The organism is Kineosporia babensis (assembly GCF_021129305.1).
Classification (GTDB): Bacteria; Actinomycetota; Actinomycetes; order Actinomycetales; family Kineosporiaceae; genus Kineosporia; species Kineosporia babensis.
This window is the reverse complement of the sequence record NZ_JAJOMB010000027.1, coordinates 1-57,671: the sequence shown is the minus strand read 5'-3', so window position 1 is coordinate 57,671 and position 57,671 is coordinate 1. Positions and strand designations below refer to the sequence as shown.

Below are 57,671 nucleotides of genomic sequence, written 5' to 3'. Positions count from 1 at the left end.
CCCAGACACCACCCGCCGAAAGCGGCACCAGGAAACCCCGTTCCGGCGCTCTTGATCCGCACAGCGGCCGCCTGACCGCAGCCGAGATCTACCGCGCGCTTCCCGAAGCCGAGCGCCGCTACGTCGCCACCGGAGTCGTCGCCCAACTCGGCACCCTGCACATCGGCCCCGACCCCCAGAACACCGCCATCGGAGAACTCGACACCGCACTCCTGCACACCGCTCACACTGCACAACTTCACCGGACCCTGCGTGAACGTGGCCACCTCACCACCCCCACCGACAGCGCAAGCACCACCACTACGGCCGGTGCAGACCAGCGCAGCCGGCGAGCGACCGCACCCCGTCCTGACCGCGCTCGCAAACCTCGCCCGACCCAGACCCCGGCCGGAGAAAGGACACCCGCACAGCAGACCCGCCCCACGACGAACCCCACCACGGCCCCCGTACCCGCCCCATTCGTCAGGCCCGCAGATCCACAGCGGCACCGCACCAACCAGCCCCGTTGGTAATGGCAGCTGAACGGGTTTCGTCATCTGAGCGCATCACCCGCTAGCTAAGCTGACACGAAGTTCTGCTTGCGAACGCGCTACCTGCAACGTCTGACACCTGAGTGTCCCGGGGCTGAGCGAAGACTTCAGCGTCACGGAACGGGACAGGCCGTCAGACCTGAAGGATCGGGGTACGGGGATGGGACAGCGACCGGCGGATCTGGACCCCTCAGTCTCCAGCGCGGCCTACTTCGGTGCTCAACTGCGCCAGCTCCGCACCCAGCAGCGCCTGTCCCTGGCGCAGCTGGGGCGCATGGTGCACACCGGCGGCGACATGCTCGGCAAGATCGAGAAAGCCCAGCGCCGGGCAACCCCGGAACTCGTCGAAGCACTCGATGCTGCCTTGGGCGCCAACGGCTCCCTGAGCCGCGCAGCACCGGCCACCGGGCTGTCCGGGGACTCTCTGTTCCCTGGCGACTTCCCCTTCGCAATGCCGCGGGGACGTGCAGCCGTTGCCCCGGCGATCGAGGGCCTGCGGGACATGCTGCGTGGGCTCCGGCAGGTCGATCACGCTCTGGGATCCGGCCCGGCCCTGGCGATCGTGCGAGCCCAACTGCAGGTCGCCGATGCGATCCTGGACAGCGCCGCAATCCCTTCCGAACGACGTTCAGCGCTGGCCGTCGTCGCCGAGATCCACCAGCTCGCGGGTTGGATGCACTTCGACCGCGGAGAACTGGCCCCTGCAGAAACGTCCTTCACCCGAGCCCGGGCTCTGGCCCAAGAGGCCGACCAGGACGCTCTGACCGCCTACGTTCTCGGACCGAGCCATGCCTTCATGACCGCCAGCCACGGGCACCTACCCCTCGCCCGAGAACAAGGAGCTCAAGCGCTGGCGCACGCCCGCCGGAGCGGCAACCACCGTCTGACCGCGTTCGTGATCACTATCGCCGCCCGGATCGAGGCCAAACTCGGCGAGGAACAGTCCTGCCGAACGATGCTCGATCTCGCAGCCACCGAGCTGCAATTGGCGCTCTCGGGTGCTTCGAGCAGCCCGGATCCGGACTGGCTGTCCGTGTTCGACGAAGCCGCGCTCGCTGGTCACGCCGGGAGCTGTCTCCTGGATCTGCGCTCGCCGGCCGCTGCCATCACCTCCCTGACCCGGCAGGACGAAACCGCCAACGATCTGTTCGTGCGCAACCGCGTCATCTGGCAGCTCGACCGCAGCGACGCGCACCTCGCTCAGACGGAACTGGACGCCGCCTGCGACGACCTGTTCAACGCCTGGCGAGCAGCAACCGGAACCTCATCGATCCGGCTCAAGCACCGACTGGCCAACAGCCTCAACAACCTCACGCCCTGGCGCGACACGCGCCAGGTCAAGCACCTACAAGCGCGCATCGCCGCCCACGCAGCCTGACCCCGCCGCAACGTCGATCTGCCTACATCGGGTCTCTGCTGTACGGGTAGGTCGCCCATTCCAAAGTCTGAACAGCGCCCGCGCTATCACGTCGGACGAGGAGACGTTCGCCCTGGGCCCGGCCCTCCACAGCGCGGTACTCATCCGCAGCTGTCCGGTCGAATCGGGTGACGGATGAGCACTCAGTCTCAGCTAGGTGGGCGTGCAGGGCGTCACTGCGCCAAGTGAAGACCGTCTCCTCGGATTCCGACCACCAGCGTCCGAGGACCCCCACAAGCTCCGCCGGGCAGGAGGACCTGCCCGAGGCGTCAACAGTCTCGACAACGCTAGAGCTCGGGGTCGTGCGAGCGAGCTCTTCGAGAATCTCGACGGTCAACTCGCCCAGCCGCACGCCCCGAGTGACGTTGGCCAACGCGACGACCACCGTTCGAGATTGGCGGTCCAACGTCATCGAGGCCAGGAAACCAGGCATGGCACCCGTATGGCCGGACAGCACCGTGCCCTCGCGGCGATTGAGGATCAGGCCCAGCCCCCAGCCCTGGGTCCACGACCGCTGATCGACCATGACCTGAGGGCGATGCATCGCCTCGACCACGCTCGCCGGGATCACCTCCGGCGCCCCGCCCATCAGGGCGTCGCCCCAGGTCAAGAGGTCGGTGATGGTGCTCCAGAGTTGGCCGCCGACACCGATCACTCCCTGATCCATGACCGGCTCGGGAAGGACCCGGTGCTGGTAGGGGTCCAGGCGGTAGCCGGCGGCGGCCTGGCCGGTCGGCTGCCAGGTGGTGCTGTTCAGTCCTAGCGGCTTGAGGAGTTCGTGATCGATCAGGTCCTCACAGGTCTGGCCCGTTACTGCGGCGATGACCTGTCCCAGCACCGCGTACCCCAGATTCGAGTACGCCCACCTGACCCCGGGCTCGTCCACGAACTCAGCCCGGGCCAGCAACTCCAGGAACTCCGCACGGTCCGGACCCTGCATCGAGGCCCACATCGGGTGCGGGGCCTCCCGCTGCAGGCCGCTGCTGTGCGACAGAAGCTGACGGATCAACGGTCGGCCGACCGCCGTGCCGGGAAGGTATTCCTCCACCGGCTTATCCAGGCTCAAGTGCCCGCGCTCGGCCAGCAGCAGCGTGAGCGCGGCGGTGAACGTCTTGGTGACCGAACCGATCCGAAAAGCGGTCTCGGCTTCCATCAGCTGCCCGGAGTCGATGTCGGCAACCCCACCGCTGACTAGGTGCAGCTCACCTCCAGGCCGGGCGACTCCCAGCGCCAAGGCGGGTGGACGCTGCTGGGTGAGTACCTCGTTCATGCGGCTGCGCAGGTACTCGTCGAATGCAGCACTCATGCCTGATCTCCAGCGGTCATGGGGCCAGCCTGCCAGCCGCGTCCCGGTCCGTCACGGTCCATGGCCAAGAGCCAGGCGAGAGGGATGCGGACAACGAGGCAGGTCCGCATCCAGCCACCACGGACTTCGGCCCGATCTCTAAACCTGCTGCAGAAGGCCTATTTCGTGTCTCGACGATAAGTGTGCCGGTGCCGTTGGTCGCTGGAGGCGATGACCGGGCTGGATGTTGGCGTCACGGGTGCCGGTGGGGATCGTCGGTGGACGGGGCGAAATAGAGCTGGAGCATGTCGCTGGTCCAGGCGGCCTGGTGCTGATCGCCGCGGGGGCCCATTTCCTGGAACCAGGGTTTGATGTCGAGGACCGGGGTGCCGTCGACGGCGTCGAGGTCTTCGACGTGCAGATCGAGCCCGTCGACCTTGAGCAGCCGGCAGCGTGAGACACCGAGCCAGTTGAGTCGACGCATGTTCCGGTGACCGAAGATGCCGACCTCGGGCCAGTCCGGATTGTCTCGTGGACGCCGCGCGCCCAGATGCAGATCCGTGGGATCGGTGAGGTGGAAGCGGAAGACAACCTCGAGGTGGGAGAAGCTGTCCAGGCCGGCGGTGGCTTCCGAGGAGAAGCGGTCCGCATCGATGCGGATGATGGAAGTGGTCCCACCCCAGTAGTCGTCGGTGGGCTCGACCCGTCCGCCGACCACTCGGGCGATCGGGACAACCTCGAAGGTCTCGTCCATGGCTACTTCGGCTCCCTTGCTGTCGCGAGGTGCGGCGGTTCCGGTCGTCAGGCGGGAAGAGGATCGGGCGGATCAGGCAGGGCTCTGGCGCAGGTAGGCGTCGGCCCTGGTGATGATGTCGCTGGTCGCGCGCACGTTGCGCCGTTGCAGAGGGACCAGGAGGCTTCGCATGTTGGTGGCGACTTGGCGGGTTCTCCCTGATCGGACACCGTCCATCGCGGTCAACGATTGCGACCAGGTGGCGCAGGCTTGATCGACGTCGCCTCGTCGTAAATAGACCTCGCCCAGGTAGCCGAGAGTCACTGCGTGGGTGCTAGTGAACGTCACGGCCTTGCGGGTCTTGACGCTGTGGTCGAACGCCTCAATCGCACCCTCATGATCGCCGAGGTCACGCAGCGTGCAAGCCGTCTCATGAGCAAGGCTCGCTTCGCCGAAGAAGAAGACCCGGCTCGGTTCAAGGTCTCCCGGCTCCGCGGAACGAAGATCGTTGGAGGCTTGCAAGAGAGCCTTGGCAGCTTCTGCGGGCTGTCCGTCCGAGGCCAGGGCTCGGGCCTGGACGACGCCCAGCAGCGCGCGCTCGCGTGGTGTGGCCTGGGTGTACCGGTCTCCAGTGATCGACGCGGTGGACAGTTCGACGGCCTGTCGATGGTGCCCCAGGTCCACGGCCTGATGAGCCATGGCTCGAAGGACATGACCGGCCATCGCTGGGTCGTCGGCTTCTGCGGCGAGCTTGACGGCGACGGAGAAGAACCGTTGGGCCTGCCCGTGCTCGGCGCTGTCGAAGGCCATCCAGCCGATCAGATAGGCGAGCTCACTGGCCGCGCTGAACAGATCGCGGCGCATCTGGTCGCTGCGGAAAGTTCCGTGCAGGTACATCTCGACATCGCTGGTCAGGTACCGGTGCGCGGCGCTGCGGGCATGTATTCCGCCTCGCCGCTGATCCATCCTCGAGAACATGGAGATCATCTCGCGGACCGCCTCGACGTCGGCGGGCCCCACACTGAGCGAGCCGTTCGAAGCGCGGGTACGTGCGCCCATGCGCTGCCACCAGGCTTCCTCCGGAAGAGCCAGGGCAGCCACCGAGAACGCCGCAGCACCCAGGACCTGACGGCGTTGCAGATTCACGTCGTCTCTCCTGAGGTCGGCCAGCGCGGTCAGCGTATCAACGCCCCAATCCAGGCTGGAGGCCGCGAGTAGACCCGTCGCCTTCTGCCGGTCGGACGTCAGGCCAAGGTCGTCGACGGTGATCGTACGGCCCAGCTGCCGTGAGAGCGCTTCGGCCAGAACCGTTGGGGCCCGTCCTGATGGTTGAGTTCCGGCGACCCAGTGAGAGACGTGGGAGCGTCCGACGCCTGCCAGCTCTGGAGCGTCCATCTCCAAGGCCACTCGAACCACCGCACGCGCCAAGCCGGCGTGAGAGAGTCGGCTTTCGGCTATGAGTGCAGCGAGCAGTACGTTCGTCGACCTGTCCGCCATCGCCGCCCCCGGTCGCTGGATGATCTTTCACCACGTTCACCATGCTGAATGGGCGCAAAGCATACCCAGATGACCTCACACAGGGTTGGCTGATCTCGCACAGGGCAAGGAGCCGCAATCCAGCACTCCGGCCCCTGAGCGCCGCCGGGGCTGGCCTGCCCCTCAGCCGTTGACAGGGAGCCGACCATGCCTACCTCCCGCGCCAGGACGAAACACGGCGTGGGCGATGGGCAGGACCCCTTGTTCGCGACGACCTTGGCTGCGTCAGAGCTGCAGGTCTGGCGGGGCTCACGTACAGGGGCCATGCGGACAGCCAACCTCGTCCGCATCCGGCACCTTGTTCAAGGTCAACGGTGAGACTCAAATGAACCTGTAGACATTGCTTTCCACACCGATCGGGCGCGTACTGAACGCGTTCCGTCCCAAGTCAGCTCGTTGCTGATCCGGAACGATCCGTACCAGCGCTGCCGCTCATCCGGAGCAGCACCGAGCGCACGACCGCCCCGGGCCACGTGGCAGACCTGCGCTGCTGCGCAGCCCGGGGCCACCAGAACCATGCTCTTGGACCAAGTGACCGAAAGGAATTGCCAGGCAGTGGGCATCGAGCCGCTCACTGGCCCGAAGACCGGATCCACGCCGGGCACATCGTCTTTCTCGCCTGCCGTGGGTCCCCTAGAAGCGCCGGGACGGGTGACAGTCACCCGCCGACACCCTCCACCCGTTCCGGCGCACGGGCCGATCGAGACGCCGCGTTCCAGCAAATGTTTAATCCTCACGCATGAAAGGAAACCTGGTGCTGGGAACTAAGAGTGAATCTGCCGCCCCGACGCCGGGAGCGGAGAGGCTGCGCCAGGGAAGCCTTCTCTTTCGGTGGCCGGCGTTGATGGATGAACTGATGGGCTCTGCCGCAGAACAGGCCGCCCTGGTTGCAGAGTTCGCTCATCCGGTCAGCCGTGACGCCGAACGGGGACGAGTGGACGTCCTGGACCTTGGTTGCGGTACCGGCCGCCTCGTCGGAGCACTAGCCGTCGCCCTGCCGACCGTTCGCTGCACAGGAGTCGACTGGCAGCCCCAGCTCATCGAATATGCCGAACACGAATATCCCGAGGCGGTCTACCACGTCGCCGACCTCCGATCGGTACACCTGCATCGCTCCTACGACATCATCGTCTGCCTCGGCGACGCTCTCGCGCATCTGAGCCCCGAAGGTATCGACATCGACCGCGCATGTTCCGTTTTCGCTGAACACGCACGACCCGGGGCTACGCTCCTGATCGGGACGAGGACGCACGCCGCGCCCGTCCCCGAAGAGCGACGCATTCTCGCGCCCAAGCCCGGCCTTCTGGACGGCCCCGTACAGCTACGCACCTCGGTCGACGTCGACAGCCAGCAACGCCTGACACTCCATCGGGTATGGGCTTTCGCCCATGGCCCAACCGTGCGAGACCAGCTCAATCTCTGGGCCCACGACCCCGATTTTCTGTCGCAACGTCTGGCGGAAGTCGGCTTCCACCGGCGCGACGGCCCGGCCCCGGTCATGGCCTTCACCTTCGACGGGCAATCCGTCTGAGGTCAGGCTCAGATAGCGGTCCTTGCGAAGCAACACTCTCTCAGCATTGCCGAACCGGCTGAGCCCTTTGCAGCTGAGGTTCACGATCGTTGGGAAGGGACCGTCACGGGGGCGGTCCCTTCCCGGCGCCAACGCGCCACGAAGCTGGCCCGCCAGGGCCCGCATCAGCCTTGTACGTCAAGAACAGGGGGTTGAGGTCGGGATGATCGGCTCGGCGCTGGTGAACATCCGTGCAACTGCCCGGCAAGGCGGCCCATCTGGGCGAGCGGCAAGAATCCTATGGCTGCACTGCACCGACCGCTGGTACTTCGGCGACTTCCTGCGCCATTCCGTCTGGTTGCGGTCGCTGATCCAGGAGAATCCCGGGGCGACGATCGATCTCGCCTCCCATCCGGACTACTTGGCCCTGTACGCCGACGGCCGGTTCGGTCAACTCTTAGACGTCCGGGATCCGCCCAACCCCTGCGATCCTTACGATCTGGTCGTTGCTCCAGGACCTTTCGAGATCGATCCGGATTCGATCATGAGCAACGGAGTCCTTGCTCCTTCGGGATCGACGTCTCTGATCACCTGGGACCGCGGCTGGTCGTTGCGTCCTCACGGTGCTAGCGCCATCCGCGGAAACAAAGACGATCTGAACTACTTCCGGGCAGCCCACCCCGGATCGGCCAGCGAAAAGCCCCTGCAACTGTGGAACGATGAAGTATCGCTGCCTGGCTGGCTACCTCCGTTGTTCACGTCGCAGGAGAGGGCCTGCGTCGAGGAGGCGCTGGCCCGGAGATTTTCTGGGGACGCGCCGGTCATCGTGTACAACCCGACGGCTTCCAACGTGTTCACTCGAGACACCGACGTCCCCAAGGAGGTCGGCAATAGCCTGATCGCTCGTGAGCATGTGGTGGTTCTGAGCCGGCTGATCGATCTTTTCCCCGGGCACCAGTTCTTGGTGGCCGCAGCTCTCAAGGACGGCGATGATGTCAACGCCGAGATGATCTCGGCAGTGTGCACCGGCGCTGATTCACCGCGGGTGGCATCCTTGTTCGACCTGGAGCATCGTGATTTTCACGGGCTGCGTGGTTTCGCGGGCCTGCTGGCCTCGCCGCGAATCTGCTCGTCGGTCGGCTCGGGGACGGGAACGAATACGCATCTTGCTGCTGTGCTGGACGTTCCGAGCCTGTCAGTTGAGCGAGGCGCTGATGCAGCGATGCTGAAGAACTGGTCCAGTAACGGTTTCCAGATGGGCTCGTTCCGCTGGCGAAACCCCGCTGTGTGCGCTGCGGTCCACACGCTGGACTGGAGCAACCGCAACGACGCCGCCCTCGAAGAGGTCGCGCTCTCCTTCCTGGCGCATCATTCCCTGCACCACGGGGACACCCGCTCGACCCTGTTTGCCGACCTCAGGTCCGTCACTCCGCCGATAGTGCGTTTTCATGAATCCTGGCCGGAGCAGCCGTTGGCCGCGACAACCGCCGCCCGGGAAGTCTTGGCACTTCTGCGCTCTCCCGCTCGCCGCTACTACGAGGATTTCTCCGACGAGGCGACTTACCTGAGCTTCCGGTACGGGCTGCGCCCACAGGGGCTGGCCACGGTGACCGAAGCCATCAGCAGCGGGGACGACGAGGTACGCCGCACGGGCCTGCAACTCTTCCAGGATTCCAACCTTCACAAGCTCGCCACCCACCTCTACCGCGTGCTCCGCCCGGCAGACGGTGCAGGCGACAAGCGCACAACTGGTCACTTGGTGGCTCACCGATGACGCTCACCGCTTCGTTGGCCCCGGCCAGCCGCGTCCGAACGCTCCAGGTTCCCCCACGAACCCTCGAAGCCGCAGACGCTGGCGAGCTCTCGCGTCCGGACCATCGAGTGGTCCGGACTGTGACCCGAGCCCTACACACGCTGGGCCTGACCCCGGAAGGGCCCATCCGGCGATGCCACACCTTGGCCAGCCGACCGAACCGGCAGGTCGTACACACCACCGTCCATACGACCTCCGACCAGAGAACTGACCCATCCCTCCACCCCGAGCCCCGACCCGCCACGACGGATGTCGTCGGGTCAGGATCATCGTGGGGCGTGGCGGTGAAGGTGCTGCTGGATCCCGACGACGCCGCCAAAGAAGCCTTCGCATGGGAGCACTCAGTTGCTCGGCATCTGCACCAGATCGCCGGCAGCCACCCTGAGGTCCACGCCGGGCGCCGTAATCCTGTCGTGCAGATGCTTCATGCGGAGCCCATCGACCTGGGGGACGCCTGCGTAGCCGTTTCCCTCTTCGTGGACGCTTCCGGTGACCCGCTGACGGTGGCCTCGTGGGCACAGACGCTGGGCATTCTTCATCAGATTGGCTGCATGCCAGAGGCATTAGACCTGTTGGAGGATCATCGAGCCACTAACGTTCTCTTCGGCCTTCGGGCTGATTCCATGCTGGAGGCGCTGAACCGGCCTGGTCACCCGTTCCACGACGATGCCGGCCTGGTGAGGGAGTTCGCGCTCACGCTGCGCGAGCGCACGATGAGAGCGATCCGCGTGGATCCGCAGCCGTTGCTGGTCCACCGCGATTTCCATCCGCTGAACTGCATCAACGCCTCGGGCGGGCCGGTGGCGATCGACTGGCAGGATGCGAGCTGGGGCAACCGATCGGACGACTTCGCCTGGCTGCATCTGGCCGTGCGCCGCTTCGACCGCCCGGTACTGATGCTGCGCATTGCCCAGCACGCCTACACCGCCGCAACTGACGGTATCTGCCCGAGCCAGGAGCAGATCGAAGCCTCAGGCCAGGTTCTGGAGCTGCTGTGTCTGGGGTTCTCGATCATGAACGCTGACCAGGGCCCCGAGTACCTCCAGGAGTGCCTCACCGAACTGCCCATCCTGAGTGAAGCGAACGCCGTCACCGGCCCGTGGCGGATGCTGAACAATCCCGCGATCTTCGCCCCCGGGCTGGTGATCTGACATGACCAGGACCCGTCACGAGCAGGGTCTGCTTGCGGATCGGATCCGCCTCGATGAACAAGCCGTCGCCGAGGCCGCAGAGATCCTGGACCTGCATCTGGCCGGCACCGAGGCAGTCTCGCTCGGCCGGACCGGGATCTACCGGACCCTCGTATCAACTACTCAGATGCCTGCACCGTCGCCCCCCATCAAGGCTCTCCCGGACGGTGCCAGCGTGGCGGCTGCGCACGTGACCCGGGACCAGGACTCGCTGACTCCATCGGCGGAGATGCACACGCTGGTCCGTCGTCTCTGGGAGTTGGGGGCACCGGTCGCGGCTCCGCTGCACGACCGGATCGTCAGCACACGACATGGCGATGTCGGCTTCTGGGCATGGATGGAGCACACCCCGCTGACCGCCGCCCAGTGGGGTGCCCTGACCGGGGCGCTGCACCGGGCCGGAAGACACCTGCACCACCCCCGGACCTACGAACCCAGCCGCGTCTTTCAGAGCCGCCTCCGTCGCGCCCGGGAACTGACCTCCACACCCGGGCACCCGCTGTACGGAGCGGGCAAGCTGGTGCGCTCATTCGAGGCGGCCCTCGATACCGCCGTTGACGAAGCCCGTCGCGCCGCCACCATCGGCCCGTTCACCCTGGTCCACGGGGACAACCAGCCGGCCAACATCATGCGCGGGCACCAGGGGCTCGCCCTGATCGACTTCGAGCGCACGATCACCGCGCCCCCGGCCCTGGACCTGGCCGGCCTGCTCCTGGGCATCCAGCACTACGCCTACCCACCGCACGCCGCGCAGGAGTTCCTGACCGGGTACGGACCGGACGCCCCCACCCTGGACCAGGCTCGCCCCTACGCCCGGATCCGGGAACTGTCCGGTGCCGTCGTCGCCATGATCCAGTCCGGCGACAACCCACAGATGGAACAGCAGATGCACATACGCGCCGTCGCGATCACCAACCCCGGCCAAGGCGCCCCCTGGACCTACCTCAGCCCAACCCCCACGAGCCATCTCACCAGCGAGCCCAGCAGAAACACTGAAGACGACTGCACCCACGTTCGCGCTGCTCCGGCCCCAAGTGCGCCACCGTAAATCGAACCGGCATGGGGCAGGCTCGTCACCGGCAACGCGATCGGCCCGTGCACAAGAACGCCGGATCGTCACCAGACAGGTCAGTTAGTGCGGACAGAACGGGGAACGACGTGCAGACCTTCAAAGGCAAGACCGGATTCGCTTTCCTCGAGGAACGCGAGACCAGACTGAAACAACGGTGGTTTCACTACTCGCCGCCGGAGACCTTCTCCCACATGTTCCGCAGCCCGGACTGGCTGCTCTGGAAAGACGGAGACCTCACCGGCTCCGTGAAAGCCATGTACGAGCACACCCAGGACGGCGAGCGCGAGAACGACCGCAGCAAGGTCTGGGCCCGCAACGGCGTCGCGGTGCACCGTCTGCAGGTCGTCGACGCAGCCTCCCTTGCTGATCCGGGGAGCGCGCTGAACTACCTGCTGACCTACCTGGCGGTCACGCATCCGGACGAGGACCGGATCATCATCGACGGCGACGCCTGCACCGCCAACGGCGTGGATCTGCCGGACGTGGATTTCCTGATCCACGACGAGGACCTGGTGATGACGAAGTACGAGGGCGAGCCCCGGGTCATGTACCGGGACCTGTTCTGGAACGCCCCACCGGCCGAACCGGGCGAGGACGATGACCGCCCCACCTACCGGCGCTACGCCGAACTCGCCGAGCAACTCCTGGCCCAGCCCCAAGCGCTGACGTACACCGGGCCCTGGTCCGGCCTCAGCCTGATCCAGCAGCTCCGGCCCCACTGAGTGGCTCTTCAACGTGCCTGCCCATTGACGGTTCTCATGGAAAGTCGTTTCATGACAGCGAACTTCACCAACGTCACCACAACCGACGGCAGCGGGAGGCCGCGGCGGGTGTTCCTGCTGGGTTGCCCGCGGTCGCGGACCTCGGTCAGCCAGACCGTGGTGAGCCTGTCCTGTCATCTGGCCACGATGAAATCGACCAACTGGTACCTGGGCCACCCGATGACCGTGATCCTGAACGGCCAAATCGGCACGTCCCGGCAGGACGCCCGGCCGCCGTCAATCAAGCGGGTCCGCGATCACGTACGAGACGTCACCGGGGTCGACCTACCGGACGGTTTCCGGCTGGAGGAAGCCCTCGATCTGCTCGCCACCGAGACCGGGGCGGCCGGGTGGCTGGAGAAAACCCCGATCAACGTCCTGACCATCCCCGAGATCGAAGCCGACATCCCCGACGCACACTTCGTTCACCTCGTCCGCGATCCCGTCGGCGTCATCACGTCCTTGATCCGCCGCACGCGCCAGAACCCCGACATGTTCGGGGCCGCCCACCAGAGCGTGCAATCCAACGATGAGGCCTTGTGGCGGGCCTGCATAGAAGCGACCCTGGCCCAGCACGGCAAGCCCCGCCACATCGTCGTGTCCAGCGAATCCTTCGTCGACGCCCCCGAGGTCCAGGCCCAGCGGATCGCGGCCTTCCTCGACGTCCCGTACCTGCCTCCGGACGATCCCCGTCGTGTGGCCGCAGCGGCGGCGATGAAGCCGTCCGAACGCGCCTGGAAGAAGGACGCGGTCGGACCGGTCCGCCGGATCGAGCACGCCGAAGACATCGAGCTCGCGCCGCTGGAGCCGGCCACCGTCCAGCTCTGGGAGCAGGCCCGCCACGAGTTCGGAATCACCACCTGACCTGGCACGTCGCCGGTACTTCCTCTGTCCTTCTGGCCCTGTCTAAGGAGCGCAGATGACCACCCGTTCTGAGCTTCACCTCACCCAACACGCCCAGGCACTGGCCAGCCTTGACGTCAACCGGCTCCAGAGCTGGGGGCAGCATCTGGCGCACCTGCTCACGCACGAGGGACGTCTGCTGATCGCGGGCAACGGTGGCTCGGCCGCCGAAGCCCAGCACCTGAGCGCGGAACTGCTCGGCCGCTACCGCCGCGAGAACCCCGACCGGCCGCCTCTGCCTGCTCTGGCCCTGCATACCGACACCTCCACGCTCACCGCCCTGGCCAACGACTTCGGCTACGAACAGACCTTCGCCCGCCAGATCCAGGCCCACGGCCGCCCCGGCGACGTCCTGCTCGTCCTGACCACCTCCGGCACCAGCCCCAACATCCTCACCGCCCTCCACCAGGCCCGAGCCCTCGGCCTGACAACCTGGGCCCTCACCGGCCCCGGCCCCAACCCCACCACCGAGCACAGCGACCAAGCGATCCCCGTCAACGGCGCCACTGCGCACGTCCAGGAAGCCCAGCTCGTCGCCATCCACCTCCTGTGCGACACCATCGACACCGAACTCACCAGGCACGATCTCCCGCCAAGCCCTGGTACCACGACAACCACCCGCCGACCCGGCACCCTCCCACCCACGACTGCGGACATCCGCCGCGAGCCCATGACCGCTGCTCGGCCCCAGGTAGTGGTCATCGGTGACGTCCTGCTGGACGAGACCCTGGAGGGCCCTGTCCTGCGGATCTCGCCCGAAGCACCCGTCCCCGTCGTCAGCACACCCGGGCAGCACTACACACCCGGCGGCGCAGGCCTGGCCGCCCTGCTCGCCGCGAACCACGCCGGAGACGACCAGGCCGTCACCCTGATCACCGCGCTGAACGACGATCAGGCCGGCACCAACCTCCTGAGCCTTCTCAGCAGCGCAGGCGTCGAGGTCATCAACCTCGGCACCGACGCGCCGACCGCGGTCAAGACCCGGATCCGCTCCAGCGGACAGACCCTGCTCATGCTCGACCGCGCCACGCCGGCCACCACCCCCACAGCCCTGACCAGCGCAGCCCGCACCGCTCTGCGCAACGCCTCAGCCATCCTGGTCAGCGACTACGGCCGCGGCATCACCGCACACCCCGACACCCGAAACCTCCTGAGCGAACTCGCCGCCCACATTCCCGTGATCTGGGACCCCCACCCACGCGGCAGCACCCCCGTCCCCGGCACCACCATGGTCACCCCCAACAGCAGCGAAGCCCACCACTTCGCCACGCCAGGAGTGTCCGGCCAACCACCGATCACAGCACTGGCCGCGGACACCCGGGCCGGCGAGGTACTCCTGAAACTCTGGAAGGCCAAGCACATCGCGGTCACTCGCGGGAGCCACGGCATCGTGCTGGTCTGCACCAGCGGTGCCGCACCAGTCGTCATCCCGGCGCCTGCCGTCAACGCCGTGGACACCTGTGGTGCCGGTGATGCCTTCGCCGCCGACATCGCCACTCAACTCGCGCTCGGAGTCCTGCCGACCACCGCCACAGCCCACGCCGTCCGGGCGGCCGCAGCCTTCGTCGCGAAACAGTCCATCGAGCAACGGGAATGCTCATCGCCAGATACGACGCACGACATCCTGCAACGCGTCGCCCGACGTAGGGCCGAAGGCGCAACGATCGTGGCGACCGGCGGATGTTTCGATCTGCTGCACCGCGGGCACATCACGATGCTGCAGCAGGCCCGCGCCCTGGGCGATCTTCTGGTGGTCTGCCTGAACAGCGACGAGTCCGTCACCCGGCTCAAAGGCCATCCCCGTCCCATCGTCACGGCCGCCGACCGGGCAGCCGTGCTCAGCGCGCTGGGCTGCGTCGATGAAGTCGTCGTCTTCGACGAAGACACCCCCGAACAGATCCTGGACCTGCTTCGACCGGACGTGTTCGTCAAGGGCGGCGACTACGCCGCAGGCGACCTCCCCGAACGCACCACCATCGAATCACACGGCGGACAGATCGTTCTCGTGACCTACCTCGACGGACGCTCCAGCACCCACATCATCAACCGCGCCACCAGCACCACACCACACGCCACCGCCTGAAAACAGCCCGCGAACACCCCGCCGCGAATCGCGGCCATCACCCACGCCAGGAGGTCAATGCGCCATGCCCGAAAACACCAGCACCCCAGACCCGAACAACGGACATGACGAATGCAGTGACCTCCTCGTGATCGGAACCGGCCCGATCGCCGCCGTGGCCGTCCGCGAATACCTCGACACCCGACCCAACTCGACCGTCACCATGATCGACGCCGGACCGCCCCTGACCGAGCACCCCGGCGAACACCTCATCCGCACCAACCCACAGCGCCTCGACACCACCTACCAACAACTCATGGACGCAGCCCAGCACATCGCATCCGCACCGGAAGCTACTCCATCAGAACACTTTCAGACCTTCAAAGCTGGCAGCGAAGGGAAGGGGCTGGTGCCTGGGGCTTGGGCAGGTCACGACATGCGCGAGTTCCCGGGGGCTGTGATGGCGTGGAACGTCGGTGGCATGGGCGTGCACTGGGTCGGCGCGTGCCCCTGGCCCGACGGTCCCGAACTCATCCCCGGCATCACCCCCGACGTCTGGGACGAACACCTCAGCGCCGCCCAACGGCACCTGCGCGTCACCAGCAACGGCTACGACGACAATCCCTTCACCAAAGCGATCCTTGCCGCTCTGGAACAGGTCGCGCCTTGCCCGGACACGCGACGCGCAGCACAACTCATGCCCATGGCCGGCGTCACCGGCTCCTTGACGGGGCCCGGACGTACCAGTCCGCTCGACGTGCTTCCCGAAATGAACCCTGCCCACGACACCCCGGTCAGCGTCCTGCACGGCAGCCTATGCACCCGCATCCTCGCCACCAAGAACCGCGCGACCGGCGCCGTCGTTCGGAACACCAACGGTGGAGCAGAACGCGAGATCCACGCCCGAACAGTGATCGTGGCAGCCGACGCCCTGCGCACACCGCAACTGCTGTACGCCTCCGGCCTGGGCGGTCCGGCCCTCGGCCGTTACCTCAACGAGCACGCCTGCCTGAGCGTCCAGGTGCCGATCGACCCCAACCGGCTCGCCATGACCGGCCAGCCGACCCCGGAACCACGACCCGGTGAACCGTTCGTCGGCGCCTACTGGATCCCCTCACGCGGCACCTCCCAGCCGATCCACATCCAGCTCATGGAAACCGTCAGTCCCGATGGACATCTCATGCGGATCACCGCCTACGCGCCCACCCAGATCCGCGCAGGCAACCGCCTCGAGTTTTCCCCAACTGAGACCGACCACGTCGGCTTACCTCGTATCCACGCCCACTTCGCCCACAGCGCCGTCGACCACGCCATGATCGCGACCGCCCGCAGACTCCTCGCCGCCGTGGCATCTGCCATCTCGAGTGTCGAGCTCCCGCCCGAGGTCCCCGTCGCGCCGGCCGGGTCCTCCCTGCACTACACCGGCACCGCCCGCATCGGCACGACCAACGACGGCACCAGCGTCTGCGACACCACCGGACGCCTCTGGGGCCAGCGCAACCTGTACATCGTCGGCAATGCCACCGTGCCCACAGCGCTGACCTGCAACTCCACCCTCACCAGCGCCGCACTCGCCATCGCCGCCGGACGAGCAGCAGCTACGTGACGACGCGAACCTCACCCACCACGCCCCAACAGAACCATCTGAAGAACCCTGGAGAGATGACACATGCGGAGCGTTCTCGTCACCGGAGCTGCGGGCTTCATCGGCGGATGCGTGGCCCGCGGCTTCGCCCGCGAGCGCGGACCCGAAACGGTCCACTGTCTGGTCCGCACCCAAGAACAAGCAAAGCCGCTCCTCGACCAGGGATATCAGGTCACGGTCGGCGACATCACCGACTCCGAGCTGCCGCAACACCTCGTCAAGGACTGCCAGACCGTCGTCCATGCAGCAGCTTTCATGAAACCCGGGCCCCGGGAAGACATCTTCGCCGTCAACGTTGAGGCCACCGACCGGCTCGCTCAGGCCGCAGCCCAGGCCAAGGTAGACCGGTTCATCTTCATCAGCAGCATCGAAGCCTACGGCGAGTTCGGTCACCGCATCCTCACCGAAGACCAGCCCTACCTGCCAACCGACCACGCCTACGCCGAATCCAAGATCCGCGGCGAACAAGCCATCACCGAACGCTTCCAACAGACCGGAAGCGACGCCTACGTCCACCTGCGACCCGGCATGGTCTACGGACCACACTCGCAGTACTGGACCCACGGATATCTGCAGCGGGCCCGCAGTGGCCGGATCCGGGTCCTGGGCCGCGGCGGCCGGATCTATCCCGTCCACGAAGACGACCTCGTCGCCGCCGTGACCAGCGCCGCCGAACGACCCCTGGCCGCAGGCCAGACGTTCAACCTCGTCAACGATGAACACCTCACCTGGTGGGACTGGGCACTAGCCCACCACGCACTCACGGGAACGAACCGGCCCAGATGCCAGAGCGTTTGGCTGACCCGACTCCTCGACAAGATCAACCGATCCGCTGGAAATCCGATCGACGAGGCCCTTCGATCAGAGCTGCGCACCTCCGCGATCCCTCACGACAAGGCGCGCCATCTTCTGGGATGGGAGCCACGCCCCTTCCAAGACGGCATCAGGACCTGCAAGGCATTCGCCATGGCACCCTGAAAGCCTGGTGCAGGCGTTCGGCTCGTCGATGGGGGAAACGATGAAGAAGCAGGCCCGAGTCCGGCTGGTAGCGAACCTGACGGTCCCGAGTACGCCGGCGCAGGAGGTCGCGAACGAGGCGTTGTCCGCCCTCCTGCAGCAGGAAGGGGCCGAAACGGTGGAGAGGGTGTTCGCATCCGTAGTAGCCGAACCGCGACTCCAGGCATTTCTGGATGCCAACAGCGGGGGCCCGGGCGCGCCCATCAGCATCGACGCTCGTCCGCACAGCCACCCGGATCGTCTCGGGGAGCCGGACGACGAGCCCTGCTCCGCCGAGTGCGATGTCTATCAGCACACGGGTCGCCTGGGCGAGCGCCAGCGGCACTGGCGCATCGGTGACCGGTTCAGCCTGGTAACGACGGACGAACACGACCTGTCCTGGAACAACCTGCAGGAGATCGTGGACTACTGCCAACGCCACGACCTCGAAGCATCCGCCTCCGCCCGCAGCTCCTTCTACTTCCCTGGCCGGACGATCCAGGTCAGCTACACGCGCCCCAACCCTCGCGAGCCCTTGTGGAACAGGCGAGCCCCGGCCTGAGCACACAACGGGTTATTGGCATTTTACGCCCCCTTCTCTCAGCTCCTACCCGCGATACCTGCATTCCCACGAGACCTCATGCAAGGAGCCCATCGACGACGGCGCCCAATACCCACTCAGCAACCCCGATCCACCACGACCTCCACGACCTCCACGACGCCAGGCACGACCTCGGGATTGCTTCGGGCATCGGCCTCTTCGACTGACCGCCCATGAATGTCGATGGAGCATTCCAGAGCGCCTGAAACGAGCGTCTCCACTCTCCGACTCGACCTCGGCCCGTGCCGATCCGGCCAAGGTCTCGACGCTCACGGGATCAGCACCCGGAACTACCGGAGTATCCAAGCAACCGATCAAGATTGTCGGTGGCGGGTTGTAGCGTGCCCACGTGTTCAAGCGAACTGACCTGGTTCAGCAGATCCAAGCCGAGATCATGGATCACCGAAAATCCCTGAGCAACGTCCTGCGCAGAGTCGTGGCCCTGGGCGGAGAAACCGGTTCAGCAGAACTCCGTGACTGGGCCTCCAAGGAACTCAGTGGATACCCCTCCCGCGAAGATCTGCCGGAGTACCGCCGGGTACCCGCTCCTCTGTTGATCGACGCCGCCACTCATTTCGCCATCATCAAAGGGCAACAGATCAGCTCCTTCGACTTTCCCGACGTTGCCCAAGATTCAATCCCGGATGCTGTCCCCATCACCATGGGCATCCGGGCGGTCGAGCGGTTGGTGGCCGATTGCCGACCCGGCGAGTCAGCTCGATTGGCCCCGCCCGGCGGCGCGGAACTGGTGAAGATCATGAATCTCGAAGGACACTTCAACGGCACCATCGAACGCATCTACTGGGGCGTCTCCCCTGTCGCGCTGGAAGAGGTCCTCGATCAGGTCCGGAACAAGTTGATCACCATGCTCGCGGAAATGCGCGCCCTCACAGGCAGCGCGGAGATTCCTTCCGCGGAAGTCGCCGACCGTGCCGTTCAATTCATCGTCTCCGGCAAGCGGAACAGCGTCACCATCTCCAACAACATGGCCGGCGGCAACATCCAGCCCGCGGCTCCAGACGAGGCATCTCATGGCAGGAGCTGGAAGCTCGTCGCTCCTTGGTCCGCAGGCATTGTCGCTCTAGCTGGTGCCATCTTTGGCTTTATGCAGGTGCAGGGCTTGAAGTTCCCGCTCTGGTGAACGAGCAAGGCATACCTCGATGGGCCGACCAAGCCGCTGAAGAGGATTCTGGGGGGAGCGTCAAATACCTGACACTCTCCCCAGGTCCGTACCGCCCCGAGACCCACCCCCGCGATCCGCCCCACTCAAACGACATTCCCCGAGCAGCAGAGCGAGTAGAGCCACCCAAGCGAAAGCGGACTGTGACTACTGTCACAGTCCGCTTTATGACGCCCAGATCCGCCTTCGTTCGGCAGAGTCTGCTCCCAACTTGCTCCCAAGCCGGGGTTTTGGCCTCAGGCCAGAGCCCCTTGCGAGTCTCTGACCTGGTGTTTTATGGTCGGGCTGACAGGATTTGAACCTGCGACCCCCTGACCCCCAGTTTTACGAGACCGTTGACAGCCGCTGGCCCCTCCGGACTCGGCAATTCCTTCGTCCAGCTCGACGAGCCAGTCAAGCTCGGCACACCATCACGAAGCCGTGTACCGAACCTGCCGCCGAATCCGATCCAGCCGAGCAAGCGTCCACGCCGGCAGATCTTCCTCCACTTCCCCACCGTGCGTATCGAGCAGCACCTGAACCCACCGATCTTCATCCGCCCGGTTCCCCTGAGCCCGGGCAGCAGCAATCAGGTCCAGCCGCGTCACGTCCTCGTAGCTGCCGGCCAAGTCAGCCTTCAGCGCCGCAGCCTCCGCCTTGCCCGGCTCTCCCCGGGCGAGCCAGTGAACAGCCATCGTATGAGCGATCTCGGCAATCATCGGGACCAGCTCGGTGAGCAGCGGATTCTCGATCAGCCACTGGTATCCCCGAGCTCTACGCCCCTCCAGCACCGGACCAGTAACCAGATCCAGCGCCGTCTGCAGGTCCTGGAGCCCGTCCACTCCCCTGCTCACGCCCCGGGCCCGTAACCGGCGCGCAAGGTCAGCGTCGCTGATGACCCCGTCAATCCGGCACACCCACCGCTCCAACGAGCGGACGTTAGGTAGGTAGGGTTGCCCGGTCTCAGGGTCCTCCCCCATCCATTTGCGGGCGGCGCTGATGGTCTGACGGGGCAGGGCGCTGGCCGTCCTGCGGGAAGTGCCACGAGGCCAGAGCAAATCGACGAACCGTTCATACGTCAGGCCTGCCGGATGAGCGTGCAGCAGGACGACGATCTCGCACCACCAAGGCTTGCGCTGGCCTCCCGATGGCGCGGGCCCGGACGCGTAGACCTCGATCGGGCCGAGGATCCGTAGCCGGGGACGGGGACAGTCAGGATCGGCCAGGAGTCGTAGCTCCTCGTCGAGTGCTGGGTCCTGCTGATAGCTGAGGCGCTGGGTACTGACCAGCCGGGGAGCCAGATGCGGGATGTCGCCCGTCTCGACGCCCGCAACGGCAGTCAGGTCTTCGACAGTGTGCTCGCCTAGCACCGTGCTTTCCTGGCCGCCAGCGGAAGGCTCCGCGTCCAGGGGCATTCCAAGAACATTGATGGGCGGGCGCTGAACGCTCAGTGGCGGTTGTGGCTGTTCCGGTGGCCGGCGTGTGGGGGGATCCAGCGCGGATCTCACCGCCGGGCGCAGGTGCTGCAGGTCGGCCTCGCTGAATCGGGCAGGCGCGATGGGGTCGGTCGTGAAGCTGGTGTGCAGACGTCCGGAAGCATCCAGCACCAGCCGGACTTCATCGGGCTGCACCGACTCCAAGTCATCGGTCACGACCAGGACCGTCGCCCCTGCCGACAGGTCCCGCCGGGTGGAGGGCCGGAGGGTGTCCTCGATCCGCAAGGTCACCGGTTCACCCGGCAGGCGCCGACGACCCCCGCCAACGAGAACCGCCAGGTCGGCGAGTTCGTCAGCTGCGGAGTCCACAGCCACCGACAAGCCCGCACCGTCTGAGTTGTCCAGAGAAAAGGTCATGGCCCGAACAATGTTCAGGGCATGATCGGTATCGGCAATAAGCCGGATCCGTGGCGAGGTCTGCAAGTTCAGCAGCCAGACGTCCTCGGCCCGCCACCGTCCTGTTCCGTCGGGGCTGTGCCCGATCCAGCACCAGCACCGCTCAAAGGTACTTGGATCCGCGGCATCTCGGTCATCCAAGCCAGGATCGTCCAGTGACCAGAACCCCGTATCCGGATCCCGCCTCCACGGCGCAGGAAGGCCCTGCACCGTCTCCTTGGCCAACACCAGATCGATCCTCTGATGATCCAGCCTCACAGCCAGGATCGCGGCTGGCGCATACCCCCGAGCGGCCAGCGCCACGTCGAGCGTGGCCAGCACGACGTCCAGGCGCAGGCGGATGTCCGAAGCCAGGTGAGCGCCGACCTGCAGCGCCCGCTCAACCTCAGCAGCCTCCGGTGGAGACAAGGCCGCCAAGTGCCCCGGCCGACGCCCCGCCGCAGCCATGCGCCGGCGCCGCCGGATGATGGTGTGGAAGGTGGCGGCGATCAGGCTGAGTCCCATGCCGGCGCCCATCCCCAGCAAAAACACCTCCCGGACGCCCGGCGATGAAGCAGAGGCTTGCACGGGAGCCGCTACCCGTTCCGAGTGCTGGGCCACCGGAGCAGGACGCCAATCATGGACGACGGTGGCGGGCTGTTTCATGGTCGGGGCGCCCGCGGTGGTTCCGGGGAGAGGTTGGACCGGAGGGGTGGGTGCCATCGACCCGCCTACGGTCGCCGCGACCGTTGGCGCGGTAAGGAGTAACGCCGTCACCAGAGGCTGAAACAGACTCTGCTGTCCGGGGAGCGAAGGACGCGGCTGGGTGCTCACTTGAGCCCGCGCCTCGGCAACAATCAGGATGAGCGCGTAAGCCCACAGCAGCCAGGTGAAGCTGGCGGCCACGTGCAGCAGAACGTCGTCGGACAAGTCCCCTACGCGCAGGGCGTCCCACTCGGGCAATGGGTCGCCCACGACGAACGCCAGTGCCAGGGGGATGCCGAAAACGATCCCCGCCAGGAACGCCGCGGCGGCCAGCGCTCGCCCGTACAGGACCAGTGATTTCATGCCTGCTCCCTCGTCCCCGCCCCGGCCGCAGGTCCAGATCCAGAACGATGGACGATGGGCTCACCGACGCTGCCGGCGCTCCCGTACAGGACGGTTGCGCTGGCTGTGGCTAGCTTCGACAGGTCGGTGAATCCGAACGCCGAGAGCAGAGTGGCCTGGCAGGGAACCCGCGCGGTCACAACCACCACCGTGTTGCCTTCCTGAACGCGCACTTCGCCGGTCGCGCCGGCTTCGGTGAGCCAGGCCTGCCCCACCTGGGCAGCTGCTGCCGCATCGATCTGCAGAGCGGACGGGTCCCCGGAGCGCAGAGACTCCTGGGTGATCTGGTCCGCGGCGGCCCGGGCGGCCTCGGCGGCGACTTCCAGCGAGGTGCCGTGCGCGTTCAGGGACCGGCTGACGTCCACGAAGAATGCGGTGAACAGGAAGGCCAGCCCGACCAGCGCGATCAGGAAGATGCTGCCCTGCCCCGACTCCCGAGCAGCTGGACGACGTCGAAACCGCTTCACGAACGGCCCCCGAACGTTCGGCGTTGTTCGAGGGGCGCGCCGGCGCTGGCCGTCAGATCCCGTCGTGGAGCGAAACCGGCGATGGAGAACAGGGTCAGGTCGATTCGGCAGGTGACCTCCACGTCCACGTGTCCTCCGGGGCCGAACTGGCTCAGATTTAGGTCCACCACCGGGACGCACGCTGTGCCTGCGTCTTCGAGGGTTCGCTGGGCCGCCGCCCGAGCGGCCGCACCAGCGTTGCCGGGATTGGATTCGAGGCTGGCGGCCCGAGCTGCGGCTGACGCGGCCGCGCTCACGCGCCCGTCTGCCACGACGAGCGTGCCTGCCCCCATCCCCAGGCACAGCACCACCACGACGACCGCGCCGAGGATGACCATCTCGACGCTCAGCGAACCCACCTCGTCCTGCAACCGCCTCAACCGGCGCGCCAGCAGCATCATGGCCCCGGGGAAAAGCGCTCGATGGGCCCGGAGGAATGCACCGTGAAGTCACGAAGCCGCAGCGCGGGCAGCGGAATCTGGCGTGGACGGGCCGTGATCGTGACGGTCACCTCCGTGGCCGTACGCCGCACCGAGACGGTCGGGTCCTCGACCAGGCTCCCCGCCACCTCATCCAGGTACGCAAGGGCCTGCCGACGTCCATCCGCATCGCTGCCCTGATAGGCCCGTGCGTGATGGGCGCCGTACCGAGCTGCGCTCTGGGAGGTTTCGCGGGCCCAGACGTAGCTGAAGACCTGCAGCACCATGACCGAGATCAGAATGAGTCCGGGAAACCAGACCATCAACTCGACCGTGCTCGCTCCCTCGTCCCCGCGCGGGATTTCGCTCATAGGCTCATCACCGCCATGGCCCCCGGGAACATCATCAGCCCGATCACGCCGGCCGCCACGACCAGAACCGCCAACCGCATGGACTCGTCCCGTTGCCCGGCCTGCCCCAGGGAACCCGCCAGAGCCCGCCGCCGGATACTCGCCGCCCGCTCGATCAGCGTGTCCCGCACCTGCGCACCCTCATGGCTGACCAACTGCGACAGGCGACCGAGTTCGGCCAGATCCGGGATACCGATCCGCGTGCCCAGATCGGTCAGAGCCTGCCAATGTCCTTCCCGCGCCAGCACAGCCCGGTGCAGTGTGTCGCGCAGCGCATGCATCGGCCAGGTCGTCCCGGCCTCGGCTGCCGTCACCAGTGCCTCCTGAGGGGCGGCCGCGCCAGCCATCTCCAGGGCCACGAGATCGCACCAGACCGGCAGTGCCTGAATGAACTCCTCCCGCCGAGCCCGGGCCTGCCGGCGCACGAGCACATCAGGCAGCAGATACGCCGCCGCGCCCACCAGCACGAGCGCGATCAGCACGAAGAGCACCGGAAGCAGGCCCGCACGATTCAGCGGAACGCCGGCCGCCGCCACGACAAGGGCAACCGCAGTGGCACCGATGATCTTGGCCGAGAGAACCGCTTCCGGATCCCGCCCCGTAATCACCAGATCAGCCGACGGCAGCCGCAGGCTCATCCCCCGCCCGACAGCCCATCGCCCCACCGGAGCCGACACCGACCGATACCTGTCCATGGCACCCGCAGCACCCTCGCCCCACCGGACTGACATGCCCTTCCGTGAAACGTTTTTGGCAGGCGGTATCCGCCGAGGTGGCCAAAGCGAGTTCGCCAGGAACACCGCCGCCAGCCCACCGACCAGAGCAACGAGGATCAGCCCCACGACGGCTCCTCCCGCCGACGACCGCCAGATGCCAGATCCAGAACTTGAGGACGAGCCAATCCAGTGACGATTCGTGTCTCACCAGAGCTCAAAGAAGGGGTGAAGAACCGCGGCCCGCTCACCGTCGTATCCAGACGGGCCAGCCAGAAGAACCCGATCGCAATGACACCTATCGCCAGGGCAAGAACGCCCTGGCCGCTCGCGCTGTCGTAAGGAGCCATGTAAGCGGCACCTACCGTCGCCATCCAGGTCAGGATGGCCAGGGTGACTCCGATAATGATCTGGACGCTGCGATGAATCCCGGCCCGGGCAGCCAGAATCTGGCGCCGCTGAGCGACCTCCTGACTGCAGGTGTCCACTATCCCGGACAGCACATCCGGCAGCCGATCACCTCGCCTGCGCGCAGCCAAAGTCAACGCGGCAGTGACGAAATCGGCGCCAGGAACATCCTGCAACGGAGCCAGCGCAGCATCCAGCGGCTCCCGCACCATCAGCCGGCCCCGCACGCGATCCAGCCCTTCCTGCAAAGCGGGAGGCGCCTGATCCACGCTCACCCCGATCGCCTGCTCCAGGCTCGCCCCTCCCGAGACCGTGTCCCGCAGCCCCTGCGTCCACACGACCACGGCCTCCAGAACCTCGATCTCCTGACGCTCGGCCCGCCGGCCCGCGGTGAAAGCAGGCCAGGACAGCACCATCACCGCGCACGCCCCAACCGCCACCGGCCAGCGGGTCACCCAGGCCACCAAACCCGCGACCGCGAACGCCAGAGCGATCCGCGCCCACCAGCCGACCGGAATCCGAGCCAGACGACCAACCGCACCCGACGACGTCCGTCCCTTCTGATCCTCCTGCGGCGAAACCGGTCTCACTTCCCCGCGTAATTCCAGGACCAGCATGTAGAGCGCGGTCACGGCCGCGACCGCCACCAGGAAGCTGAGCAGGAACATCCACCCGAGCGTCACTTCGCGGTCCTCGGCAATCCGATCTTCTTCCACTCCGGCTCAGCGGCCAGCAGGCGGGCTCGTTCCTCATCCGACAGCGGATACCGGGGTGCTCTGCTCACGTTCTCCCCCACGTCCGATACCTCGTCTCGCCCGAAACCATGAGGCGATACCTCGGCCTGACGTTCTGCCGGAAACAGGCCGCCGTCGTCCTCGTCCTTTGATGGAGGACGGTTGCGGCGGGCTCCCATATCGATGATGGGCTCTCGGTGACGAGACGGCCTAACGAACCGAGGCTCCTCGATGGTCGGAAGGTGGGAAGGAGTCAAAGGTTCGGTCGGATGACGGTGAGCCAACGGCGCCTCCACGCCACGGCCGTCCTCTGGCAAGTGAACCTGCTCGTGCCCGACCGGTGGGGGCGTGCTCTCCACAACGTCTTCCAGCTGCAGCGCCGGAATCGCCACCGGATCCGCCGGACCGACCCGCGCCTCAACTTCCGCCCCCGCGTACGGAGACATCGGTGCCGAACCGCTGCGCGAACGAGTCCCTCGGCCACCGGTGGCCTCGCTGGCCCGGCGCCGACCCGACCCACCCGGCTGGCTCCGTGGAACTGGATCAACCACCGCGGCACTCACGGTAGAACGCTTCCGCCCACGAGGAGACTCAGCATTCAGACGCTCCCCCGCCTCGTCCGTATACCCATGGCTTGCCAGCAACTCCGCCCGCCGCAACGGAATACGCCGCTCGCGACGAGCCACGGACGATGAGGCGTTACCATCGGCCGCCGTAGAACCATCCATGGCGAAGATCGTGGCGCAGGAGACCGTCTCCCCCTGGTGACCCGACACCTCGAGAATCTCGCTGACCACGCGACGTCCGTTGGCGGCTTTGCGCACGTAGACGACGAAGTCGACAGCCTGGCCGATCAGCGCTGCAGCGGTGGCCGGCTGTACCGGCTCGCGCAGCGACCCCAGGCCAATGATCAGGCGGGCAATCGCCCCGTAGGCGTCGCGCGAATGGATGGTGGACATCGACCCGTCCCCACCCTGCAGCATTGCCTCAAGCATGGCCCGCGCCTCAGGACCGGCCAACACCTCGCCGTAGATCAGCCGTTCAGGATTCATCCGCTTGCTGCGTCGCACCAGGTCCGCGCCGTCCAGGCCACCGCTGCCCTCGGCCGACGGCAGCACCGTCTCCAACTCGACGACGTCCTCGTGCAGCGACGCATCCCGTCCCAGCCGCAGTTCCAGAGCCTGCTCGATCGTCACCAGCCGCTCCTGCGCCGGGATCTCGTTCGCCATGGCCCGCAGCAGAGTCGTCTTCCCGGCGTTCACCGCACCGGCCACCACGATGTTGGCCCGGGCCCGCACCGCCGCCGCCAGGAACAGCGCACACTGACGATCCATGGTCTGCAGATCCACCAGCGAGATCGCATCCGGATACCGACGTGGCGGCTCATCCAGAAAAGCCTGTGGCCCCAGCCGGTCCCGCCGGATCGAAATCTGCGGACGCGTCGAAGCCGCCAGGAGCCCCGATACCCTCACCCCGCCCGGCAGGCCCAGATCCAGCTCCGGGTGCACGCTCGACCACGGCCTTGCCATGTTCCCGGCATGCGCCGCCAAGGCCCGAAAGACGTCCACGAGTTCCGCGTCCGAATCGACGAACGCCGGCAACCGCACCCGCCCACGACCCGCGTACCTCGCCCACACCTGGTCATAGCCGTTCACGTCAAGGTTCTCGAGGTCAGGATCGTTCAGCAGCGGCTGCAACGGCCCGGTCCCGAACATCGACGCCTCGACCGCCGCGGCCAGCCGCCCGTCCTTCGCTCCGGCCGGCACCGGCTGCTGCTTGGTGGACAGCCCTGCCACCAGCCCATTGACCGTCTCGACAATCAGCGACTGCGCCAGCCGCTGCTCGTCCGTGTACCCCAGAACCGGTCGCCCCTCGCTCGAGCGCTCCCGCATCTGAGCCGTCAGCTTCTCCGCGACCTGCGCCTGAATCCTGCGCACCACCTCGAACCGCACCGGCTCGAGACTCGTCCCCCGTGCTGCCATCGCCCACTCCTCGACCGACCGCTACCCATCAGCTCCGCAAAGCCGCTGCCCTCACATCCGTTACGCCCTCATCCGAGCTGAACCAGCCCCACCTGCCCTCGGCTACTCGCCACCAGCAACGGCCCCGTGGCTTCCGTGCGCACCCGTAGGGTCAGGACCAGCTCGTCCGAACTCGAATCAGAGCCGTTCACGACCGTGATCAGCGCATCATCCGCCAAGACCTGCGCCGCATCGTCACTCACGCCGCTCGCGGTTCCCGACGAGTCCGGCACCTGAAGCACCCGCACCTTGTCGCCGGCCTTCAGACCGTCCGGGGCCAGAGTCATCGGCACCGCGATCCCGACGCTCGCCTGGCTACCGTCGCTGAAGTCAGCCGGGAGCAACGACTCTGCCTGAAGCACCGCACCGGCATTCAGATGATGCGCCGCCCGCTGCCCAACCACCTGATCCACGCTCTCCGCCCCCAACGCCGTGATGTCCCCAGCGATCGACACAGCCGTCAGATCGTCGCGAGTGATCACCGCCGACTCCGGAACCTGGCGTGCCAGAACCAGAACCGCCGTCTTCGCGCCGGCCTGCTGCATCATCCCCATGATCACCACCGCTACGGCGAGGCACAGCAGGATTGACAAGACCAGCCGCAGCGGATGCCATTGCCGCTTCGGCTCGGGCTGACTCCGCTCCACCGGCCTACCGAACGAGCCCGATGTCACGACCGTCCCACCGCCATCGTCTCCAAGACCTCCACCGAATCCCTTTTCGTAGCCGTCGTCACGCCCGGGCCCTTCCGCATCGCCGGCCCAGCCCCAGCGGCCTCATCGACCTGGACACCACCCGCCAGCAGGCCGGCGGCAGTGCTCTGGTCGCACCCACAGGCGAGATCACCATCCGCTCGCTGCCGGCTCTCCCCCGCCGCATTGACACGTCCAGCTTTTGCGCAGTCACTTGACTACTGTCCGCCACCAATGTGTGTCAAGACGTTTTGCCCATAAGGGACGGGTTTTGACTCATTGGTGAACGACGTGGCCGGTCATCGGCTATCAGGGGCGGCGGCCCCCTGAATGAGGCGGAACCCTGCCCGCTCCGCCTGTGCGAGAGATCGCGGAACACCGTAGACGGACTCGGCCCCGATCACCCGGCCCATGACCCAGTGCCCATCCGTCCAGACCATCGTCCGGCAGTGGAGCACCGCGGCCTCGAACCGGTCACGACCCATCGCGGCGAGAACGCAGACGTCGTGCTCGAAGGGCGGACGTGAGCGAGCGAACGCAGCCATCAAGGTGTCCGGCCGACCGGTTGACGCCCGAGCCAGCAGGTCACGTACGGAGCCCAGCGACTGGCCATGAGCATTCCGATCGCCTTTCACGAGCCCCGGAACAGACCAGGTGCGATGAACAACTTCTGCCTGCCGGTGCTCCCCTTGATGAATCGCAACAACGACTGCGGTCAACTGAGCGACCGCACCTTCGGGCGACTGTGGATATCCGGTGGCGACATCGTGCGGGCCCATTGCGGTGGAGGCCGGCAGAACAATCGGTGCCTTGGACGGGAATTCTCCGTCTCCGGCACCGATCGATATCTCGGGACTGCCCACCTCTGCATCCGATGTCTGTCCAGATTCCGATATTGGCATTCCGTGCTCGCGAGCGCCCATCCCAGCGTCGTCGAAGACTGAAATCAGGGAGAGCACCAAGCCCACGATCAAGACTCCGAGAATGCCGCCGACCCCGATCACGAGAGCCACTATCCGCCGTCGTGGCGTACGGCCGGCACGAGCGCGATGGCGGCGAACGGGCGAATTCCGATGCAGCATGAGGTCCCCTGACGTGGTGGACGAACGATCTGTGCACCCAGGGCACCACGGGGACGTTCTATTCGATGTTCTATTGTTCCTCTGACCTGCAGCTCTGCAGACGCCCCGAGTCGGGGCTGGAGACTCAGAATCGGCCCTGGCCGGCGGGCGCCGGTAGCGACGGACGATGCGACGCCGACCGGAGGACGCCTCTATCCGCAACCTCCTACATGGAGAGAACTTCGGTCATGCTCATAAAATCTGAATCGATTCGGACCAACCAGTTCTTCGTTCGCTAACCGCTGAGATAAATGACCCGAATCCTGCCCGCCCCTGGCTGCATGGGTCTCCCTAAACGGCTGCACCACTGGGACAGAAATAGCCACCCACCAGAGGCTTAAAGGTCGGCTAAAAACCTCGCTGTCTTGCGGTTTCATCCTTACACCACTGATCGCGTGCACGGGCCAGTGCGACGTCGACGACGAGTCGAATTTCGCGAGATGATGATTGCGCTCGTTTTCATTGGAATTTCCCGAAGACCGACTTCGGCGCAATGTCGTGAAGCCAATCACGCTGAGCCAGAAATTCGAGATAGTCGCCGCCCAAGCCCGCGAGATCGGCGAAGTCTTCCTCGACGCCGCCCGTCGCCTCTGGGAATGGAGGCCACCGCACCCGACTGGCTGGGGCGATCCGGAGGGCCCGAACGCTGCGCGTCGTGGCGTTGACGTCCCAGCTGGCTGGCTTCGTGTCGCCATCGGCAGGCGTACCACGCTGACGATGTTGTTGCCGCGCCCATAGGTCCGGCGACGACCTCGTTGACCCGTTGCACTATATGATCTTGAAAATTGCGCAACTCGAGGTCGGCACCAAAGTCACGATCGTGAATTTGAACGTGTGATCTATTCGGTATGTCCGTTTCTGGTTCGCGTGCGGTGAGTGATGGCAGGCTCACAGCTGTCACATTCCTGTGTCACTGCTGTGTGGTGACTCGACCCTGAGGGGTTCTTCCTTTGCGCATGTTTGCGTCGCTGCGTCATGCCCTTTTACCTGCGCCTTCGTGGTTTTCCAGACGTGGGAGGAGGTGTTCGATCGGTGCGGGCGTGCTGACAGCTGTGCTGGTGGTCAGTGTGCTGCCGTCTGGTTCAGCGATGGCTGCGCCCGTGGTCCCGGCCGTCGGGGGTGAGGCGGGTGAGCGTGCCCCTGAGGCTCCGCCGACGTCGTATGAGCCGATGAGTGCGGCCGAGGAGGCCAAGCTCAAGGCCAAGGCTCTGGCAGCGGCGAAACCGCCGCTGGAGCGGCAGGAACTGCAGGACGAGCGGACGCGGATGTCGCGGACGTTCACCGATCCGGACACCGGCACCCTGGTGACGGAACTGTCGGCCTCGCCGCTGAATTTCAAGGATGCCGAGGGTGAGTGGCAGCCGATCGACAACACTCTGAAGGCTGATCCGGCCGGCAAGGGTGGTGGCTGGACCAACGGGGCGAACGAGTTCTCGCTCGAGCTGCCGAAGTCACTGACTGAGCCGGTGACCATTGCTGATGCGCGTGATGCGGACTCGTTCGTGTCGCTGGAACTGGCGCCTCAGGAGACCCCGCTCAAGGAGCTCGATGCCGGCGATGCCAGGCGCGGCTCGTCTGCTGAGCCTCCGGAGGTTGCGGACACGCCGGGCACGGTGAAGGACACCGAGGTCACGTACGCGCAGGCCCTGCCGGGTGTGGATGTGGCGTATGCGGCGTTGGGTGATGCGGTCAAGGAGACCGCGACGGTGGCGTCCCTGGCCGATCTGGATGCGCTGCCGGGTGGATCGCTCAGCTTCACCGTGAAGACCGGCCCGGGCATGGATCTGAAGGTCAAGGACTTCGGTGCCGTCGACGTCCTGGATGCCGAGGGCAAGGTCGCGTTCGAGATCCCCCGCCCGATCATGAAGGACAACGCGGGCGAGCCCTCCACCCAGGTCACCACCCTGGTCCAGAAGGCCGAGACGGGTGCGTGGACGCTGACGCTGACCCCGGACCGGGAATGGCTGGCCGCCGAAGAGCGGCGCTGGCCGGTCGTGATCGACCCCAGCATCGGGGTCGGGGCGCCGATGACAACGTGCACCCTGCAGTCCAACCGTGACCAGGCCGAGGGCCCGTTGTGTGTCGGGGACGAGATCCTGACCCAATGGACGGCCGAGAGCAGCAACCAGCGGCGGGCGCTGATCCGCTTCGACCAACTGCTGGACGTGATCCCGGCCGACGCGCAGATCTCCATGGCCCGGCTGAACCTGACCCCGCTGGCCCCCAACGCCGGTGAGGTCAAGCCCCCGGCCAGCAGCGTGGACGTGCGCGCGGTCCCCGAAGAGTTCACCGTGACCGAGAAGAACTCCCCGACCTGGACCAACCGCGCCGGGACCACCACGTGGAAGGGCGTCGGCGCCACCGGCCCGGGCGCCGGGACCGGGACGGTGTACGAGCGCAAGACCCTGACCCCGAACGGGCAGCAGCAGTACCTCGAAGTCACGCGCCTGGTCCAGGACTGGACCGAAGGAACCATCCCCCACCACGGATTCCTCCTGCAGAAGCGTGCCGCCGCTGCGGGCACGCCGGACGTCGGTGGGCTGCTGCGCTTCGGTTCGGCCTACGCCACCGGCACGAAGGTGCCCTCCATGTATGTGGAATGGGAGCACCGCACTGGCGTGCGTAAGGGCAACACGGCCGTCGTCACCGAGGAACTGTCCGACCGCACCAGCGTCTCGGTCAATCCCGCGACCGGTAACGCGGCCGTCACCACCCGCGAACTCTCCATCGCCGGCGCCGGTGTCGACCTGAACGTCGCCCACACGTCACAGTCGCTGAACACCAGCTTCACCAACGTGCTGGGGTACGGGTGGACGAACTCCCTGACCGGAACCCGGATCTTCCCCTACTACGGGGGAACCACCGGTAACGCGCAGACCATGTTCTACCGCGACGGCGCCGGTGGGCAGTGGACGTACCTGCGTAACAAGGAGGTCTCCAACACCTGGAAACGTCCAATGGGCCTGGACAAGGACCTGGCCGTCGTCGACAACAACAGCGCCTACACCCTGACCGACCGCCAGTCCCAGACCGTGGAACGGTTCAGGAACATCGGCACCACCGAGGACCAAGTCTGGGGCCTCGACACGATCGCCGACCGCAACGGCAACAAGATCACCTTCAACTACGACACCAGCGTCCGCTCGAAGATCGACAACACGCTGATGCTCCGCTCGGTCACCGACACCCGCGGCCGTGAACTCACAGTCACGAACTACGACGGGTACTACGACTCGTTCAAGACCGACGACTCCGGACGGCAGGTGCTGTACGACGTCGTCGGCAACGACCTGCGCACCTACACCGACGCCGCCGGCGGCACCGTGACGTACGAGTACGACGCCGACCACCGGGTCACCGCGGTCGTCACGCCGGCGAACCTGCGCACCGAAATGGCCTACGACGCCCGCGGCCGGATCACCGAACTACGCCGCAAGAACACCAGCGGCGGGGACTCGGTCTGGACATTCGAGTACAGCGAGTTCGAGCGCAACGCCACCGGGGCCCCGGCGACCAAGACGAAGGTCACCGATCCCAACGGCAACGCCACCGAATACACCAGCGACGGACGCGGACGCACCTCCAAGGCCACCAACGCCCTGGGCAAATCGACCTCGAAGACCTACTCGCCCAACGACGACGTCGCGACCAGCACCGGTGCCACGTCCGCCTCCGGAGGTGGCGCTCAGACCAGCACCGCGCAGTACGAGGCCACCGAGTCCGGTGACACCTACCGGATGACCTCCACCAAGATCCCGACCGGGGCCGGGGTGAACCTCGAATGGGGCCAGGGAGCGCAGACCTACAACATCGTCAGCGAGAAGGACTCCCGGAACAACGTCACCACCTACAAGTACAACGCCGACGGCAATCAGTCCGAGGCCAAGAAAGCCGACGGCTCCACGACCGTCAGGATCTACCACGGTGACACCGACCCCGCCTACGGCGGCACGGTGCACTGCGGCCCGAACAACAGCGCCGACACGAAAAAGGGCGTGCTGTGCGAGGTCCGCGACCCCGAATACACAAAGGGTGACTCCCGCGCGACCACCGGCGGGCACCGCACCGCCTACCAGTACAACACCAAAGGCGAACTGGCCAAGATGATCCCACCCGCCGGTGGGTCGCTGAAGGAGCAGACCTACACCTACGACGGTCTCTCGCGCCTGCAGACCCTCACCGACGGCAACGGCCACCACACCTACTACGGCTACGACAAACTCGACCGCCTGACCTACACCCAGCACGCCGACCGCTCCGTCGAATCCAACTGGTACGGCGACGAGAACAAGAGCAACGGCTGGCTACGATCCCTGACCGAGTACGGACCCAACGACGGCCCCCGCATCCGCTGGACCAACTACGACCGCGACGACCTCGGACGCCTCAGCGCCACCAACAACTGGGACGACCGCAACTCCAGCATGGGCTACGACAAGGCCTCCAACCTCACCCGCTACAGCGACTCCGGCGGCGACGTCACCTACACCTACAACAAAGCCGACCACCTCACCTCCGTCACCATGCCCGGCGGCACCTGCGCAGGCCGCACCTACGCCAACCCCGGCGACGCGGCAGGCAAATGCATCACCTTCCGCGTCGACGACGACGGACGCCGCACCGGCACCAAATACCCCGGCGGCACCAGCGTCCAGACCACCGAACGCGACGACGCCGGCCGCATCCAGCGCATCATTGCCACAGCCGGCGCCGGAACCGCCACCGAAGAACCCCACCTCGACCTGACCTACACCCACACCCAGGGCTCCAGCGACAGCCACCTCGTCACCAGCGTCACCGACGCCCTCACCAAGGAAAAGACCACCTACACCCACGACAACCAGGACCGCCTCACCATCGCCTCCACCACCCCCACCAGCGGCGGCGCAGCCAGCTACTACGAAGCGTTCTGCTACGACAAGGCTGGCAACCGCACCAAGTACTACCTGACCGACAAGGCCACCTGCTCCACAGCCAACCCCACCGCGACCTACACCTACAACACCGCCAACCAACTCACCAACGCCACCGGTAAAACCCCTACAGGCCAACCGATCACCGGTACGGGGTTCTCTTACGACGGCAACGGCAACGAAACCTCGGCCAAATCCGAGACCGGGCGTTCGACGACCTACAACGATCGAGACCAAGCTTCCAGCTTCACCCCCGCCGCCGGATCGAAGATCGACCAGACCTACACCGGAACCGGCAACGGCGACCGCCTCACCTCCGGCACTACGTCGTTCATGTCTTCACCGTTGTCACCCGCACCGGCCTGGTCCAAGACCGGCAACGAAACCACCTGGACCGTCCGCGACCCCGAAGGCAGTCTCCTGGCCATCCGCATCGGCACCGACGCCAAGTCGGCGAGCGCGTACTACTCATTCACCGATAACCTGAACAACGTGCGCGCCATGGTCACCGCTACCGATTCCGCCGCTAAGGCTGCCTACACCTACTCCGCGTACGGGGACACCACCTCTTCGACTGGACCGCTGAACCAGCCCTACCAGTACGGCGAGGGCTACACCGACACCACCACCGGTCTCGCCAAACTCGACATTCGCTACTACGACCCTACTCACGGCCGCTTCACACAACACGACCCAACTCAGCAAGAACAACACTCTTATCTCTACTCCAATGGCTGCCCAACCACTTACAACGACCCCACGGGCGCGCTTTTCGGATCGTCTACCTGTGCCTCGTTGAACCTAACGGCGGCAAGGGCAACGGTATTGACAGGAGTCTCCGCCAGCCTCGCTGCGGGTGTTGCACTTATCAACCCAATTGTTGCGGCAGTGATCGGTGTCGGGTCGGGCGTTGCGGGCGCTACGGCGGGCTTCTCGGCCGGGGCGGCGTGGTTGTTTTGCTGAAAGAGAGCCTGACGTTCCTCATCTTTTGCGCAGGCACGGCGATCAATTTAATGGCGATCGCAATCATATGGCGCAGTGTCCGCACGATTGATGCCCGCCCACAAAGTTTCAGGAGGCGACTGACAGTTTCATTGGCCCTCATCGTGGCCTCGACAAGCTCCATGTCGCTTGCGTTGCTGCTGAGCCGATAAGAAGACCTGAGGCCGAGGCCTGTTCATGCATCGGGCAAGCGCTTGAGGGCCGTGTTGGCCTTCGAGCCTTTGGCTGCGGACAGGCTACACGAGTCACCTCCCGGCAATGCATGACATGAAGTGGGCGACGGGGCCGTAACCAAGAAATTTGGTTACGGCCCCGTCGAGCTGATTCGGCGAGCTTGTCGGTGGTGTCAACCGTTGCTACCACCGGTTGACACCGCCTTCTCCTTGCTGGCGCGATTGGCGTCTGCTTGTAGAACGACCTTAGTTGAGGAAAAGATAAAAAGGAGGGCTTTTGAAAAAAGATCCACGCTCGCGATTCAAGCAAGGCCTTGTTGGGTACTCCCTCATAGCCCTCATGGGACTAGGTGCTGGGATACTTACGGCCAGCCTCGACATTTCCTATTGGAAATTCGCTGCGGGCACCTGCGCCTTGGTGTCCGTGATCGTGGGGGGGGTGATCTACATTCACTACAGAAGACGCAGGAGGTGACGTAAAGATGATCTCGTAGTGGCCCATTGGTGCGCAGGCGGCCTCACACATGCTGGGCCGACCTGTCCGCTACGAGGCGCTGAGCCCACAGCAGGAAGAATCGGCCCTGCGAGAGGCCGGCTGAAGGACGCGATGATGATCGCGCGACTCGCCATGCGCGCGCAGAACGTCCGTGACGGAGTCGTGGACCGGATCGGCAACGACCTGTCCGCCTTGATCGGTCAACCCACGACTCCCCTGATCGAAACCCTACGCACCTGGGTGTGACACTTCTCCCGGTAGCTGAGCCGCAGGTAATGAAGCCGTGGCTGTGCACGCTGTCGACCACAGCTCACTCACGCTGCAGGAGTATGCGGGGCGGTCCCTTTCCAAGGCGGGGCCGCCGCGTCATCCCTTGAGACCGGTGTGCGCCAGCCCTTCAACGAACTGCCTCTGCGCGAGCACGAACACCACCAGCACCGGCAGGGCGGTGAGCGTGGCAGCGGACAGTTGCGTGCCCCAGGACGGTCCGCCGTAGGCGTCGACGAACTGGGTAAGGGCTTGCGGAAGGGTGAAGTTCTCGGGGGTGGACAGGAACACGATCGGCTCCAGGTACAGGTTCCAGGAGTGCAGGAATGTGAAGATCGCGACCGCACCCAGTGCCGGCCGGGACAACGGCAAGGCGATCCGCCAGAAGATCGCGAGGCGGCCCAGGCCGTCCACCCGGCCCGCGTCCTCCAGCTCGTGCGGTAGCGCGATGAAGAACTGCCGCATGATGAAGGTGGCCAGCACGCTGGGTGCCCCGAAGATCGGGACCAGGATCAGCGGCCAGTGCGTGTCGATCATCCCCCAGCGGTGGAACAACTGGAACAGCGGCACGATCGTCACCTCGCTGGGGATCAGCAACCCGGTCAGGACGAGGACGAACATCGCGTTCTGGCCGCGGAAACGGATCCGGGCGAAGGCGTAGCCGGCCAGCGACGACACCGCCAGCGTGCCTACGGTGCAGACGACGGCGATGTACATGCTGTTGAGGTACTGCCGGGCGAAGGGCTGCGCCTCGAAGACGTCGCCGTAGGACTTCAAGTCGAACGAGGCCGGCAGGAGCGAGGGCGGGAAGCTGAAGATCTCGCTCACCGGCTTCACCGAACTGGTGACCATCCACCAGGTGGGAAAGACAAAAGGCACGGCCAGCAGGCAGAGCAGGCCGTAGAGCCAGACCTTCACCCGCGGTGAGAGCTCACGATTCATGGAAGACCCACTTCCTGCGCATCTGCCACTGCACCAGCGTCAGCGCGAGCACGATGCCGAACAGCAGGAGGGACAGCGTGGCGCCGTAGCCAAGCTGGTGGAACTGGAAGGCCTGCTGGTAGAGGTAGTAGACGAGCACTGTGGTGGAGGTGCCCGGGCCACCCTGGGTGAGCACCGCGATCTGGGCGAACACCTGCAGCGAACCGACCACCGTGAGGATCGAGGTGAGCAGGATGGTCGGGCTGATCATCGGCACGGTGATGCTGCGGAACCGACGGAAGGCCCCCGCCCCGTCCACCTTGGCCGCCTCGTACAGGTCACCCGGAACCCCCTGCAGGGCAGCCAGGAACAGCACCATGTTCAGCCCGACGTTCTTGATCACCTGGACCACGATCACCGCGATCATTGCCGTGACGTCACCGCGCAGCCAGTTCGGCCCGTCCACCCCGATGGTGTCCAGCAGGCCGTTGATACCGCCGTTGTCCTGGAGCAGGAAGCCCCAGACGATGGTCCAGGCGACCATCGAGACCACCACCGGGGAGAAGAACAGCGTGCGAAACAGCACCGTGCCGCGCAGCTTCTGGTTCAGGAGCACCGCCAGCAGCAGAGCCAGCGACAGGTTCAGGACCAGCAGACCCACCGAGAAGAGGCCCGTGGCGGCCAGAACCTTGGGCAGATTCTGATCCTCGGCCAACTGGCGGTAGTTGTCCCCGCCGGTCCAGGTGAAATCGCCTGCCAGGACGTTCCACTCGTGCAGGCTGTACCAGCCCACCAACACCAGCGGCACCAGAACGAAAAGGACGGTCCCGGCCACCTGGGGAGCGATGAACAGCCAGCCCGCGGCGTTCTCACGTCGTGCGATCGTCCAGAAAGTGCTTTTGGACGCCGGGGGCGACGTCCGGGAAGGACGATCAGTGAGCAGGGTCATGGGGTTCAACTGCCCAACAGCGGCGTGATCTGCTGACACACACCGTCCAGCACACCCTGCACGTCGGCTCCAGGCTTCCACAACGGGTCCAGGGAACTGCGCACCGTCTGGGCGATCTGGGCCGAATCGGTATGACTGGGCTTCACCACGCCACCCTCAATGCCCTCGACCACCACCGCCTGCAACTGCTCGGGTGACAGCAGGGGGTTGCTCTTGGCCATCGTCTCGGCCGAAAGCTGGCTGGTGCGGGCCGGCGGGAAGAACTGCGCCAGCTTCTCCGAGTTCTCCGGGCTGGTGAAGTAGGCCAGGAACTCCTCGGCAGCAGCAACGTTCGCGCCCTGCTTCAGCACGCCCAGACCGGCCTGCCCGACCACCGAGTAGTCACCACTCGGCCCGGACGGCAGCGGCACCAGGTCCCAGTCGAACGCGCCTTCCTCCAGCAGCGAGGCTCGCGAGATCTGGGTGATGGTCATGGCGGCGTCCCCGGCGAAGAAGTCCGCGGTGGTGCCAGGGCCGGGCATCGCCTCGTCCTCGAAGACGGCCTGGTGCAGGGCCGTCATCGCCGCCACCATCGGCGGCCGGTTGAACTCGCAGGTCTTGCCGTCCTCGCTCCAGGCCCGGGCTCCCCAGCCGGTCCAGACCGTGGCCAGGTTGCCCCAGCCCTTGAAGTCGAAGTCGCGCACCACGATCCCGGCCTCACCGGTCTCCTCGTGCACCTTCGCGGCCGTCGCGAAAGCTTCGTCCCATGTCCAGTCGCCCGTGACACTCTTCTGCCCGGCCTCCTTCAGCAGGTCGTTGTTGACGAAGACGCCGAAGGGGGACGTGGAGAAGGGATAGGCGTACAGATCGCCGTCGTTCTTCCAGAGCGCGGTCGCCGAGTCGCTCAGGTCGTCGAGCTCATAACCCTCGGTCTTCTGCAAGGTTTCGGTCAGCGGGGTGAGTGCCCCCGAACCGACGAAGTCGGGTGCCGAGTCCTCCAGCACCCAGGCCAGATCCGGGCCGTTCCCGCCGGCGATCTGGGTGGTCAGCGTGGTGGTGTAGCTCTCGAACGGGATCGGGTCGAACTTCACCGTGACGTCCGGATGCGTTTCGGTGTAGCCCGCCGCGATCTCATCGAAAAGGGCCAGATGCTCTTCGTTCGAGGTCCAGATCGTCATCCGGAGATCAGCCTTGCCATCGGCAGATCCCGCCGATTCGCCGCCACCGCAGCCGGCCAGTACGGCAGTCGCCGCCACGGCCAACGCCAGGTGCTTCCTCATCATGCACTCCCTTGTGATGACTGGTGGTCTTCAGTAACCCGAGACGTCTGGCCAGCGCCTTTCCACACCGGTCGCGTCCAGACGGGCCTGGAACTCGTTCAGCAGGGCAGGACTGTTACGGACGGCTCGAGGAGAAGTGTTGCGGTCCAGGCAGAACCCGGCCAGGGCACCGGCCACCTCGCCGATGTTCCACTCCACCGGATGCAGTCGGTAGGCGCCGTTGGTGATGTGAGTGGTACCGATGTTCTTCCCGGCCGGCAGCAGGTTCTCCATGCGGCGCGGGATCAGGGCCCCGAGGGGAATCTGGAAGGGGCAGCAGCCGACGTCGATGTAGGTGTCGCCGCCGGTGGAGGGATGCAGGTCGATCCGGTACATCCCGACGCCTACGGAGTCCTCGTACTCCACCGCGCCCTTGCCACCGCGGACACTCAGCGCCAGATCCTGCTCCACTACGGTGTACTCGGCCCGGATTCGCCGGGACTCACGAATGTAGGGCGCCATCGCCAGGCCGTCGGCGCTGCCGGTGATGTCTCCCCGCAGCCGCAGCCGGGGGTGGCCGGTACCACCGTCGGCCCGCGGTGCCTCGGTCTGCAGCCAGTAGAACATGGCCTTGGACAGCTCGCGGGCCTTGTCGAGGTGCTGCTGCGCATCGGCCACATCGATCACCGGGCTCAGCCAGTAGTCGATCATCGGCCAGTTCACCAGACAGATGTCGCTGTCGTAGGCCCCCGGGACGAACATGCGCCGGGCCGCGATCCGGCGGAATGTCCAGAGGTTCTGATCGCCTCCGCTGAGCCGTTGATCGGCCACCACCCGCAACGGGTCGTCGTCCGGGTTGGGCGTGAAGTCCCGCGAACCCCGGGTGAGAGTACGCGGGTTCGGGGCGTCCAGCGACAGCAATGGGCCGCCCCAGAAGTCCGGTGTGTAGGAGCGCCAGAAGTCGTAACCCTCCGGCTTGTCGATCACCTGCTCGCCCGGTCCTTCGTCCACTGCGAAACATACCGAGACCGCCTGCATGTTGGCCGGCTGCGTCTCCTGCGGCGCACTTGGCTCACCGGTGTCCAGCCTCGACTCGAACCCGGTGACGTACTCGGTGCCGGTGAGCGGCAGCAGATCGCCGGTCTCGGTGGCGTCCAGCACGTAGTCCGCGGTGACGTCGATCTTTTCGCCACTGTCACGATGAGTCAGGGTCACCCCCAGGACGCGGTCATTCTGTGTCTGCGCGGCTGTCGGGCGGTAGGGCTGCAGCAGCTTGAGCCGGCCCGAGCCCAGGTACGGCGCGAGCAGTTCGTCGATCACTGCCACGGCTACCCGGGGCTCGTGGCAGAGTCGGCTGACGTGGCCCGCCCCCGGGTTCAGTTCTCGGGTCTCACGAGCTGCCCGGGTGAGCGGATAGTTGCGGCGGTAGTAGTCACGGATCCGCTCGCGCAGGTCCCGGTACGACGCCGTGACGCCGAACCGCTCGACCCAGGTGTGCTCGTCCGGCGGGACAGCCTGACTGGTCAGCTGACCGCCGAGCCAGTCGAACTCCTCGGTGAGCACCACCGGCCGGCCGTTGCGCAGCAGGCTCAGCGCGGCCGCGACCCCGCCCAGCCCTCCTCCGACGACCAGCACCTCAGCATGTAGTTCAGGCACCGTTGCCCTGCTTTCTACTCGTCCTTCTGCGTCGCGGCGGGGCCAGCGTGGCCCCGGCCACGACCCGGCAGGGCAGCAGCCGCTGCGGGCGGTCCCCGGTACCGTCGATCAGCCCGGTGAGCACCTGCACAGCCTCTGCCCCCATCTGATGACGGGGAATCTCGAATCCGGTGAACTCCAGCCGTTTTCCACCCGGCCCTGGTCTGGTGGCCTGCCCCAGCGTGAGGACCGAAAGGTCCTGCGGCACCTCAAGACCACGATCACCGGCGAGCTGGGCCAACGCCACCGCATCGCTGTACTCCTCCACCAAGACCGCTGTGACCCCGTCCTGGAGCAGTGAATCCAGCGCGGCAGACAGATCCGGCCCGCGCTCGTGCCGGATGCCGACTTTGGCCACCGACGTTCCTTGCCGGAAGCCGGTCATCCGGTCCGACCAGGACTCCGGCCCGCCACCTTCCCCCAAGTAAGCCATTCGATCGTGCCCGAGACCTGCCGCCATGGTGACCAGTTCCTCGACAGCAGAACGATAATCGGCGCCGACATACGGAACCGGACCACCCGCGTCCTCACGCCGGCCGACCGACACGAACGGCAGGCCGTCGCTCAGCAGGCGCTGCAGATCTTCCGGATCGAGGGAGCGCCCGAGCAGAATGCACCCGTCAGCCAGCCGGATCCGGTTGCCCCCTTGGAAGATTCGCCGCCGTCCCTCAACCACCGGAGCACTGGTGAGCAGCAGCAGATCGCTGCCCTGGGCCTCGGCCTGTTCCTCGATGCCGACCAGGAAGGGATGATAGAAGTGGGCGCTCCCGGCCCCGAAAACCGGCTCGTATCCGAAGACCCCGATGATGCGGTTGTCCCGTGCGGCCAGCCGCCGGGCGATCGGGTCGGCGACGTATCCGCTTTCCTGGATCGCCCGCAACACCCGGTCCCGGGTCTCCGGCGCTATCCGCACCTCACCGTCGGCCCGGCCATTGAGCACCAGGGACACGGTGGCCTGGCTGACCCCGGTCATCCGGGCGATGTCGCGTTGGGTCAGACGACGCGGGGAGCCCATCGATTCTCGCTTCGTTGTCGGCTAATGCGCATTATCAGGGCGCTCTCACAGAGTGGACAGGCCGCGGCCCGGCGTCAAGAGTTTGACAGCATTTGCCGCCGCTGGGCGTATTGCCGTGATTAATTCGTATTAGCACCTTGCCGAAGCGGTCGCGATGCGCCGACGATGTGGGCCTGCTGCGCTCGCAGCTCTGCGAGCATCCCCGTGAGGAGGTCAACGATGACCGGTCTCGATCGGCGACAGCTCCTGCGTGGCGCTGTTCTGCTCGGCGGCACCGCCGCCACCCTCGGCAGCCAGGCACTGCCGGCCTCGGCCGCTCCCGGCGGTTTTCCCGACTACGAATACGTCGGAACGCCTTTCAACAAGGCGAACCTGGCCTACGCGCCCTCCCGCAAGGAGATCATCTTTCCCTGCATCCGCGGCGTGTACGACAAGATCGGCCAGCGTCTGGGGCGCTACTACCTCTACTACGCGCCGCACGAGAACCCGGGCGGCATCTGCCTGGCCTACGCAGACTCTCTGTCCGGCCAGTTCACCGAGTACCCGAACAACCCGATCGTCTCCAACCGCTGGGCCCCGCACTACGACGTGCAGCACGTCTCCTCGCCCCACGTCACCTGGGATGCCGCCACCAAGCGCTTCTTCCTGTACTTTCACGGCGACAACGCCAGCACCCGCCTGGCGATCTCGGCCAACGGCATCAACTTCAGCTACTACGGCGAGGTGCTCAACACCAGCATGATCCCGGGCACCAGCGAGACCTCGTACGCGCGGGTCTTCGAGCACACGGTGGCCGGCAAGAACAACAAGTACGTGATGCTGTTCATGGTCAACACCAGCGGCGTCCGGCGCATCTGCTGGGGCTGGTCACCCGACGGCAAGGCCTGGACCTACTCCCCCACCGCGCTGATCAACCCCGAGCCCGACGACGAGGCCAACATCTCCGGCCCGCACCTGCTCAAGCGCAACGGCACAGCCTACGTGGTCTACCACGGCAGCAAGGGCGACATGTACATCACCGACGTCGGGCCGAACTTCAATCAGGAGAACCACCTCGGAGTGTTCCACTCCGCACTCAGTGCTGCTCCCGACTCAGGCCGCTCGGCCGCCCCCTCGTTCGGCACCGACGGCGGGGTGAACTACATGTTCTACGAATCCGGCCCGCGCCTGCAGGCCCGTATCGCCGTAGCCCGGGAGATTTGAAGCGCTGATCTTGAAGGTGACGTTGCGATGTATCGGACCTCGTATCCGCGAGCGTGACAAGCCACTGCTCAAGCCCGGTCGAGCACCGCAGCGCCCACCGCCGTCAATCACCTCGTGGACGCCGGCGTGTTGCCTCCGGCGACCGCCGCTCAACGGAATCGGGTGTGGGTAGCGGACGACATCATCGGGGCGCTGGATGCTCAGGCTCCAGCAGCCTGATCCACGTACTCCTCGGGGCCGGCCTGCGCAGCAGCAGGGTCCATCCACGTCACCTGAACGCCTTGCTGCGCTCGAGGTCGGCCACCGGCAGGTTGAGAAAGACCATGCGGCCCGGGTGCTGGGCGCTGGTCATGATCGGGCCGCTCGGACAAGTGATGCGGTAGGTACGTACAAGGAGACCGCGTGCAACTGCGGTACTCATCGGCCGAGCCGAGGCCGACAGATCGCGCCGGGGCCCATCCCCCAGTGCACGGGGGATCTGCTTTCGCCGGGGTGAGGCTCCCGTGCATCTGACCGTGACGGAGTTCCGGTTGCTGTGTGAGCTCGCGCAGGCACACGGTCTGGCCCTGAGTCGCCAACGGCCGCTGGAAAAGGGCTGGGACAGGGATATTTCGGGGACGAGCGAATCGTGGACGTACACGTGCGCCGCCTGCGCACCAAGATCGAGCTCGACCCGACTGCCCCACGCATCGTGGTCACCGTGCGGGGTCTAGGCTACCGGCTCGACCTGGGGTGAAGATCCTACGGCCGGCCCGACGCCGGCGGATTCTCCTGTTCAGGTGTCGCTGGTGTGCTGGCCTTGGCGGTGGACCGGGACATGGTCGATACCATCAAGCAGGCGGTCAGGATCTTCGACCGCCCAATGGTGCAGCTTGCTCTGCGTCTGCCGTGCCGAACGATGGCTGGATCAGCTCTGGATCATGGTGATCGACTTCGAGGCGTTCACGATCTGCCCTGATCATGAACAGATCAGTCTGCGATCCGACGTCCACCGCTAGTCCGTTCGACCCCTAGCCGACCGGTTCCGGAAAACCAGTGGACGGCCGCGTACCCAGTCCTGCTACTTTCCGTTGATCTTCGGTGACGATGTCGAGGGGGCTTGGATCATGGCCGGTCAGCTACGCGTCATGGCGTTCAATGTTCAGCTCATGCCGTGGAAGGTCGCCGTCCTGGGTGAACGCCGTTCGCCCGACGCGCGGGAGCGGGCCGGGCGGGTCGCGGCCTCGATCCTGGCGCTGCCCCCGGCCCGGCAACCGCATGTGATCGCCTTCAACGAGGTGTTCGATGAAGGCGCCCGCGAGGTCCTGATCGACCAGCTCGGCGCCCTCTGGCCGTATCGGGCCGAGAAGATCGACGATGCCGACGTCACCACGCAGGATGACTCCGGTCTGATGCTGATCAGCCAGTTGCCGTTGCGCGACCTCAGCGGGCCGCCCGAGCACGACACGGTGCTGGAGAGGTTCTTCGGTACGGTGTGGAAGAACGTCGATGGCCTGGCGGCCAAGGGTTTCGGCATCGTCCAGGTGGATTCGCCGGACGAGGGCGCCGAGGTGCCGGTCACCATCGCCTTCACCCACATGCAGGCCTCCTACGACTCACCGGTGGAGTATGCCGAGGTGCGCGCGCAGCAGCTGGACCTGATCTGGGCGGGGTTGAAGGCGCTGCTCGATCGCGACGGGAGGTTCGAGGAGCACCTGGAACGGGCCTTCCTGATCGGGGATATCAATATCTCCGGCGACTCCCAGGCCGAAGGCGATGAGTGGGAGGACATTTTCCGTGATCAGGGCACCGCGCTCACCCGCAGCATGCACGACGTCTGGCGTGGCGCCATGCACCCGCCAGGCGACACCACCGACTACGACAAGGGTTACACCAACGTCGATCTGGAAACCGGTGTGCAGCAGCGGCTGGACTACATCGTCGCCGGGCAGGAGCGGCGGCAGTTCGTCCCCACGTCGGTTGTTCCGCATCACATCCGGATCTCGCAGCGCAACGCCAGCGATCACTTCGCGGTAGAGGCCGTTCTGCAGCGGCGCAGCCACCACTGCCAGCCCAGCGATGCGATCCGGTACGACAAGGTCCGGGACAACGACGGCCAAGGACTACCTACCAGCCTCACCCCGATCCGGGTCACCTTCGACCTGCCCGGCGCCTACCAGTGGATCTACGTGCCCGATCCCGGGACGTTCTCGCTCTGGGCCAGCGCGGACACCAGGTACGAGGTCTACCTCCGCAGCGATCTGAGTACGCCTCTGGAGCACCAGGGCGAAGTCAACGCCTCGGACCTGGACGGCACCGCGGAGGGCGACGTCCTGGCCCAGAACTCCTTCGACATCCCCGTTGCGATCGAGCCGGTGGGCCGGACGTTCGCCCCGCACGAGCCGTTCTTCATCGCGGCCACCACCAACCACAGTCGCACCGGCTCGCGGGCCGTCTTCGTCCTCGAACACAATGGCGCCACGCGCCAGACGGCGATCCTGCTCAACCCTCACCGTCCACTGACCTTGCCCTTCCCGGAGACGACCGTCCTGGGCAGCAACGACACGTGCTGGCTGCGAGCAACGATCCCCAGCACCTACGCCGGAACCCAATACGTGGAGTCGTTCGTCCTGACCACGGAGAACGTCGACCAGAAAACGACGTTCGCGCTCCTGGACTCCAACACCATCCAGCTCAATTCCGACCGCAGTGCCGACTCTAAACGATCCCTGGGTGTTCTCGTCCCCGGCCATCACCACGTCTTCCTGACCGTGCGCCGAAGCGCGGTCAACCCCGGCACGTACCAGGTGACCTGGCCCAGCCCGGTCAGTTACCTGATGCTGGACGCGCCGCTGGGCTTGTTCGTCAACGAGGAGACCGGGCTGACCGGAGCAGGCGCAGACGACATCGACCTGAAACTGGATCTGGACGGCGTCCGCATCTTCGAGGGCCGCTGGGACGATGCGGACACGGGAGAGCGCTGGCCGGGCCTGTACGAGGCGGTTGCGGCCACCCTTCGCCAAGCCAACCGTGGCCCATTCATTTACTGGCGGGCGGGTTTCGTGAACGACCTGGCTGTCACGTTCAAGGAGGTGGACTTCTCCTCCAGCGGTGCCAAGACACGGCGGGTCCTGCCGATCACCGCACAGGAGGGGGACGTGGAGCGGCGGCGTGTGGCACTGCAGGATGTCGACATCGCCGGCGACGGTCTCTACACGTTCTACTGCTCGCTCAGCCGATACCGCTAATCCTCCGCTGACTCGGCCCCAGTCGGGCCTGGACGCAGTCCCGCTTGTCAGATACCACAGCCACCTAGGTGGTGAAATTGCAAGTACTCATCATCACGGTCGCGCAGGCGGACTGTGCATGATGTCCGGGTCATGAGCCATGGCGCGGTGATGCGCTGGATCAGCGTCGCCGACCAGGGGAAATCGCCGCGATACCCCGGGGGTGGGATCGCCGCTGCCCTCGAGGAGGCGACTGTCGAGATGAAATCCTTCATAAGCCTTTTCGACTTTCATCAGACCAGTGGCTACCTGGTCTGCAATGCGGGCCGAGGCGTGCTCGCGGCCTACCGCTGACCTGTAGAATTACCGCCACGAGTGGGTTGACGGCATGACGAGTACGGGGGCGTACCAGCATGATGGACCACGACAGGCCGACTTCGGTGGACGTGGCAGGCGCGGCCCTGGACATCGGTGCCACGAACACGCGCCTGAAGTTCGTGTCCGGGGAATCGGGTGATGTGGTCACCACCCGCTTCGACACCGGCGACTTCGCCTCCATCGACCACCTTCTCGTCGCTACCCTCTCGCACACCAGGATCGACCCCACCCACCTGGTGCTGTCGGTCGCCGGGCCGGTCGACAGCGGCGGGGCCGCACAGATGACGAACTGCCCCGAGTGGCCGGTCTTTCGGTCCGTCGAGTTCGCTCGTTCCCACAACCTTCGCGTGGATGTCATGAACGACATGACCGCTGCTGCCTACGGCGCCCGTTCGGTCTCTCGCTCGGCCTTACGTACCGTTCTGGCCGGCGCAACCCAGCGGCCCGTGTTCCCTCTTCTCGTCGCCTCGATCGGATCTGGAGTAGGCAGCGCCTGGATCGGCGTCGAAGAGGCCCCGATCTGCTCGGAATCCGGGCACGTTCTCTGGCAGCCCTTCACCGAACCGGAATTCGACTACCTCACCTACCTGCGGCAGGTGAACCCCGGGCGCCCCATTTCCGTGGAGATGGCGATCGGCGGGGCCGACGGCTTCAGCCGCCTTCTCCGTTTCGCCCAGCACCGAGGCATGATCGAGCAGAACACCGCAGTCCTTGATGAGCCAGCCCCAGCACGTCTGCTGAGTGCTGCCGGGAAGGGTGACGAGCAGGCAAAGCTCGCTCTTGACATCTTTCTCGGTATCTTCGGCAGGTACCTGCGGGATCTGACTCTCGTGGATCTCATCGGCCATGGCCAAGGGAGCATTCTCCTCACCAGCGGTGTCATCCACACACCAGGCATGCTCGAGCATCTATCTGACAGCGATGTCTTCCAGCAGGCATTCTGGGGAGAGGAGTCGACTCATGCACGCTTCATGCACCGGGTCGGCATTTTCGCCGGCGGGGACAAGGAATTAGCCTTGCAAGGAGCCTTCAGCTTCCTTACGGACGGTTGGTGAGCGAACCGGCTCGGCACGACATGGTCAGTGAGCCACCATCACCCGGTTCTGCAACTGGTCCTCCAGCTTTCGCCCGTCCATCCCCATCGGATAGGTCATCAGGGCCCGTCGTCTGAGAGCCGGCTCGACAATGCGCCATCCCTCGGCGACAGTCTCGAACGACTGGAATCGGACGTGATCACGGAATAGGCCGTCCGTCAGCAGTTGTGCGTAGGATCCCAGAGCGAAGTCCTCATGGCTGCACAGGGCCCGGTACGGCAGATCCCTCAGTGAGCCCACCGCAGCTACGAGTTCACGGCCTTCGCCGGTTGCGCTCAGGCTCAGGTGTTGGCCGAAACCCAGGGTCACGGTGGACGAACGACTGTCACGCAGTTCCAGAACCACGTCAATACAGTTGTGCTTGAGCGCTTTCCCCGAACTCAGGACGACCGGAACGTCTCGCCACTCGGGCAGGTCAACTGCCATCTGCACAGCAACGAAGGTCTCCGTGGTAGAACTCGGCGAGACCGCATCCTCACGACGGTATCCCTCATACTGGCCTCGGACCACCAGGTCCGGATCCAGGGTCTGCACCGCGCCAAGGAACCGCTGTGTCTCGGCCCGGAACACCCGGTCAGGGGCTGCCCGGCGCCCGGACTCCGCAGTGGGTCTGACTGCGAGCATTGCTGCCAGTTGCAGCAGATGGCTCTGCACCACATCCCGGACGGCGCCGACTCCGTCATAGAAGCGTCCTCGGCCCTGAAGCCCTCGGGTCTCGCTGTGACGGATCGTCATTCGTTCGATGACTTCTCGGTCCAGCAGTCGTGAGAAGGCAGGACTCACCGATCGCGCGGACATGGCCTCAAGCATCGAGCGTTTGGCCAGGTAGTGATCGATCCGGAAAATGGCTTCCTCGGAGGCGAGACGGCGCAGGTGACTCTCAAGATGCCGGGCCGAGGCAAGATCCACCCCGAACGGCTTCTCGATCATCAGCGCCGCCGCCTCCGTGAGGCCGATCTTCGACATCTGGTAGGCGACCGCAGCTGTCAGGGACGGCGGCAGCGCGAAGAAGAAGGTCGGCCGGTAGCCTCGACAACGTTGGCCCAGGTCAACGTAGGCAGCTCGGGTGCGCAGGTCGCTGACGAAGAAGTCCATCCTGTGCATCAGCCGGTGCAAGACGTCAGAACTCGGACGAGGATGCGCGGCGGTGATCGACTTCATCACCATCGCAGTGAATCCGTCCCGCGCCAGCGCACCGGTGACAACGATCGGCAGATGAAGCCTTCCAGCTCGTTCGAGCTCGTACAGCGCCGGATAGATCTTACGGAAGGCCAAGTCACCCGTTCCACCAAGAATGACGAGTGCATCAGATGGTGGCACAAACCTTCGCGAAATGCCCTCTCCTGACTCTGTCAGCCCGTTCACTGGAACCTCGCAATGCCTCTGGGCCCGGGTTACGCTGGATGGTAGCCAGTTCTCGCTGCGAAAGGGGGTTCATTGGTGCCGGACGAAAATCTTGAACAGATTGCTTCGGCATTAGTTGCAAACAGTGTGGACCGCCCACAATCGGGAGTCCAGTCCTCGTGGCATCGTCTGATCGAACTGGTCGAGGACGAACTGCAGCCAAAAGATCCTGACCAGAATGCTTTTCCGCTGCCCACCAGGGCGTCCGGCCACTCCGGTGTGAGAGTCGTCAGGAACGCGCTCGAAGTCGCTGTCGCCCAGAATCCAGCCTTCGGAGAAAGACTGAACGGCCTCTGGGTGCTGGTGCAGACCGACCTCTCGACCGCGGCCAATGACCAGGGCCCCTTCGCCTACGGCGAGGTAGCCGCCCCTCCCACCGGAGTGCTGCCCACCGGGCGGACATCACAGCTGTCCGCAGCACTGCCGGTGCCCCAGCAAATGCCCATCCAATCAGCCAACTTCGTCGGTCGGGTGGCCGAACTCGAACGACTCGACCACGCCCTGACCGACTACCTCGCCGGTGCCGCTCCTTCAGTCGTGGCCATCTGCGCACTCGCGGGAGCAGCCGGCGTCGGGAAGACCGCCCTAGCCCTGCAGTGGGCGCACCGCGCGCGTGAGCACTTCCCCGACGGAAGCCTGTACGTCAACCTTCGAGGATTCGGTCCGGGCAAGGCGATCCTGCCCGGCGAGGTCCTGGACGAGTTTCTCCGGTCCATGGGTGTCGAGGCCGGGCGCATCCCCCGGGAGCTCGACGCGAAGGCGGCCTTGTACCGGTCGCTGCTGGACGGACGTCGCATGCTCGTTGTTCTGGACAACGCCCGGAACTCCTACCAGGTCCGACCGCTCCTGCCCGGTTCCTCGTCCAGCTTCGTGGTCGTCACCAGCCGCAACAACCTGACCGGGCTGGTGGCCAAGGACGGAGCCACCCGGATCGTTCTGAAGCTGCTGGACATGGAGGCCGCGCTGGCTCTGCTGATCAGGCTGGTCGGTAGCTCGCGGGTAAACGCCGAGCCCCGGATGGCCGAGGAGATCATCTTCCAGTGCGGGTATCTACCTCTGGCACTGCAGATTGCCGGCCAGCGAGCCTCCACCGAGCCCGATCTCTCGCTGCGGGAACTGGTCACCGAACTGGCGGACGAGCGAGACCGTCTGGACCTGCTCCACTCCGAGGACGACGACATGGGCCTGCGCACGACATTCTCGTGGTCGTACAAGGCTCTACCGGACGACACTGCACGGCTCTTCCGGCGTCTTGGTCTTCATTTCAGTGGTGAGTTCCCGATCAACGCGGCAGCCGCCCTCGGCGGTGTGACACCGGGTGAGGCCCGGCGCCACCTCAACGCCCTGGCCGAGCTCAATCTCCTGGAACGTCTTCCCAGCAACCGGTTTCGCTTCCACGACCTGGTCCGCTACTACGCCGCAGAACGGGCTCAGGACGAGGAGAGCGACAGCGAACGGCAGGAGGCGCTTGCTCGCTGTCTGGCCTGGTACCTGCATGCCGCTGATGCCGCCAATCGTTCACTCATGCCCCAACGACGCAAGATCGATATCCAGGAACCGTCAGCGCAGGTCGTGGTCCCCGACTTCGAGGACGCGGCCTCGGCTCTGATCTTCTGCCACACCGAGCGCAGCCATCTGCTCCAGGCCACCCAGTACGCCCACCTTCACGGCAAGCACGACGTCGCCTGGCAGATCCCGGTCGTCCTGTGGAGCTACTTCAGCCTGAACCGGCTTCTGGACGACTGGATCGCTTCTCACGACCTGGGCCTGACCAGCGCCCGATCGTCCCAGGACGTACCCGGTCAGGGCTGGACACTGAACAGTCTGGGCAATGCCTACCGCGAACTGAAGGACTACGACAGAGCGATCGAGTGCTGGCGTGAGGCGCTGGAACTCCGCCGTCGCACCGGCGACCGGTACGGTGAAGGTACCTCGCTGAACAACCTGGCCAATGCCTACCGTCGTAAAGGTGAGTACGAACTCGCTCTTCGCTACTCGAAGAGAGCGCTCAAAATCCACATCGAGGTGGACGACCAGTGGAACCAGGCGATCGACCTGAACTCGATCGGAAACACCTACCGGGCACTCGATGACCAGGTCAGAGCTCTGGAGTCCTGGGAAGAGGCTCTGCGGATCCAGTCCGAGATCGGCGACGACTTCGGTGTCGGCAAGTGCCTGTCCCACATCGGGCTGCTCCAGTTGGATCAGGAAAGGTATCGCGAGGCAGTCACCACCCTGGTCAGGGCCATGGACATCCAGCGCCGCATCAGTGACCGGTCCGGGCAGGGCGTCACGGCCCTTGGCCTGGGTACTTCGCTGCTGCGACTGGGGCTGGTGCAGACCAGCGTCGAATGGCTCGAACTCGCAGTGGCGACCTTCGAACGTCTCGGCGACCAGCGCGTCACGGACGCACGCGAACTGCTTGCCTCCGCCGGTCGGGGGCAACCACTCAGGTAGACGAGTTGTCAGGCATCCGGCGGCCAGAAGCTCTCGGGTTCCTGGCCTTCGGCCAGCCGCCGTAGATCCGTGAGCTGACGGGTCAGCCACTCTCCTGGACTGTAGATGTCCGTGGCTGCCGCAAGTCCGGCGGCTCGGTGCTCCCGCTCCTGCTCGGGCATCCGGAGAGCCCGATACAAAGCTGAGACGGTCTGGCCGACGTCCGAGGGGTCTCGGAGCCGAACGCAGTGTCGCTGGAGAAGGTCCGCGCTGCCGGTCCGGTCTGACAGCACCAAAACTCCAGCCTGCGCGTTGAGCAGGGCCCCCTCCCGCGCCACCAGGTTCATCCCATCGTTCACAGCATTGACCAGTAGGACGTCGTAGAGCGTGAGCGCAGCCACGGCGCGATGGGCATCCTGCCCGAAGTGCACCATCACGCTGCCCGGGTACTTCGTCGCCGTGCGGTCCAGAACGGCCTGGACCTGGTCCAGGTAGCGGGCGTACTCGGGAACAGAAGTTCGCGATGGGACCAGGCAGGCCAGGAAGCAGACGTCGGAACGAAGATCCGGATGCTGGTCGAGGAGAGCCTCGAATGCCTCGAATCCGCGGATGAGGTTCTTCGCGGGGTCTGCCCGGTCGACCCGGCAGATCACGCGCCGGCCCGCCACCTGATGCCGAAGACTCGCCTGCCATTGCCGTGTCGTGTCGGCGTGTGCCAGTCGGGTCAGGCGCCTGGCCCCCAGAGGAACCGGCAGGACCCGAACCCACGTCGTTCCCCACGCATGGCGGATCCGGCCAGAGCGATGGTGAACCTGCACGGAGCAGAGATCCTCGCAGGTCCTCAGGAACTCCTCTGCCCAGCGTCGGCTCTGGAACCAGATCAGATCCGCACCCAGTACTCCGGTGAGCAGGCTCCTCACTTCGCCCGCAGGGTCGTCCCTGGGCGAAGTCCGGACCCATGGCGTATGGAGGAAGAATCCGACCGGGCCTGACCATCCACGCAACAAGGCCGGGGCGGCGAGGAACTGGTAGTCGTGGAAGATCACCGGGGTGCGCACCGAACCGGCCGCGCTCGTCACTGCTGAGGTGATCGCTCGCTGCACTTCGGTGTTGTGATCACGAGCGGTGCTGAGCTCCGGTCGGTAGGTGAAATGCTCACTCTGGAACAGGCCGTGCAGCAGAGGCCAGGCGAAGCGGGCGCCGAACTCGTTGTAGTAGCCGTCGTAGACATCAGGGTCCTGCATGACCGGTACGAAGCGCCCCATCCCCAGGTCGATCAGGTTCAGGTCGGCCGATCGCAGGTCGGCAGGGTTCGTGGTCGGTGCCAGCCAGAGCGCCGGCAGGGCTCCCTCCTGCAGTCCTTCCCGCAGAAGAGCGGTGACGCTGCCCGGCCTTTCCTGGGCCTGGCGGCCGTCTGCGCTCATGGTCACCGGCCCTCGGTCGGAGACCAGAACGAAGCTGTCCGGCTGCGGTCCCCTCACGCCGCGGACGACTTCTGAACAGCTCCGAATGCCAGGTCGTGGGCAATTCCCAGGTGGACGGTCTCCACCACGCCGTAGTCGGGCGAATTCACCAGGATGGCGACGTCGACCAGTTCTCGCGCTTGCCCTCCGTCCACACCCAAGAGACCAATTCTGGCGCAACCCATATCCCGGGCAGCTCGCAGTCCGGCGACGATGTTCGCGGAATTTCCGCTCACACTGATGGCAACAACAAGATCCACAGGATCCAGAAGAGCCTTGATCTGCAGAGCCAGGGCCTCCGTATAGTCAGCATCGTTGGACCAGGCTGTCAGCAGACCCAGACTGTCCGTCAGAGCAGCAGCCCGGAAACGCCGCCAGGTACGCGGCAGGGAATACGGCATCCGGGTCAGGTCGCAGGCGAAATGTGCTGCTGTGGTTGCACTTCCACCATTACCCATGAGATAGATACGACCGCCGCTCTCATTGACCGCATGAAGCAGATCGACCGCCCGCCGCATTTGCTGCCGGTCGACCTGGCGGCAGGCTTCGACCGTCCGCTCAAGAACGCCGAACCCGTGGCGTGGTGCGGTGCCATCCAGGCCATCTTCGGAACTGCCATGATCAATGGCCACCCTGAGACCTCCCCGGCCCGAAATCCGACGGCCCGTCTCGCAGTATAGACCCGCGAGTAACTCATCGGCGAGGGTGCAGAATACTCATGAAGCCATACCGCCCGGACGACACCGCTGCCAGCGTTCCGAACGTGAGGACATAAGAGGGGCACGGCATGACCAGGTTCCCGATATCCCAGGACAGCAGGGCCATTCTGCTGGGTTCATCGAGCTTTACCGACCCTCGACTGAGCAGCATTCCCGCCGTTTCCAGGAACATCCGGGAGTTCAGACGCCTCCTGATCTCGCCGTACGGCAGCTGCCTGCCCGCTCCCAACTGCTCCACTCTGGACGACATCGACACGGTCTCCTCCTTCGGCCTGGCCTTGGAAGCGGAGACGGCAGCCTGCCAGGACCTGTTCCTCCTCTACTTCGCCGGCCACGGGTTGATCGACGATCAGGGTGCGCTCCACCTGGCCATCCGCTCCACGAACCTCCAGTACCCGCACTGGACAGCGATCCCCTACGCTCTCGTACGCCGTACCGTCTCTCGTTCCCCGGCGCGCAACCGGATCGTCATCCTGGACTGCTGCTTCTCCGGACGCGCCTTGGACGCGATGAGCGACGAAACCTCGGCGCTGCTGGGCCAGCTCGAGATTGCCGGTGCAATCACCCTGACTTCCGCCCCCGCCAACTCACCGTCGTTCGCACCGCAGGGTGAGACCTTCACCGCCTTCTCCGGCATCCTGTTCTCACTGCTCGGCCGAGGCATCCCGGACGGCACCACGGTCCTGACGCTGGCCGCGCTCTTCACCGAACTACAGCAGCGGATGGCCCGGCAGGGTCTGCCGCAACCACAACGCATGGGCTCAGGAAACGTCGAGTTGCTCGCCCTGGCACTCAACAACTGGTCAACCACGCCGGCGCCGGACACCCTTGATCAACGTGGTCTCCTCGCCCAACGACTTCGTGAGGCGCTCGACCGGGGCCATCGCGGAGACTGGGGCTCGGCCCGGGCTCTGCTCGAGCGACTCGTGGCCGACTTCGCCAGGCCCCTGGGAGAAACCACGCCCGTGAGCCTGATGGCGAGAGAAGCGCTGGCTCACGCGACCGGCCAGGCCGGCGACACCCGGTTGGCAATCCAGATGTACCGCACGCTCGTGGACGACCACAGCGAACGTTTCGGGACCGAGGACCACAACACTCTTGCCGTCCTGGACGGCCTCGCCCACTGGCTGGGTTCCTCCGGCGACACGGACGAGGCGCTCAAAGTGCTGAACCAGCTCTACGACTCCCGGCTGCGAAAACTCGGCCGGCATCATCCTGACGCGCTCGGCGTTCGCTGGCAGATCGCCCGTCTCCACGGCCTTTCCGGAAGAGCCGCCGCCGCTGCCGAAGCGTTCACGGAACTCGCCAAGGAGTACGCCGATGCCTTCGGTGCCGCTCACCCGGACGTTGCGGCTGCACGGAATAATGCCACGTACTGGTCCGGCCCAAGCACCTCGGCGCCAGACTCGCCGTCCCCCGAAGATCCTTGTCTCTGAACGTAACCGCGCCGACGAAGGAGCCAGTGTGCAGGCCATCATCGAAGTCCAGGCCGACGCTGTACCGAGTTTCATCGACTGGATCGCCAGGGAGCGCCTGGACACTGTGCGCGTTGCCCGCTGCACCTTGCCAGGACCGTCCGAGCAGATGGGAGCCGACGTCCAAACCCTGGAACTCTTCCTCTCTCCTGTCGTGCTCACCGCGGTGGCTACGTCCATCACCGTCTGGCTGCGCAGCCGCACCTCGCACGTCAGGATCAGGATCCGTACGGCGACGAGGGACATCGAGGTGAACAGCAGCCACACGCCCGACACCGAGCAACTCATACGTGAGGCGCTGCGTCTGTCCTCGGAGACCGAGCCGAATCAAGGAGATTAGGGTGTGTCCTGCGGACGTGCGCGACTCCCCGCCCTCAACCTCGCCCAGGCCCTCCACCAGCACGAAGCGACCCCGGTCATCTACGACCCCACCGGCGTCGAGGCCGCCGTGTGCTCCCACCGCACCTGCCCTACGCCGACGATGTCCTCTCAGCGATGAAGTACACCAACCTCGTCGTCCTAGCCACCGAGTGGCCGGCCTTCACCCACGACGAGCAGTTACCCGCGGCCGGAGCCGCGATCGTGCGCCGACGTGTCCTCGTCGACGTGCGCACCGCCGTCCAGGAAACCCCCTGGCTGCAGGCTGGATGGACGATCTGGCAACTCGGCCGCCCCGTCCAGCGACCCACCCGCCAGCTCTGACCTGCCCGAACCGGCCGACCGCACCCGGCCGGTAAGCACGCCCGCCCACACGAAAGGGGAACACTCCGATGGACACCGTCGATAGACGAGCCCACCCGATCCACCACCTCAGGCTCAGGGACGAACGGCGCTGCCGCGCCACCACCAGCGACATCCAGCAACTCCTGCTGGTCTCCAAGGTCGGCGAGGAAGCAGGAGAGCTATACCGGCGCTACCGCGGCTGGGGATCCGACGGGCACGTCACCGCCGAACTCGGCGAGGTCCAGGACGAACTCTGCGCAGCGATCATGGCCGGGTTCGTCGCACTCGACCACATCAGCCCCAACAGCACCCCGGCAGCCCACTGGCTCCAGTACCTGGACTACGGATACCAGCGAGCCCTGCGCGAGAACGCCAAGCACCCGAACGAGATGGCTCTTGACCAGGTATAGCCAGCAGCACCAGGCAAACTGGCCCTCGCCTACACGACAGAGCACCGGTGCGCGAACCGCGATCACGGCGGCCAGGCGTTGGCGCCGAGGCCGAGGCCGCCAGCGGCCGAACGAGATGAAGGATGGCGCCTGGCTCGCTGGTTACGTGCCGAGGCCGACGGCTCGGGCATCAGCTACATCATCATCTTCGACGGCGGCAAACGGGCCCGTCGGCAGCGCTCGAGGACGACGGCGAACCTATTCCGATGGAGGCGTTTACGACCCTGCGGACGCCACCAGTCCTGAGTTTGGTCAATCGCTTAGTGCCTGAGTCCGTGGCTGGCGGATCGCATCCAGAATGGCCTTCTGTTCTGGGCTGATCTGTGGCGGGAAGGTCTGCTTGGTGCCGTTGATCGCGATCGTGGCCGAACGCAGCGGCCGGAGTTGGCGGACGATGGAGCGGATGCCGAGGCCGGCGCGGGCCTGGGTTTCGCGGACCACGGCCAGGGCGTTGAAGACCAGGGTGAGGTGGGCTTCGATCGCGTCCTGGGTGTGGACGTGCATCGGCCGGGCCGCGAGGTCGGTCTTGGAGAGCCGGAACGACTGCTCAACGTGCCACAGATCGTGATAGCTGGAGATCACTTCGCGGGCGCTCATCAGGGTGGCGGGGATGTTCGAGACGTAGCCTTTGAGCCCGGCCAGGCGGCGGGCGCGGGCCAAGGCCGCCTCGTCCAGGACGGTGGCGTCACCCTTGATGGTCACGAACCTTGGTGTTCGCGCGGTCTTCTCGCCATCGACGACGGCCCGGGCGCGGTTCTCCTGGGCGGTGAGGGTCTTGGCGTCCCGGGCTGAGCGTCGGGCGCTGAAGGCCCAGACCGCCCGCCAGGACCTGGGATGCTCATCGCGGTTCCAGACGGGCTCGGCCTTGGTGGCGGGGTCGTTCTCGATGGTCCGGGTGGTCTTCGGGGTGATCGTGTCGATGACCTGCCCGTCAGTGAAAGCGTCTCCGTGCCAGCGGAAGTGGGAGGCCAGGTCGATGGGTGCCTTGGTGGTGCGGGAACCCACGATGAACCCGAACCCGGCCTCATCCAGTTCCCGCAGGTTGCCGGCCGAGAGCATCCCGGCATCGGCGACGACGACCATGCGCTCGAGGTGGTGGCGTTCCTTGAACTGCCGGATGATCGGCAGGATCGTCGTGGTCTCAGCGGTCAGTCCTTCGAAACAGCCGATCTCCAGAGGGAACCCGCCTCGATCCACGAGCAGGCCGACCACGATCTGCGGATCGACGCGGCGTTCC

45 protein-coding genes and 1 pseudogene (1 of these 46 running past the window's edge) are annotated in these 57,671 nt (G+C 65.7%); 25 read left to right on the top strand and 21 right to left on the bottom strand.

The genetic code is table 11. The features are described from left to right. Positions 1 to 512: the final stretch of a MobF family relaxase gene (gene mobF, locus LR394_RS35115; RefSeq protein ID WP_231448991.1), read on the top strand. 4,468 nt of this gene lie to the left of the window's left edge; only the last 512 of its 4,980 coding nucleotides appear in the window; the start codon falls outside the window, past its left edge; it ends in the stop codon at positions 510 to 512. A 178-nt stretch (positions 513 to 690) separates the two neighbouring features. Then, on the top strand, positions 691 to 1,908 hold the full coding sequence (locus LR394_RS35110; protein ID WP_231448990.1) for a helix-turn-helix domain-containing protein: 1,218 nt from the start codon (positions 691 to 693) through the stop codon (positions 1,906 to 1,908). 22 nt (positions 1,909 to 1,930) lie between these two features. Here LR394_RS35110 and LR394_RS35105 read toward each other — a convergent pair whose 3' ends face one another. The 3 genes from LR394_RS35105 to LR394_RS35095 all read right to left on the bottom strand — a co-directional run bounded on the left by LR394_RS35105 (position 1,931) and on the right by LR394_RS35095 (position 5,372). Continuing rightward, complete coding sequence (locus tag LR394_RS35105; RefSeq protein WP_231448989.1) at positions 1,931 to 3,253, bottom strand: serine hydrolase domain-containing protein; 1,323 nt, start codon at positions 3,251 to 3,253, stop codon at positions 1,931 to 1,933. 232 nt (positions 3,254 to 3,485) lie between these two features. Continuing rightward, positions 3,486 to 3,986, bottom strand: coding sequence for an SAM-dependent methyltransferase (locus LR394_RS35100; RefSeq protein WP_231448988.1), 501 nt, complete (start codon positions 3,984 to 3,986; stop codon positions 3,486 to 3,488). A 72-nt stretch (positions 3,987 to 4,058) separates the two neighbouring features. Beyond that, a complete protein-coding gene (locus LR394_RS35095; protein WP_231448987.1) occupies positions 4,059 to 5,372 on the bottom strand; it encodes a tetratricopeptide repeat protein in 1,314 nt (437 codons plus the stop codon). 973 nt (positions 5,373 to 6,345) lie between these two features. Between LR394_RS35095 and LR394_RS35090 the strand changes: the two genes are divergently transcribed. From LR394_RS35090 to LR394_RS35030, 11 genes are all read left to right on the top strand, one after another. After that, complete coding sequence (locus LR394_RS35090) at positions 6,346 to 7,032, top strand: class I SAM-dependent methyltransferase (protein WP_231448986.1); 687 nt, start codon at positions 6,346 to 6,348, stop codon at positions 7,030 to 7,032. A gap of 202 nt (positions 7,033 to 7,234) precedes the next feature. Beyond that, positions 7,235 to 8,785, top strand: a complete 1,551-nt coding sequence (locus LR394_RS35085; RefSeq protein WP_231448985.1) for a hypothetical protein — start codon at positions 7,235 to 7,237, stop codon at positions 8,783 to 8,785. A gap of 317 nt (positions 8,786 to 9,102) precedes the next feature. Further along, positions 9,103 to 9,975 carry a phosphotransferase gene (locus LR394_RS35080; protein WP_231448984.1) on the top strand — a complete coding sequence of 291 codons (873 nt, stop codon included), beginning with the start codon at positions 9,103 to 9,105 and terminating at the stop codon, positions 9,973 to 9,975. A gap of 1 nt (position 9,976) precedes the next feature. Continuing rightward, on the top strand, positions 9,977 to 11,062 hold the full coding sequence (locus LR394_RS35075; RefSeq protein ID WP_231448983.1) for a phosphotransferase: 1,086 nt from the start codon (positions 9,977 to 9,979) through the stop codon (positions 11,060 to 11,062). 110 nt (positions 11,063 to 11,172) lie between these two features. Beyond that, on the top strand, positions 11,173 to 11,808 hold the full coding sequence (locus tag LR394_RS35070; protein ID WP_231448982.1) for a hypothetical protein: 636 nt from the start codon (positions 11,173 to 11,175) through the stop codon (positions 11,806 to 11,808). 51 nt (positions 11,809 to 11,859) lie between these two features. Continuing rightward, on the top strand, positions 11,860 to 12,711 hold the full coding sequence (locus LR394_RS35065) for a sulfotransferase family protein (RefSeq protein ID WP_231448981.1): 852 nt from the start codon (positions 11,860 to 11,862) through the stop codon (positions 12,709 to 12,711). A gap of 55 nt (positions 12,712 to 12,766) precedes the next feature. Further along, complete coding sequence (gene rfaE2 / locus LR394_RS35050; protein WP_269330292.1) at positions 12,767 to 14,833, top strand: D-glycero-beta-D-manno-heptose 1-phosphate adenylyltransferase; 2,067 nt, start codon at positions 12,767 to 12,769, stop codon at positions 14,831 to 14,833. Positions 14,834 to 14,897: 64 nt separating this feature from the next. Further along, positions 14,898 to 16,418 carry a GMC oxidoreductase gene (locus LR394_RS35045; RefSeq protein ID WP_231448980.1) on the top strand — a complete coding sequence of 507 codons (1,521 nt, stop codon included), beginning with the start codon at positions 14,898 to 14,900 and terminating at the stop codon, positions 16,416 to 16,418. Positions 16,419 to 16,481: 63 nt separating this feature from the next. After that, positions 16,482 to 17,435: an NAD-dependent epimerase/dehydratase family protein gene (locus LR394_RS35040; protein ID WP_231448979.1), complete on the top strand. Its 954-nt coding sequence runs from the start codon at positions 16,482 to 16,484 to the stop codon at positions 17,433 to 17,435. 7 nt (positions 17,436 to 17,442) lie between these two features. After that, a complete protein-coding gene (locus tag LR394_RS35035; RefSeq protein WP_231448978.1) occupies positions 17,443 to 18,015 on the top strand; it encodes a hypothetical protein in 573 nt (190 codons plus the stop codon). Between the two features lie 388 nt (positions 18,016 to 18,403). Continuing rightward, positions 18,404 to 19,195, top strand: a complete 792-nt coding sequence (locus tag LR394_RS35030) for an AbiTii domain-containing protein (protein WP_231448977.1) — start codon at positions 18,404 to 18,406, stop codon at positions 19,193 to 19,195. Positions 19,196 to 19,644: 449 nt separating this feature from the next. Here LR394_RS35030 and LR394_RS35025 read toward each other — a convergent pair whose 3' ends face one another. The 9 genes from LR394_RS35025 to LR394_RS34985 all read right to left on the bottom strand — a co-directional run bounded on the left by LR394_RS35025 (position 19,645) and on the right by LR394_RS34985 (position 29,098). Then, a complete protein-coding gene (locus LR394_RS35025; protein WP_231449059.1) occupies positions 19,645 to 22,152 on the bottom strand; it encodes a hypothetical protein in 2,508 nt (835 codons plus the stop codon). Beyond that, positions 22,149 to 22,658, bottom strand: a complete 510-nt coding sequence (locus tag LR394_RS35020; RefSeq protein WP_231448976.1) for a hypothetical protein — start codon at positions 22,656 to 22,658, stop codon at positions 22,149 to 22,151. Before LR394_RS35020 ends, LR394_RS35025 begins: the two co-directional genes overlap by 4 nt. Further along, the gene (locus LR394_RS35015; RefSeq protein WP_231448975.1) at positions 22,655 to 23,098 is read right to left on the bottom strand and encodes a hypothetical protein; all 444 of its coding nucleotides are present in this window, start codon (positions 23,096 to 23,098) and stop codon (positions 22,655 to 22,657) included. The genes LR394_RS35020 and LR394_RS35015 overlap by 4 nt, the downstream gene beginning before the upstream one ends. Then, on the bottom strand, positions 23,095 to 23,487 hold the full coding sequence (locus LR394_RS35010) for a TadE/TadG family type IV pilus assembly protein (RefSeq protein ID WP_231448974.1): 393 nt from the start codon (positions 23,485 to 23,487) through the stop codon (positions 23,095 to 23,097). Before LR394_RS35010 ends, LR394_RS35015 begins: the two co-directional genes overlap by 4 nt. Further along, positions 23,484 to 24,164 (bottom strand): hypothetical protein, encoded by a 681-nt coding sequence (locus LR394_RS35005; RefSeq protein ID WP_231448973.1) that lies wholly within the window; start codon positions 24,162 to 24,164, stop codon positions 23,484 to 23,486. Before LR394_RS35005 ends, LR394_RS35010 begins: the two co-directional genes overlap by 4 nt. Before the next feature lie 194 nt (positions 24,165 to 24,358). Then, the gene (locus tag LR394_RS35000; RefSeq protein WP_231448972.1) at positions 24,359 to 25,363 is read right to left on the bottom strand and encodes a type II secretion system F family protein; all 1,005 of its coding nucleotides are present in this window, start codon (positions 25,361 to 25,363) and stop codon (positions 24,359 to 24,361) included. After that, a complete protein-coding gene (locus tag LR394_RS34995; RefSeq protein WP_231448971.1) occupies positions 25,327 to 27,363 on the bottom strand; it encodes a CpaF family protein in 2,037 nt (678 codons plus the stop codon). The genes LR394_RS35000 and LR394_RS34995 overlap by 37 nt, the downstream gene beginning before the upstream one ends. Positions 27,364 to 27,431: 68 nt before the next feature. After that, positions 27,432 to 28,049 (bottom strand): SAF domain-containing protein, encoded by a 618-nt coding sequence (locus LR394_RS34990; RefSeq protein ID WP_231448970.1) that lies wholly within the window; start codon positions 28,047 to 28,049, stop codon positions 27,432 to 27,434. Between the two features lie 344 nt (positions 28,050 to 28,393). Further along, positions 28,394 to 29,098: a hypothetical protein gene (locus LR394_RS34985; RefSeq protein ID WP_231448969.1), complete on the bottom strand. Its 705-nt coding sequence runs from the start codon at positions 29,096 to 29,098 to the stop codon at positions 28,394 to 28,396. Positions 29,099 to 30,384: 1,286 nt separating this feature from the next. Between LR394_RS34985 and LR394_RS34980 the strand changes: the two genes are divergently transcribed. Together LR394_RS34980 and LR394_RS42405 are read left to right on the top strand one after the other, a co-directional pair. Next, entirely contained in the window at positions 30,385 to 35,091 is a 4,707-nt protein-coding gene (locus LR394_RS34980) for an RHS repeat-associated core domain-containing protein (protein ID WP_231448968.1), read from the top strand. An 822-nt stretch (positions 35,092 to 35,913) separates the two neighbouring features. Further along, the gene (locus tag LR394_RS42405) at positions 35,914 to 36,045 is read left to right on the top strand and encodes a hypothetical protein (RefSeq protein ID WP_269330291.1); all 132 of its coding nucleotides are present in this window, start codon (positions 35,914 to 35,916) and stop codon (positions 36,043 to 36,045) included. Positions 36,046 to 36,165: 120 nt separating this feature from the next. On the opposite strand, the gene LR394_RS34975 is transcribed toward LR394_RS42405, so the two are convergent. The 5 genes from LR394_RS34975 to LR394_RS34955 are packed head-to-tail and all read right to left on the bottom strand — an operon-like array spanning position 36,166 to position 41,884. Continuing rightward, positions 36,166 to 37,008: a carbohydrate ABC transporter permease gene (locus tag LR394_RS34975; protein WP_231448967.1), complete on the bottom strand. Its 843-nt coding sequence runs from the start codon at positions 37,006 to 37,008 to the stop codon at positions 36,166 to 36,168. Continuing rightward, complete coding sequence (locus LR394_RS34970) at positions 36,998 to 37,936, bottom strand: carbohydrate ABC transporter permease (RefSeq protein WP_231448966.1); 939 nt, start codon at positions 37,934 to 37,936, stop codon at positions 36,998 to 37,000. The genes LR394_RS34975 and LR394_RS34970 overlap by 11 nt, the downstream gene beginning before the upstream one ends. 5 nt (positions 37,937 to 37,941) lie before the next feature. After that, positions 37,942 to 39,195, bottom strand: a complete 1,254-nt coding sequence (locus tag LR394_RS34965) for an ABC transporter substrate-binding protein (RefSeq protein ID WP_231448965.1) — start codon at positions 39,193 to 39,195, stop codon at positions 37,942 to 37,944. Positions 39,196 to 39,225: 30 nt separating this feature from the next. Continuing rightward, entirely contained in the window at positions 39,226 to 40,830 is a 1,605-nt protein-coding gene (locus tag LR394_RS34960) for an FAD-dependent oxidoreductase (protein ID WP_231448964.1), read from the bottom strand. After that, positions 40,823 to 41,884, bottom strand: coding sequence for a LacI family DNA-binding transcriptional regulator (locus LR394_RS34955; RefSeq protein WP_231448963.1), 1,062 nt, complete (start codon positions 41,882 to 41,884; stop codon positions 40,823 to 40,825). The genes LR394_RS34960 and LR394_RS34955 overlap by 8 nt, the downstream gene beginning before the upstream one ends. 219 nt (positions 41,885 to 42,103) lie before the next feature. On the opposite strand from LR394_RS34955, the gene LR394_RS34950 reads away from it, so the two are divergent. The 5 genes and pseudogenes from LR394_RS34950 to LR394_RS34930 all read left to right on the top strand — a co-directional run bounded on the left by LR394_RS34950 (position 42,104) and on the right by LR394_RS34930 (position 47,726). Then, a complete protein-coding gene (locus tag LR394_RS34950) occupies positions 42,104 to 43,087 on the top strand; it encodes a glycoside hydrolase family protein (RefSeq protein WP_231448962.1) in 984 nt (327 codons plus the stop codon). A gap of 485 nt (positions 43,088 to 43,572) precedes the next feature. Beyond that, positions 43,573 to 43,823: pseudogene (locus LR394_RS43820) on the top strand (winged helix-turn-helix domain-containing protein); the annotation flags it as partial. Between the two features lie 391 nt (positions 43,824 to 44,214). After that, a complete protein-coding gene (locus LR394_RS34940) occupies positions 44,215 to 46,314 on the top strand; it encodes an endonuclease/exonuclease/phosphatase family protein (protein ID WP_231448960.1) in 2,100 nt (699 codons plus the stop codon). Positions 46,315 to 46,446: 132 nt separating this feature from the next. Continuing rightward, positions 46,447 to 46,647 (top strand): hypothetical protein, encoded by a 201-nt coding sequence (locus LR394_RS34935; RefSeq protein WP_231448959.1) that lies wholly within the window; start codon positions 46,447 to 46,449, stop codon positions 46,645 to 46,647. Positions 46,648 to 46,706: 59 nt separating this feature from the next. After that, the gene (locus LR394_RS34930) at positions 46,707 to 47,726 is read left to right on the top strand and encodes a glucokinase (RefSeq protein WP_231448958.1); all 1,020 of its coding nucleotides are present in this window, start codon (positions 46,707 to 46,709) and stop codon (positions 47,724 to 47,726) included. A 24-nt stretch (positions 47,727 to 47,750) separates the two neighbouring features. On the opposite strand, the gene LR394_RS34925 is transcribed toward LR394_RS34930, so the two are convergent. After that, positions 47,751 to 49,130 carry a hypothetical protein gene (locus tag LR394_RS34925; RefSeq protein WP_231448957.1) on the bottom strand — a complete coding sequence of 460 codons (1,380 nt, stop codon included), beginning with the start codon at positions 49,128 to 49,130 and terminating at the stop codon, positions 47,751 to 47,753. A 336-nt stretch (positions 49,131 to 49,466) separates the two neighbouring features. Between LR394_RS34925 and LR394_RS34920 the strand changes: the two genes are divergently transcribed. Then, positions 49,467 to 51,626, top strand: a complete 2,160-nt coding sequence (locus LR394_RS34920; RefSeq protein WP_231448956.1) for an ATP-binding protein — start codon at positions 49,467 to 49,469, stop codon at positions 51,624 to 51,626. Between the two features lie 8 nt (positions 51,627 to 51,634). On the opposite strand, the gene LR394_RS34915 is transcribed toward LR394_RS34920, so the two are convergent. Both LR394_RS34915 and LR394_RS34910 read right to left on the bottom strand, forming a co-directional pair. Next, entirely contained in the window at positions 51,635 to 53,086 is a 1,452-nt protein-coding gene (locus LR394_RS34915; RefSeq protein WP_231448955.1) for a trehalose-6-phosphate synthase, read from the bottom strand. After that, positions 53,083 to 53,700: an SIS domain-containing protein gene (locus tag LR394_RS34910; RefSeq protein ID WP_231448954.1), complete on the bottom strand. Its 618-nt coding sequence runs from the start codon at positions 53,698 to 53,700 to the stop codon at positions 53,083 to 53,085. Before LR394_RS34910 ends, LR394_RS34915 begins: the two co-directional genes overlap by 4 nt. 155 nt (positions 53,701 to 53,855) lie before the next feature. Between LR394_RS34910 and LR394_RS34905 the strand changes: the two genes are divergently transcribed. The 4 genes from LR394_RS34905 (at position 53,856) to LR394_RS34890 (ending at position 56,395) form a co-directional block, all read left to right on the top strand. Next, positions 53,856 to 55,223 (top strand): caspase, EACC1-associated type, encoded by a 1,368-nt coding sequence (locus LR394_RS34905; protein ID WP_231448953.1) that lies wholly within the window; start codon positions 53,856 to 53,858, stop codon positions 55,221 to 55,223. 28 nt (positions 55,224 to 55,251) lie between these two features. Further along, positions 55,252 to 55,602 (top strand): effector-associated constant component EACC1, encoded by a 351-nt coding sequence (locus LR394_RS34900; protein WP_231448952.1) that lies wholly within the window; start codon positions 55,252 to 55,254, stop codon positions 55,600 to 55,602. A 155-nt stretch (positions 55,603 to 55,757) separates the two neighbouring features. Beyond that, positions 55,758 to 55,964 (top strand): hypothetical protein, encoded by a 207-nt coding sequence (locus tag LR394_RS34895; protein WP_231448951.1) that lies wholly within the window; start codon positions 55,758 to 55,760, stop codon positions 55,962 to 55,964. A gap of 68 nt (positions 55,965 to 56,032) precedes the next feature. Further along, positions 56,033 to 56,395, top strand: coding sequence for a hypothetical protein (locus LR394_RS34890; RefSeq protein ID WP_231448950.1), 363 nt, complete (start codon positions 56,033 to 56,035; stop codon positions 56,393 to 56,395). Positions 56,396 to 56,686: 291 nt separating this feature from the next. On the opposite strand, the gene LR394_RS34885 is transcribed toward LR394_RS34890, so the two are convergent. Then, the coding region (locus LR394_RS34885) for an IS1634 family transposase (RefSeq protein ID WP_231448949.1) at positions 56,687 to 57,671 on the bottom strand (985 nt) is incomplete at its 5' end.

Excerpts from the sequence above, each read along its gene's own strand:
- LR394_RS35110 (WP_231448990.1), top strand. The coding sequence starts at position 691 with ATGGGACAGCGACCGGCGGATCTGGACCCCTCAGTCTCCAGCGCGGCC.
- LR394_RS35105 (WP_231448989.1), bottom strand. The coding sequence starts at position 3,253 with ATGAGTGCTGCATTCGACGAGTACCTGCGCAGCCGCATGAACGAGGTA.
- LR394_RS35100 (WP_231448988.1), bottom strand. The coding sequence starts at position 3,986 with ATGGACGAGACCTTCGAGGTTGTCCCGATCGCCCGAGTGGTCGGCGGA.
- LR394_RS35090 (WP_231448986.1), top strand. The coding sequence starts at position 6,346 with ATGGATGAACTGATGGGCTCTGCCGCAGAACAGGCCGCCCTGGTTGCA.
- LR394_RS35085 (WP_231448985.1), top strand. The coding sequence starts at position 7,235 with ATGATCGGCTCGGCGCTGGTGAACATCCGTGCAACTGCCCGGCAAGGC.
- LR394_RS35075 (WP_231448983.1), top strand. The coding sequence starts at position 9,977 with ATGACCAGGACCCGTCACGAGCAGGGTCTGCTTGCGGATCGGATCCGC.
- LR394_RS35065 (WP_231448981.1), top strand. The coding sequence starts at position 11,860 with ATGACAGCGAACTTCACCAACGTCACCACAACCGACGGCAGCGGGAGG.
- rfaE2 (WP_269330292.1), top strand. The coding sequence starts at position 12,767 with ATGACCACCCGTTCTGAGCTTCACCTCACCCAACACGCCCAGGCACTG.
- LR394_RS35045 (WP_231448980.1), top strand. The coding sequence starts at position 14,898 with ATGCCCGAAAACACCAGCACCCCAGACCCGAACAACGGACATGACGAA.
- LR394_RS35040 (WP_231448979.1), top strand. The coding sequence starts at position 16,482 with ATGCGGAGCGTTCTCGTCACCGGAGCTGCGGGCTTCATCGGCGGATGC.
- LR394_RS35025 (WP_231449059.1), bottom strand. The coding sequence starts at position 22,152 with ATGAAATCACTGGTCCTGTACGGGCGAGCGCTGGCCGCCGCGGCGTTC.
- LR394_RS35015 (WP_231448975.1), bottom strand. The coding sequence starts at position 23,098 with ATGATGCTGCTGGCGCGCCGGTTGAGGCGGTTGCAGGACGAGGTGGGT.
- LR394_RS35010 (WP_231448974.1), bottom strand. The coding sequence starts at position 23,487 with ATGAGCGAAATCCCGCGCGGGGACGAGGGAGCGAGCACGGTCGAGTTG.
- LR394_RS35005 (WP_231448973.1), bottom strand. The coding sequence starts at position 24,164 with ATGAGCCTGCGGCTGCCGTCGGCTGATCTGGTGATTACGGGGCGGGAT.
- LR394_RS34995 (WP_231448971.1), bottom strand. The coding sequence starts at position 27,363 with ATGGCAGCACGGGGGACGAGTCTCGAGCCGGTGCGGTTCGAGGTGGTG.
- LR394_RS34980 (WP_231448968.1), top strand. The coding sequence starts at position 30,385 with ATGAGTGCGGCCGAGGAGGCCAAGCTCAAGGCCAAGGCTCTGGCAGCG.
- LR394_RS42405 (WP_269330291.1), top strand. The coding sequence starts at position 35,914 with ATGATCGCGCGACTCGCCATGCGCGCGCAGAACGTCCGTGACGGAGTC.
- LR394_RS34975 (WP_231448967.1), bottom strand. The coding sequence starts at position 37,008 with ATGAATCGTGAGCTCTCACCGCGGGTGAAGGTCTGGCTCTACGGCCTG.
- LR394_RS34970 (WP_231448966.1), bottom strand. The coding sequence starts at position 37,936 with ATGACCCTGCTCACTGATCGTCCTTCCCGGACGTCGCCCCCGGCGTCC.
- LR394_RS34965 (WP_231448965.1), bottom strand. The coding sequence starts at position 39,195 with ATGAGGAAGCACCTGGCGTTGGCCGTGGCGGCGACTGCCGTACTGGCC.
- LR394_RS34955 (WP_231448963.1), bottom strand. The coding sequence starts at position 41,884 with ATGGGCTCCCCGCGTCGTCTGACCCAACGCGACATCGCCCGGATGACC.
- LR394_RS34950 (WP_231448962.1), top strand. The coding sequence starts at position 42,104 with ATGACCGGTCTCGATCGGCGACAGCTCCTGCGTGGCGCTGTTCTGCTC.
- LR394_RS34940 (WP_231448960.1), top strand. The coding sequence starts at position 44,215 with ATGGCGTTCAATGTTCAGCTCATGCCGTGGAAGGTCGCCGTCCTGGGT.
- LR394_RS34935 (WP_231448959.1), top strand. The coding sequence starts at position 46,447 with ATGAGCCATGGCGCGGTGATGCGCTGGATCAGCGTCGCCGACCAGGGG.
- LR394_RS34930 (WP_231448958.1), top strand. The coding sequence starts at position 46,707 with ATGATGGACCACGACAGGCCGACTTCGGTGGACGTGGCAGGCGCGGCC.
- LR394_RS34905 (WP_231448953.1), top strand. The coding sequence starts at position 53,856 with ATGACCAGGTTCCCGATATCCCAGGACAGCAGGGCCATTCTGCTGGGT.
- LR394_RS34895 (WP_231448951.1), top strand. The coding sequence starts at position 55,758 with ATGAAGTACACCAACCTCGTCGTCCTAGCCACCGAGTGGCCGGCCTTC.
- LR394_RS34890 (WP_231448950.1), top strand. The coding sequence starts at position 56,033 with ATGGACACCGTCGATAGACGAGCCCACCCGATCCACCACCTCAGGCTC.